The organism is Burkholderia sp. Bp8991, assembly GCF_003853795.1.
Classification (GTDB): domain Bacteria; phylum Pseudomonadota; class Gammaproteobacteria; order Burkholderiales; family Burkholderiaceae; genus Burkholderia.
In genome coordinates this window covers 170,121-225,828 of record NZ_QTQJ01000001.1, presented here as the reverse complement: position 1 = coordinate 225,828, position 55,708 = coordinate 170,121, and the positions used below count along the sequence as shown (strand labels likewise).

Annotated in this window: 54 protein-coding genes and 1 pseudogene (2 of these 55 only partly in view); 31 read left to right on the top strand and 24 right to left on the bottom strand. The window is 67.8% G+C overall.

The features are described from left to right. From fabZ to DIE02_RS01065, 5 genes are all read left to right on the top strand, one after another. Positions 1-458: the 3' portion of a 3-hydroxyacyl-ACP dehydratase FabZ gene (gene fabZ / locus DIE02_RS01085; protein ID WP_006402657.1), read on the top strand. 10 nt of this gene lie to the left of the window's left edge; 458 of the gene's 468 nt are visible here — the last part of the coding sequence; its start codon lies off the left edge, out of view; it ends in the stop codon at positions 456-458. Positions 459-525: 67 nt separating this feature from the next. Next, positions 526-1,314 (top strand): acyl-ACP--UDP-N-acetylglucosamine O-acyltransferase, encoded by a 789-nt coding sequence (lpxA, locus tag DIE02_RS01080; protein WP_044843768.1) that lies wholly within the window; start codon positions 526-528, stop codon positions 1,312-1,314. Positions 1,315-1,317: 3 nt separating this feature from the next. Further along, the gene (lpxB, locus tag DIE02_RS01075; RefSeq protein ID WP_124486191.1) at positions 1,318-2,487 is read left to right on the top strand and encodes a lipid-A-disaccharide synthase; all 1,170 of its coding nucleotides are present in this window, start codon (positions 1,318-1,320) and stop codon (positions 2,485-2,487) included. Continuing rightward, complete coding sequence (rnhB, locus tag DIE02_RS01070; protein ID WP_044843766.1) at positions 2,484-3,128, top strand: ribonuclease HII; 645 nt, start codon at positions 2,484-2,486, stop codon at positions 3,126-3,128. Before lpxB ends, rnhB begins: the two co-directional genes overlap by 4 nt. Beyond that, complete coding sequence (locus tag DIE02_RS01065; protein ID WP_124486192.1) at positions 3,125-3,907, top strand: RNA methyltransferase; 783 nt, start codon at positions 3,125-3,127, stop codon at positions 3,905-3,907. Before rnhB ends, DIE02_RS01065 begins: the two co-directional genes overlap by 4 nt. Positions 3,908-4,028: 121 nt before the next feature. On the opposite strand, the gene DIE02_RS01060 is transcribed toward DIE02_RS01065, so the two are convergent. Beyond that, positions 4,029-4,844: a pyruvate, water dikinase regulatory protein gene (locus DIE02_RS01060; protein ID WP_044843764.1), complete on the bottom strand. Its 816-nt coding sequence runs from the start codon at positions 4,842-4,844 to the stop codon at positions 4,029-4,031. A gap of 374 nt (positions 4,845-5,218) precedes the next feature. Between DIE02_RS01060 and ppsA the strand changes: the two genes are divergently transcribed. The 3 genes from ppsA (at position 5,219) to DIE02_RS01045 (ending at position 9,232) form a co-directional block, all read left to right on the top strand. Next, a complete protein-coding gene (gene ppsA / locus DIE02_RS01055; protein ID WP_124486193.1) occupies positions 5,219-7,618 on the top strand; it encodes a phosphoenolpyruvate synthase in 2,400 nt (799 codons plus the stop codon). A 210-nt stretch (positions 7,619-7,828) separates the two neighbouring features. After that, positions 7,829-8,263: an NfeD family protein gene (locus DIE02_RS01050; protein WP_044843762.1), complete on the top strand. Its 435-nt coding sequence runs from the start codon at positions 7,829-7,831 to the stop codon at positions 8,261-8,263. A gap of 33 nt (positions 8,264-8,296) precedes the next feature. Further along, the gene (locus tag DIE02_RS01045; protein ID WP_044843761.1) at positions 8,297-9,232 is read left to right on the top strand and encodes an SPFH domain-containing protein; all 936 of its coding nucleotides are present in this window, start codon (positions 8,297-8,299) and stop codon (positions 9,230-9,232) included. A gap of 315 nt (positions 9,233-9,547) precedes the next feature. Here the strand turns inward: DIE02_RS01045 and smpB are convergent, their stop codons facing one another. Continuing rightward, positions 9,548-9,994 carry an SsrA-binding protein SmpB gene (gene smpB, locus DIE02_RS01040; RefSeq protein WP_050012888.1) on the bottom strand — a complete coding sequence of 149 codons (447 nt, stop codon included), beginning with the start codon at positions 9,992-9,994 and terminating at the stop codon, positions 9,548-9,550. A 98-nt stretch (positions 9,995-10,092) separates the two neighbouring features. Between smpB and DIE02_RS01035 the strand changes: the two genes are divergently transcribed. After that, positions 10,093-10,530 (top strand): type II toxin-antitoxin system RatA family toxin, encoded by a 438-nt coding sequence (locus DIE02_RS01035; RefSeq protein ID WP_044843759.1) that lies wholly within the window; start codon positions 10,093-10,095, stop codon positions 10,528-10,530. 4 nt (positions 10,531-10,534) lie between these two features. Then, positions 10,535-10,858, top strand: a complete 324-nt coding sequence (locus DIE02_RS01030) for an RnfH family protein (protein ID WP_124486194.1) — start codon at positions 10,535-10,537, stop codon at positions 10,856-10,858. Between the two features lie 63 nt (positions 10,859-10,921). Here the strand turns inward: DIE02_RS01030 and DIE02_RS01025 are convergent, their stop codons facing one another. From DIE02_RS01025 to DIE02_RS01015, 3 genes are all read right to left on the bottom strand, one after another. Then, the gene (locus tag DIE02_RS01025) at positions 10,922-11,905 is read right to left on the bottom strand and encodes a DMT family transporter (protein WP_124486195.1); all 984 of its coding nucleotides are present in this window, start codon (positions 11,903-11,905) and stop codon (positions 10,922-10,924) included. 181 nt (positions 11,906-12,086) lie between these two features. Continuing rightward, complete coding sequence (locus tag DIE02_RS01020; protein WP_124486196.1) at positions 12,087-12,770, bottom strand: glutaminyl-peptide cyclotransferase; 684 nt, start codon at positions 12,768-12,770, stop codon at positions 12,087-12,089. 30 nt (positions 12,771-12,800) lie between these two features. Further along, positions 12,801-14,021, bottom strand: coding sequence for a helix-turn-helix domain-containing protein (locus DIE02_RS01015; protein WP_124486197.1), 1,221 nt, complete (start codon positions 14,019-14,021; stop codon positions 12,801-12,803). A 113-nt stretch (positions 14,022-14,134) separates the two neighbouring features. Here DIE02_RS01015 and DIE02_RS01010 point away from each other — a divergent pair, with 113 nt between their 5' ends. The 5 genes from DIE02_RS01010 (at position 14,135) to guaA (ending at position 19,845) form a co-directional block, all read left to right on the top strand. Then, positions 14,135-14,899: a DUF899 domain-containing protein gene (locus tag DIE02_RS01010; protein WP_124486198.1), complete on the top strand. Its 765-nt coding sequence runs from the start codon at positions 14,135-14,137 to the stop codon at positions 14,897-14,899. 30 nt (positions 14,900-14,929) lie between these two features. Beyond that, positions 14,930-15,757 carry a DUF2182 domain-containing protein gene (locus DIE02_RS01005; protein ID WP_124486199.1) on the top strand — a complete coding sequence of 276 codons (828 nt, stop codon included), beginning with the start codon at positions 14,930-14,932 and terminating at the stop codon, positions 15,755-15,757. 276 nt (positions 15,758-16,033) lie between these two features. Next, positions 16,034-17,494: an IMP dehydrogenase gene (guaB, locus tag DIE02_RS01000; RefSeq protein ID WP_042977262.1), complete on the top strand. Its 1,461-nt coding sequence runs from the start codon at positions 16,034-16,036 to the stop codon at positions 17,492-17,494. A gap of 6 nt (positions 17,495-17,500) precedes the next feature. Continuing rightward, the gene (locus DIE02_RS00995) at positions 17,501-18,118 is read left to right on the top strand and encodes a hypothetical protein (RefSeq protein WP_124486200.1); all 618 of its coding nucleotides are present in this window, start codon (positions 17,501-17,503) and stop codon (positions 18,116-18,118) included. A 107-nt stretch (positions 18,119-18,225) separates the two neighbouring features. Further along, positions 18,226-19,845 carry a glutamine-hydrolyzing GMP synthase gene (gene guaA, locus DIE02_RS00990; protein WP_044843750.1) on the top strand — a complete coding sequence of 540 codons (1,620 nt, stop codon included), beginning with the start codon at positions 18,226-18,228 and terminating at the stop codon, positions 19,843-19,845. Between the two features lie 218 nt (positions 19,846-20,063). Here the strand turns inward: guaA and DIE02_RS00985 are convergent, their stop codons facing one another. Continuing rightward, on the bottom strand, positions 20,064-20,717 hold the full coding sequence (locus tag DIE02_RS00985; protein WP_124486201.1) for a DJ-1/PfpI family protein: 654 nt from the start codon (positions 20,715-20,717) through the stop codon (positions 20,064-20,066). A gap of 108 nt (positions 20,718-20,825) precedes the next feature. Here DIE02_RS00985 and DIE02_RS00980 point away from each other — a divergent pair, with 108 nt between their 5' ends. Next, positions 20,826-21,380, top strand: a complete 555-nt coding sequence (locus DIE02_RS00980) for a TetR/AcrR family transcriptional regulator (RefSeq protein ID WP_124486202.1) — start codon at positions 20,826-20,828, stop codon at positions 21,378-21,380. A gap of 137 nt (positions 21,381-21,517) precedes the next feature. On the opposite strand, the pseudogene DIE02_RS00975 reads toward DIE02_RS00980, so the two are convergent. The 6 genes and pseudogenes from DIE02_RS00975 to DIE02_RS00950 all read right to left on the bottom strand — a co-directional run. Continuing rightward, positions 21,518-21,829, bottom strand: a pseudogene (locus tag DIE02_RS00975) (acetyltransferase); the annotation flags it as partial. Further along, positions 21,830-22,171 carry a gamma-butyrobetaine hydroxylase-like domain-containing protein gene (locus tag DIE02_RS00970; protein ID WP_124486204.1) on the bottom strand — a complete coding sequence of 114 codons (342 nt, stop codon included), beginning with the start codon at positions 22,169-22,171 and terminating at the stop codon, positions 21,830-21,832. It lies immediately after the preceding pseudogene. Continuing rightward, positions 22,168-23,130, bottom strand: coding sequence for a HEAT repeat domain-containing protein (locus tag DIE02_RS00965; protein ID WP_124486205.1), 963 nt, complete (start codon positions 23,128-23,130; stop codon positions 22,168-22,170). The genes DIE02_RS00970 and DIE02_RS00965 overlap by 4 nt, the downstream gene beginning before the upstream one ends. A gap of 38 nt (positions 23,131-23,168) precedes the next feature. Beyond that, complete coding sequence (locus DIE02_RS00960; protein WP_006755644.1) at positions 23,169-23,414, bottom strand: ferredoxin family protein; 246 nt, start codon at positions 23,412-23,414, stop codon at positions 23,169-23,171. A 17-nt stretch (positions 23,415-23,431) separates the two neighbouring features. Continuing rightward, the gene (locus DIE02_RS00955; RefSeq protein ID WP_124528462.1) at positions 23,432-25,171 is read right to left on the bottom strand and encodes a fumarate reductase/succinate dehydrogenase flavoprotein subunit; all 1,740 of its coding nucleotides are present in this window, start codon (positions 25,169-25,171) and stop codon (positions 23,432-23,434) included. Next, complete coding sequence (locus DIE02_RS00950) at positions 25,168-25,938, bottom strand: GntR family transcriptional regulator (RefSeq protein ID WP_124486207.1); 771 nt, start codon at positions 25,936-25,938, stop codon at positions 25,168-25,170. Before DIE02_RS00950 ends, DIE02_RS00955 begins: the two co-directional genes overlap by 4 nt. A gap of 335 nt (positions 25,939-26,273) precedes the next feature. Between DIE02_RS00950 and DIE02_RS00945 the strand changes: the two genes are divergently transcribed. The 11 genes from DIE02_RS00945 (at position 26,274) to DIE02_RS00895 (ending at position 35,727) form a co-directional block, all read left to right on the top strand. Continuing rightward, positions 26,274-26,675, top strand: a complete 402-nt coding sequence (locus tag DIE02_RS00945; RefSeq protein WP_044843744.1) for a DnaJ family domain-containing protein — start codon at positions 26,274-26,276, stop codon at positions 26,673-26,675. Continuing rightward, positions 26,672-27,253 (top strand): tRNA adenosine(34) deaminase TadA, encoded by a 582-nt coding sequence (tadA, locus tag DIE02_RS00940; protein WP_052664610.1) that lies wholly within the window; start codon positions 26,672-26,674, stop codon positions 27,251-27,253. Before DIE02_RS00945 ends, tadA begins: the two co-directional genes overlap by 4 nt. Before the next feature lie 106 nt (positions 27,254-27,359). Further along, complete coding sequence (gene ldcA, locus DIE02_RS00935; RefSeq protein ID WP_124486208.1) at positions 27,360-28,298, top strand: muramoyltetrapeptide carboxypeptidase; 939 nt, start codon at positions 27,360-27,362, stop codon at positions 28,296-28,298. Between the two features lie 308 nt (positions 28,299-28,606). After that, positions 28,607-29,311 (top strand): GntR family transcriptional regulator, encoded by a 705-nt coding sequence (locus tag DIE02_RS00930; protein WP_044843742.1) that lies wholly within the window; start codon positions 28,607-28,609, stop codon positions 29,309-29,311. Positions 29,312-29,460: 149 nt separating this feature from the next. After that, positions 29,461-30,945, top strand: a complete 1,485-nt coding sequence (locus DIE02_RS00925) for an NCS1 family nucleobase:cation symporter-1 (RefSeq protein ID WP_124486209.1) — start codon at positions 29,461-29,463, stop codon at positions 30,943-30,945. A gap of 10 nt (positions 30,946-30,955) precedes the next feature. After that, a complete protein-coding gene (locus DIE02_RS00920; protein WP_124486210.1) occupies positions 30,956-31,792 on the top strand; it encodes an aspartate/glutamate racemase family protein in 837 nt (278 codons plus the stop codon). A 150-nt stretch (positions 31,793-31,942) separates the two neighbouring features. After that, positions 31,943-32,896: an allantoinase PuuE gene (gene puuE, locus DIE02_RS00915; protein ID WP_124486211.1), complete on the top strand. Its 954-nt coding sequence runs from the start codon at positions 31,943-31,945 to the stop codon at positions 32,894-32,896. Then, on the top strand, positions 32,893-33,414 hold the full coding sequence (gene uraD / locus DIE02_RS00910) for a 2-oxo-4-hydroxy-4-carboxy-5-ureidoimidazoline decarboxylase (protein WP_044843738.1): 522 nt from the start codon (positions 32,893-32,895) through the stop codon (positions 33,412-33,414). The genes puuE and uraD overlap by 4 nt, the downstream gene beginning before the upstream one ends. Before the next feature lie 62 nt (positions 33,415-33,476). Next, complete coding sequence (alc, locus tag DIE02_RS00905; protein WP_124486212.1) at positions 33,477-34,490, top strand: allantoicase; 1,014 nt, start codon at positions 33,477-33,479, stop codon at positions 34,488-34,490. Continuing rightward, positions 34,487-34,999, top strand: coding sequence for an ureidoglycolate lyase (locus DIE02_RS00900; RefSeq protein ID WP_124486213.1), 513 nt, complete (start codon positions 34,487-34,489; stop codon positions 34,997-34,999). Before alc ends, DIE02_RS00900 begins: the two co-directional genes overlap by 4 nt. A gap of 317 nt (positions 35,000-35,316) precedes the next feature. Further along, positions 35,317-35,727 carry an ACT domain-containing protein gene (locus tag DIE02_RS00895; RefSeq protein ID WP_124486214.1) on the top strand — a complete coding sequence of 137 codons (411 nt, stop codon included), beginning with the start codon at positions 35,317-35,319 and terminating at the stop codon, positions 35,725-35,727. 99 nt (positions 35,728-35,826) lie between these two features. Here the strand turns inward: DIE02_RS00895 and DIE02_RS00890 are convergent, their stop codons facing one another. Beyond that, on the bottom strand, positions 35,827-37,020 hold the full coding sequence (locus tag DIE02_RS00890; protein WP_124486215.1) for a urate hydroxylase PuuD: 1,194 nt from the start codon (positions 37,018-37,020) through the stop codon (positions 35,827-35,829). A gap of 53 nt (positions 37,021-37,073) precedes the next feature. Continuing rightward, the gene (uraH, locus tag DIE02_RS00885) at positions 37,074-37,427 is read right to left on the bottom strand and encodes a hydroxyisourate hydrolase (protein ID WP_011657188.1); all 354 of its coding nucleotides are present in this window, start codon (positions 37,425-37,427) and stop codon (positions 37,074-37,076) included. Positions 37,428-37,921: 494 nt separating this feature from the next. Between uraH and DIE02_RS00875 the strand changes: the two genes are divergently transcribed. Further along, entirely contained in the window at positions 37,922-39,340 is a 1,419-nt protein-coding gene (locus DIE02_RS00875) for an 8-oxoguanine deaminase (RefSeq protein ID WP_124486216.1), read from the top strand. 181 nt (positions 39,341-39,521) lie between these two features. Here the strand turns inward: DIE02_RS00875 and DIE02_RS00870 are convergent, their stop codons facing one another. Continuing rightward, positions 39,522-40,451 carry a LysR substrate-binding domain-containing protein gene (locus tag DIE02_RS00870; RefSeq protein ID WP_006762467.1) on the bottom strand — a complete coding sequence of 310 codons (930 nt, stop codon included), beginning with the start codon at positions 40,449-40,451 and terminating at the stop codon, positions 39,522-39,524. 245 nt (positions 40,452-40,696) lie between these two features. After that, positions 40,697-40,906, bottom strand: a complete 210-nt coding sequence (locus DIE02_RS00865) for a dodecin (RefSeq protein ID WP_006755984.1) — start codon at positions 40,904-40,906, stop codon at positions 40,697-40,699. 137 nt (positions 40,907-41,043) lie between these two features. On the opposite strand from DIE02_RS00865, the gene DIE02_RS00860 reads away from it, so the two are divergent. Beyond that, positions 41,044-41,937 carry an NAD(P)-dependent oxidoreductase gene (locus tag DIE02_RS00860; RefSeq protein WP_044843795.1) on the top strand — a complete coding sequence of 298 codons (894 nt, stop codon included), beginning with the start codon at positions 41,044-41,046 and terminating at the stop codon, positions 41,935-41,937. Positions 41,938-42,014: 77 nt separating this feature from the next. Here the strand turns inward: DIE02_RS00860 and DIE02_RS00855 are convergent, their stop codons facing one another. From DIE02_RS00855 to DIE02_RS00840, 4 genes are all read right to left on the bottom strand, one after another. Further along, positions 42,015-42,461: a hypothetical protein gene (locus tag DIE02_RS00855; protein WP_185500383.1), complete on the bottom strand. Its 447-nt coding sequence runs from the start codon at positions 42,459-42,461 to the stop codon at positions 42,015-42,017. A 349-nt stretch (positions 42,462-42,810) separates the two neighbouring features. Continuing rightward, positions 42,811-43,242, bottom strand: a complete 432-nt coding sequence (mscL, locus tag DIE02_RS00850; RefSeq protein WP_006760677.1) for a large conductance mechanosensitive channel protein MscL — start codon at positions 43,240-43,242, stop codon at positions 42,811-42,813. Between the two features lie 232 nt (positions 43,243-43,474). Next, positions 43,475-44,674 carry a tetratricopeptide repeat protein gene (locus DIE02_RS00845; protein ID WP_124486217.1) on the bottom strand — a complete coding sequence of 400 codons (1,200 nt, stop codon included), beginning with the start codon at positions 44,672-44,674 and terminating at the stop codon, positions 43,475-43,477. Positions 44,675-44,756: 82 nt separating this feature from the next. After that, positions 44,757-45,437 carry a PspA/IM30 family protein gene (locus DIE02_RS00840; protein WP_044843730.1) on the bottom strand — a complete coding sequence of 227 codons (681 nt, stop codon included), beginning with the start codon at positions 45,435-45,437 and terminating at the stop codon, positions 44,757-44,759. A 437-nt stretch (positions 45,438-45,874) separates the two neighbouring features. On the opposite strand from DIE02_RS00840, the gene DIE02_RS00835 reads away from it, so the two are divergent. After that, positions 45,875-48,394, top strand: a complete 2,520-nt coding sequence (locus DIE02_RS00835; protein WP_124486218.1) for a penicillin-binding protein 1A — start codon at positions 45,875-45,877, stop codon at positions 48,392-48,394. An 89-nt stretch (positions 48,395-48,483) separates the two neighbouring features. Here DIE02_RS00835 and DIE02_RS00830 read toward each other — a convergent pair whose 3' ends face one another. The 4 genes from DIE02_RS00830 to mfd form a co-directional block, all read right to left on the bottom strand. Further along, positions 48,484-48,954, bottom strand: a complete 471-nt coding sequence (locus DIE02_RS00830; RefSeq protein ID WP_260427287.1) for a DUF3574 domain-containing protein — start codon at positions 48,952-48,954, stop codon at positions 48,484-48,486. Between the two features lie 133 nt (positions 48,955-49,087). Further along, a complete protein-coding gene (locus DIE02_RS00825) occupies positions 49,088-50,107 on the bottom strand; it encodes a threonine/serine dehydratase (protein WP_124528460.1) in 1,020 nt (339 codons plus the stop codon). Between the two features lie 60 nt (positions 50,108-50,167). After that, positions 50,168-51,388: an acetylornithine deacetylase gene (argE, locus tag DIE02_RS00820; RefSeq protein WP_124486219.1), complete on the bottom strand. Its 1,221-nt coding sequence runs from the start codon at positions 51,386-51,388 to the stop codon at positions 50,168-50,170. A gap of 96 nt (positions 51,389-51,484) precedes the next feature. Next, positions 51,485-54,955 carry a transcription-repair coupling factor gene (gene mfd, locus DIE02_RS00815; protein WP_124486220.1) on the bottom strand — a complete coding sequence of 1,157 codons (3,471 nt, stop codon included), beginning with the start codon at positions 54,953-54,955 and terminating at the stop codon, positions 51,485-51,487. Between the two features lie 108 nt (positions 54,956-55,063). On the opposite strand from mfd, the gene ispD reads away from it, so the two are divergent. Beyond that, positions 55,064-55,708, top strand: the 5' portion of a protein-coding gene (gene ispD / locus DIE02_RS00810; RefSeq protein WP_124486221.1) for a 2-C-methyl-D-erythritol 4-phosphate cytidylyltransferase. 66 nt of this gene lie beyond the right edge of the window; 645 of the gene's 711 nt are visible here — the first part of the coding sequence; it begins with the start codon at positions 55,064-55,066; its stop codon lies beyond the right edge, outside the window.

Sequence of the window (55,708 nt, the reverse complement as noted above, 5' to 3'; positions counted from 1 at the left end):
AAAAAATCAATCTCGACATCCACAAGATCCTCACGCTGCTGCCGCATCGCTATCCGATTCTGCTCGTCGATCGCGTGCTCGAACTCGAGCCGCACAAGGGGATCAAAGCGCTGAAGAACGTGTCGATCAACGAGCCGTTCTTCCAGGGGCACTTCCCGAAGCGGCCGGTGATGCCGGGAGTGCTGATCCTCGAGGCGCTCGCTCAGGCGGCCGCGCTGCTGACGTTCTCGGAAGAGCAGCCGAAGGATCCGGAAAACACGCTGTACTACTTCGTCGGGATCGACGGCGCGCGCTTCAAGCGCGTGGTCGAACCGGGCGACCAGCTGATTCTGAACGTGACGTTCGAACGTTACATCCGCGGCATCTGGAAGTTCAAGGCAGTGGCGGAAGTGGACGGCAAGGTGGCGGCGGAAGCCGAACTGATGTGCACGGTCAAGACGGCCGACGCGGCGCCCTGAGCGACGCGGCACGCATGGGTAACGTAACGCGGGCAACGCGACACATCACATCGAGAGGCAACGGCGCATGACCAGGATTCATCCTACCGCGATCGTCGAACCGGGCGCACAGATCGACGAGTCCGTCGAGATCGGGCCGTACGCGATCGTCGGGCCGCACGTCACGATCGGCGCGCGCACGACGATCGGCTCGCACAGCGTGATCGAAGGTCACACGACGCTCGGCGAGGACAACCGCATCGGCCATTACGCGTCGGTGGGCGGCCGTCCGCAGGACATGAAGTACAAGGACGAGCCGACGAAGCTCGTGATCGGCAACCGCAACACGATCCGCGAATTCACGACGATCCACACCGGCACCGTGCAGGACGTCGGCGTGACGACGCTCGGCGACGACAACTGGATCATGGCCTATGTGCACATCGGCCATGACTGCCGCGTCGGCAACAACGTGATCCTGTCGAGCAACGCGCAGATGGCCGGTCACGTCGAGATCGGCGACTTTGCGATCGTCGGCGGGATGTCCGGTGTGCACCAGTTCGTGCGCATCGGCGCGCACTCGATGCTGGGCGGCGCCTCGGCGCTCGTGCAGGACGTGCCGCCGTTCGTGATCGCGGCCGGCAACAAGGCCGAGCCGCACGGCATCAACGTCGAAGGCCTGCGCCGGCGCGGTTTCTCGCCCGACGCGATCTCGGCGCTGCGCAGCGCGTACCGCCTGCTGTACAAGAACGGCCTGTCGCTCGAGGAAGCGAAGGTGCAGTTGCGCGAGCTGGCGGCCGCGGGCGGCGAAGGCGACGCAGCGGTCACCGCGCTCGTCGAGTTCATCGACGCGTCCCAACGCGGCATCATCCGCTAAGCGATGTCGCTCCCGACCAATCAGCTCCGGCTCGCGATGGTGGCCGGCGAGCCGTCGGGCGACCTGCTCGCGGCGTCGCTGCTCGGCGGGCTTCAGGCGCGGCTGCCCGCATCGACCCGCTACTACGGGATCGGCGGGCAGCGGATGCTCGCGCACGGCTTCGACTCGCACTGGCAGATGGACAAGCTGACGGTGCGCGGCTACGTCGAGGCGCTGGGCCAGATTCCCGAGATCCTGCGGATTCGCGGCGAGCTGAAGCGCCAGCTGCTCGCGGAGCGGCCCGACGCCTTCATCGGCGTCGACGCGCCCGATTTCAACTTCAGCGTGGAGCAGGCCGCGCGCGACGCGGGCATCCCGTCGATCCACTTCGTGTGCCCGTCGATCTGGGCGTGGCGCGGCGGCCGGATCAAGAAGATCGCGAAGTCCGTCGACCACATGCTGTGCCTGTTCCCGTTCGAACCGGCGATCCTCGACAAGGCAGGCGTCGCGTCGACGTATGTCGGCCACCCGCTGGCCGACGAGATTCCGCTCGAGCCCGACACGCACGGCGCGCGCATCGCGCTCGGCCTGCCGGCCGAGGGCCCCGTGATCGCGGTGCTGCCGGGCAGCCGGCGCTCGGAGATCGGGCTGATCGGCCCGACGTTCTTCGCCGCGATGGCGCTGATGCAGCAGCGCGAGCCCGGCGTGCGGTTCGTGATGCCGGCGGCGACGCCCGCGCTGCGCGAACTGCTGCAGCCGCTCGTCGACGCCCATCCGCAACTCGCGCTGACGATCACCGACGGCCGCTCGCAGGTTGCGATGACGGCCGCCGACGCGATCCTCGTGAAGAGCGGCACCGTCACGCTGGAAGCCGCGCTGCTGAAAAAGCCGATGGTGATCTCGTACAAGGTGCCCTGGCTGACCGGACAGATCATGCGCCGGCAGGGCTATCTGCCGTACGTCGGCTTGCCGAACATCCTGGCGGGGCGCTTCGTCGTGCCCGAGCTGCTGCAGCATTTCGCGACGCCCGAGGCGCTCGCCGATGCGACGCTCACGCAGCTGCGCGACGACGCGAACCGCCGCACGCTGACCGAAGTGTTTACCGAAATGCATCTCTCGCTGCGGCAGAACACGGCCGCGAAGGCAGCCGAAGCGGTCGTGCGCGTACTCGAGCAACGCAAGGGGCGCGCATGACGGCAGCTCGTGCACCACGCCGCCGCGCGTCGACCGACGTGCAGGGCGGCTTCGACTTCAGCCGGCCCGACGAGATCGTCTGCGGCGTCGACGAAGCGGGCCGCGGCCCGCTCGCGGGGCCGGTGGTCGCCGCCGCGGTGATCCTCGATCCCGCGCAGCCGATCGACGGGCTCGACGATTCGAAGGCGCTGTCCGCGAAAAAGCGCGACGCGCTGTACGACCTGATCGTCGCGCGCTCGCGTGCGTATTGCGTCGCGTCGGCCAGCGTCGACGAGATCGACACGCTCAACATCCTGCACGCGACGATGCTCGCGATGAAGCGGGCCGTCGAAGGCCTGTCGGTGCTGCCGACGCTCGCGCAGATCGACGGCAACCGCTGCCCGACGCTGATGGTGCGTGCCGAGGCGATCGTCAGCGGCGACGCGCTCGTGCCGAGCATCTCGGCCGCGTCGATCCTCGCGAAGGTCGCGCGTGACCGCATGCTCGTCGAGCTGCACGAACGCTTCCCGGTGTACGGGTTCAACGTGCATGCGGGCTACGGCACCGAGAAACATCTCGCCGCGCTGCGCGAGCACGGCCCGTGCGAAGCGCATCGGCGCTCGTTCGCACCCGTGCGCGCGGCACTCGACCTGATTCGATGAAAAGCATTACTTCCCGCGACAACCCGCTGTACAAGCGCCTGAAGGCGCTTGCGGGTTCGACGTCCCAGCAGCGCCGCGGCGGCCAGGCGCTGCTCGAAGGTTTTCACCTCGCCAGCGCGTATCTCGATACGGGCGCGATACCCGAGCTGTGCGTCGCCACCGAAGGCGCGCTCGCGCACGACGAAGCGCAGGCGATCATCGCGCGCGTCGACGTGCAGCGGGTCGTCACGCTGCCCGATGCGCTGTTCGGACAACTGTCGAACGTGGTGAGCGGCGTCGGTTTCCTGCTGCTCGTCGATCGTCCCGCGCAGCCGCTGCCGGAGCGTGTCACGCACACGTCGGTCGTGCTCGACGGCGTGCAGGACGCCGGCAACGTCGGCTCGATCCTGCGCAGCGCGGCCGCGGCCGGTGTGCGGCACGTGTTCTGCGCGCCGGGCACCGCCTATGCGTGGTCGTCGAAGGTGCTGCGCTCGGGAATGGGCGCGCACTTCCTGCTGTCGATCCACGAGGATGTCGAGGCCGGCGCGCTCGCCGAACGCCTCGACGTGCCGGTCGCGCTGACCGATTCGCACGGCGCGCAGGCGATCTACGACTGCGACCTGGCCGGTCCCGTCGCATGGGTGTTCGGCAACGAGGGCGCCGGCGTGTCGGCGTTCTGGCGCGACGTGGCCACGCATCGCGTGACGATCCCGCAGCCGGGCGGCATGGAGTCGCTGAATGTGGCGGCTGCGGCGGCGGTGTGCCTGTTCGAGCAGGTGCGGCAGCAGCGTCGCGCATGACTTGATGACGTGACGCGCGGCGTTGGCCGCGCGGTATCCCGCACCACGAAACAAGGCCGCGTTCGACGCGGCCTTGTTGCTTCTGGCGACGGCGGCCCGGCGGCCGCCCGTGCGCCGGTCGTCAGTACGACTGCCGGTCGAGGCGGATTTCCTGCAGGATCGTCGTCGCGATCTCCTCGATCGACTTGTGCGTCGACGACAGCCACTTGATCCCTTCGCGGCGCATCATCGCCTCGGCCTCGTTGATCTCGTAGCGGCAATTCTCGGGCGCCGCGTACTTGCTGCCGGGGCGGCGCTCGTTGCGGATCTCCGACAGGCGCTGCGGATCGATCGACAGCCCGAACAGCTTGTCGCGATGCGGCGACAGCGCCGACGGCAGCTTGCCGCGCTCGAAGTCTTCCGGAATCAGCGGATAGTTGGCGGCCTTCACGCCGTACTGCATCGCGAGATACAGGCTCGTCGGCGTCTTGCCGCTGCGCGACACGCCGACCAGGATCACGTCGGCTTCCGACAGGTTGCGGTTCGACTGGCCGTCGTCGTGCGCGAGCGAGAAGTTGATCGCCTCGATCCGCGTCTTGTATTCCTCGGTGTCGGCGTTCTGGTGGCCGCGGCCCATCGCGTGGCTCGACTTCAGCTCCAGTTCCTGCTCGAGCGGCTCGACGAAGCGCTGGAACATGTCCAGCACGAGCGCGTTCGAGCGCTTGACGATGTCGTTCGACTCGCTGTCGACGAGCGTCGTGAACACGATCGCGCGGCGGCCGTCGTGCACCGCGGCTTCGTTGATCTTCTCGACGGTCGAAAAGGCCTTGTCGAGCGAGTCGACGAACGGCACGCGCACGAGCCGGAATTTCTGGTCGAACTGGGAGAGGATCGAGTGCGCGAAGGTTTCGGCAGTGATCCCGGTGCCGTCGGAGACGATGAAAACGGTAGGCAGCATGAATCTGGGCGTCGAGCGTGAAGGGCGGTTGCGCGGGCGGCTGGAGGTCCGCCTCCAGGCACAGTGACAAGGTCGCGCCACATCCGGCAGCCGGCACGGTAGAATAGCGGCAACCTGTTGGATAAGCAATTGCGGGGGCGGGGTGCGAACGGCACGCCAGACTTGCCGCGAACGTTCCAGAACTCCCGGCAAGTTCGGCGATTCGTCTGAATATATCGCCCTTCTGCCGGGATTTTTGCAAATCGGGTCGGAAGATTTCCCGCCTGCGATTGTTTCTCCAACAGGTTGCGCAAGACGCGCCGCGCCTTTTTGCAAGCGCCCGCGTCCGAGCCCACTTGCGCAATCGAGCATTTTTTTCACACTTAGGGGCTTGTATGACTAACGCAGCAAACGTCGCAAAGGACCAGGCGTATGTAATCCCGTTCGAGCAGTTGCGGATGACCGATGTGGAGATCGTGGGCGGCAAGAATGCGTCGCTCGGCGAGATGATCAGCCAGCTTTCCGAAGCAGGCGTTCGCGTACCCACCGGTTTCGCCACGACCGCGCTCGCATTCCGCGATTTCCTCAAGCACAACGATCTGACCGATCGCATCGCCAAGCGTCTCGAGTCGCTCGACATCGACGACGTGAAGGCGCTCGCCGAAGCCGGTGCCGAAATCCGCAAGTGGATCGTCGACGCGCCGCTGCAGGCACGTCTCGAGGAGGAAATCCGCGCACAGTTCGAAATCCTGAAGAACGGCTCGCCGGGCGAGCTGTCGTTCGCCGTGCGTTCGTCCGCGACCGCGGAAGACCTGCCCGACGCGTCGTTCGCCGGCCAGCAGGAGTCGTACCTGAACGTCGTCGGCATCGACGACGTGCTCGACCGCATGAAGCACGTGTTCGCGTCGCTGTACAACGACCGCGCGATCTCGTATCGCGTGCACAAGGGTTTCACGCACGCTGAAGTCGCGCTGTCGGCCGGTGTGCAGCGCATGGTCCGCTCGGACGTCGGCGCGGCCGGCGTGATGTTCACGATCGACACCGAATCGGGCTTCAAGGACGCCGTGTTCATCACGTCGAGCTACGGCCTGGGCGAAACCGTCGTGCAGGGCGCCGTGAACCCGGACGAGTTCTACGTGTTCAAGACGACGCTCGCACAGGACAAGTACCCGATCATCCGCCGCTCGATCGGCTCGAAGCTGATCAAGATGGAATTCACGCAGCCGGGCGAGCCGGGCCGCGTGAAGACGGTCGACGTGCCGCACGAGCAGCGCAACCGCTACTCGATCACCGACGAAGACGTGATCGAACTCGCGAAGTACGCGGTCATCATCGAGAAGCACTACCAGCGTCCGATGGACATCGAGTGGGGCAAGGACGGCCGCGACGGCAAGATCTTCATCCTGCAGGCGCGTCCGGAAACGGTGAAGAGCCAGGCGAGCGGCAAGGCCGAGCAGCGCTTCAAGCTGAAGGGCCAGTCGCAGGTGCTGGCAACGGGCCGCGCGATCGGCCAGAAGATCGGCGCGGGCCCCGTGCGCGTGATCCAGGACCCGTCGGAAATGGAACGCGTGCAGCCGGGCGACGTGCTGGTGGCGGACATGACCGACCCGAACTGGGAGCCGGTGATGAAGCGTGCGGCGGCGATCGTCACGAACCGTGGCGGCCGCACCTGCCACGCGGCGATCATCGCGCGTGAGCTCGGCGTGCCGGCAGTCGTCGGCTGCGGCGACGCGACCGACGTGCTGAAGGACGGCGCGCTCGTCACGGTGTCGTGCGCGGAAGGCGACGAAGGCAAGATCTACGACGGGCTGCTCGAGACGGAAGTCACGGAAGTACAGCGCGGCGAACTGCCGGAAATCCCGGTCAAGATCATGATGAACGTCGGCAACCCGCAGCTCGCGTTCGACTTCTCGCAACTGCCGAACGGTGGTGTTGGCCTCGCGCGTCTCGAGTTCATCATCAACAACAACATCGGCGTGCACCCGAAGGCGATCCTCGAGTACCCGAACATCGACCAGGACCTGAAGAAGGCGGTCGAGAGCGTCGCGCGCGGTCACGCGTCGCCGCGCCAGTTCTACGTCGACAAGCTGACGGAAGGCGTCGCGACGATCGCCGCGGCGTTCTATCCGAAGCCCGTGATCGTGCGTCTGTCCGACTTCAAGTCGAACGAGTACAAGAAGCTGATCGGCGGTTCGCGCTACGAGCCGGACGAGGAAAACCCGATGCTGGGCTTCCGCGGCGCGTCGCGTTACATCGCCGAAGACTTCGCGCAGGCGTTCGAGATGGAATGCCGTGCACTGAAGCGCGTGCGCGACGAGATGGGCCTGACCAACGTCGAGATCATGGTGCCGTTCGTGCGTACCGTGAAGCAGGCGGAGCGTGTCGTCGGCCTGCTCGAGAAGTTCGGCCTGAAGCGCGGCGAGAACGGCCTGCGCCTCGTGATGATGTGCGAAGTCCCGACCAACGCGATCCTCGCCGAAGAGTTCCTCGAGCACTTCGACGGTTTCTCGATCGGTTCGAACGACCTCACGCAGCTCACGCTCGGCCTCGACCGTGACTCGGGCATGGAACTGCTGGCCGTCGACTTCGACGAACGCGACCCGGCCGTCAAGTTCCTGCTCAAGCGCGCGATCGATACCTGCCGCAAGATGGGCAAGTACGTCGGTATCTGCGGCCAGGGCCCGTCCGATCACCCGGACTTCGCGCAATGGCTGACCGACGAAGGCATCGTGTCGATCTCGCTGAACCCGGACACGATCATCGATACGTGGCAGGCGCTCGCCAACCGGAAGTAACGGTCGGTAACGCTTATTCGGCGCAAGCGCGGTACGCCGCGCTTGCGTTGAAGGCAAAATGCAAGGTTCGTGTTATAAACACCCCGGTAAGCGCCGGGGTGTTTTTTTTCGTCGGTACGCGCCGCGTTGCGTCATGCGTGTCGACCGCGACCCACGGGCGGGCGCGCAGCGAATATAGTGAGCAGCGGGGACGTTTTTCGGGAGACCACAATGATGTCGGGGCATCTGTTCTGGTGGGTCGGGGTCGGCGTGCTGGTCGTCGCCGAATTACTGACCGGCACGTTCTATCTGCTGATGATCGCGCTCGGCTTTCTCGCGGGCGCGCTGCTGCAGCTCGCCGGTTTCGCGCCGCACGTGCAGTTCGGTGCGGCCGCCGTGGTCGCGATCGTCGCGATGATCGTGCTGCGCCGCTCGGGGCTCGGGCGCAAGCAGAAGCGCGACACGTCGACGAATCCGGACGTCAATCTCGATATCGGCGCGACCGTCACGGTCGACGCGTGGCACGACCGCCGCGCGCGTGTGCAGTATCGCGGCGCCGACTGGGACGTCGAACTCGCGGCCGGCGAGCGCGACGATGCACGCGTGTATCAGGTGCGTGCCGTGCGCGGCAACAGTCTCGTCGTCATCGCGAAACCCGCGGGCTGATCGTCCACTGATACAACAAGGAGGGAATATTTCATGGATTCGCTGATCATCTGGGTCGTCCTGCTCGTCATCGCCATCGTGATCGTGTCGAAGACGGTGAAGATCGTGCCGCAGCAGCATGCGTGGGTGCTCGAACGCTTCGGGCGCTATCACGCGACGCTGTCGCCCGGTCTCAATATCGTGCTGCCGTTCGTCGACCGGATCGCCTACCGGCACGTGCTGAAGGAAATCCCGCTCGACGTGCCGAGCCAGGTCTGCATCACGCGCGACAACACGCAGTTGCAGGTCGACGGCGTGCTGTACTTCCAGGTGACCGATCCGATGAAGGCGTCGTACGGGTCGAGCAACTTCGTGCTCGCGATCACGCAGCTCGCGCAGACGACGCTGCGCTCGGTGGTCGGCAAGCTCGAACTCGACAAGACCTTCGAGGAGCGCGACTTCATCAACCACAACATCGTGTCGGCGCTCGACCAGGCCGCCGCGAACTGGGGCGTGAAGGTGCTGCGCTACGAGATCAAGGACCTGACGCCGCCGAAGGAGATCCTCCATGCGATGCAGGCGCAGATCACCGCCGAGCGGGAAAAGCGCGCGCTGATCGCTGCTTCCGAAGGTCGCAAGCAGGAGCAGATCAACCTCGCGTCGGGCGCGCGCGAAGCGGCGATCCAGAAGTCGGAAGGCGAGCGGCAGGCCGCGATCAACCAGGCGCAGGGCGAGGCGGCCGCGATTCTCGCGGTGGCCGAGGCGAACGCGCAGGCGATCCAGAAGATCGCGAACGCGATCCAGTCGCAAGGCGGGATGGATGCCGTGAACCTGAAGGTCGCCGAGCAGTACGTCGGCGCGTTCTCGAACCTCGCGAAACAGGGCAATACGCTGATCGTGCCGGCGAACTTGTCGGATCTCGGCACCGCGATCGCGTCGGCGCTGACGATCGTCAAGAACGCGGCACCGGCGGCGAGCGGGCGGGGCTGAGCGGCACGCGCGGGTTACGCGTGCCGGCGATCGCCGGCGAGCGTCGCCGGGTGTGCGCCGCTCGTGCGCCCGTCGTGTGCCCGGTATGTGCCGGTCATGTGCTCGTTATGTGCTCGTTATGTGCCCGGCATGCGGCGAATCGTCGCGCGACCTCGGGCGCGATCGCGCCCGCATGTCAGCAGTACAGGCTGCGCAGCGGTTCGTCCCGGAACGCGAGCGGCGGTCCGGCAGCCGCTCATGCGCTTCGCACCGCACACAGCAACACGGCCCGCTTCGAGCGGGCCGTGTCGTTTGCGAGGCTGGCTTTCCCGAGCGTCAGGTGCCGGCGCGCATGATGCGCGCCTTTTCGCGTTCCCAGTCGCGCTTCTTCTCGGTTTCGCGCTTGTCGTGCAGCTTCTTGCCCTTCGCGAGCGCGATGTCGCATTTCACGCGACCGCCCTTGTAGTGGAAGTTCAGCGGCACGAGCGTGTAGCCACGCTGCTCGACCTTGCCGATCAGTTTCTTGATTTCGTCACGGTGCAGCAGCAGCTTGCGCGTGCGGACCGGATCGGGCTTGATGTGCGTTGAGGCTTCGGGCAGCGGGCTGATGTGGGTACCGATCAGGAAGATCTCGGCGTTCTTCACCACGACGTAGCCTTCCTTGATCTGGCCGCGCCCGGCGCGCAGCGCCTTGACTTCCCAGCCCTCGAGCACGAGCCCCGCCTCGTAGCGTTCCTCGATGTGATAATCGAAGTGCGCTTTCCTGTTGTCGATGATGCTCATGAAAGGATCGGGCCAACTCGTTTAAAATCACGATTTTAGCAAAGCAGGGCGGGAATCGCCCGGCTTGCGTTCTCACCTCGAGCGATGCCGCGCGATTTATGGCAGATGTCCAGAAAACCGTATTGATCCGTCATTCGGCGGAACAGATGTTCGACCTCGTCACCGACGTGGCCGATTACCCCAATTTCCTGCCCTGGTGCGGTGGCGTCGAGATTCGCCGTCAGGACGACAGCGGTATGGAAGCGCGCATCGACATCAACTTCAAGGGCATCAAGCAGCATTTCGCGACGCGCAACACGCAGCAGCGCCCGACGCGGATCGACATGGAGTTCGCGGACGGCCCGTTCCGGAAGTTCACGGGCTCGTGGCGCTTCATCCCGCTGCGCGCCGATGCATGCAAGATCGAATTCGCGCTGCACTACGAGTTCTCGAGCATCCTGCTCGAGAAGATCATCGGGCCGGTGTTCAGCCATATCGCGAACACGTTCGTCGATTCGTTCGTCAAGCGCGCCGACCAGCGCTACGGGAAGGGGTGACGCGATGCTGTCGATCGAAGTCTGCTACGCGCTGCCGGATCGCCAGACGCTGATTCCGGTGTCGCTGCCCGAAGGCGCGACCGTGCGCGCGGCGATCGACGCGAGCGGCGTGCTCGCGCTGCACCCGGAAATCGACCTCGCGCCCACGAAAACCGGCATATTCGGCAAGCTCGCGCCGCTCGACGCGCCGCTCGCCGACCACGACCGCGTCGAGATCTACCGCCCGTTGATCGTCGATCCGAAGCTCGCGCGTCAGCGGCGCGTCGACAAGACCCGCCGCGAGGGCTCCGTCGAGGGCCGCAAGTGGATGCACAAGGACGCGCGCTGACGCGTCGCGTCGGCGTTGCTGCATCTTCTCCGTTCCGATTCGTCAGACCAGGCGCGGCGGCGCTCAGTGCGCCGTGACGTTCGCGTTCACGGCCGCGCTGCCGGGCGTGTTGCCGCCCGCATGCGTGTCGTTGTGCCGGCGCACCGACCCGTAGACGCCCGCCAGCAGCAGGGCGAGCGCCACGATCTCGAGTACGCGCGGCATCCGCTGATCGTAGACGAACGCATAGAGCATCGCGAACACGGTTTCGAACACGATCAGCTGGCCGGACAGCGTGAGCGGCAGCCGCTTCGACGCCGCGTTCCACAGTCCGTTGCCGAGCCACGACGCGCCGATCGCAAGCACGAGGTTCAGCAGCCAGAACAGGTGCCAGCGCGATGCCGGAACGGCGGCCTGCACCGTGCCGGCCGGCAGCGCGAGGATCGCGAGCCAGCAGAGGCCGCCGATCAGCCCCGTCACGACACCCCACAGCACCGACCACTCGTTGCCGCCGAAATGAGGGTGGCGCTGCAGGTAGCGCGTGTTCGCGACCGCGTACCAGGTCCAGCTCGCGAGTGCGCCGCTTGCGCACGCGATGCCCGCGAGCTTCTGGCCGAGCGTCGTCGCCTGCGCGGCTTCCGACGTGAAGAGGTCGATGTTGATGCAGACGATGCCGGCGATCACCAGCGCGAGCGGGGCGGCGAGGCGCCGCAGCGGCATCGCGCCGTGGTCGCCGAGGCCCGCGAGCGTGACGGTCACGGGCAGCACGCCGACGATCAGCGAGCTGGGTGCGATGCCGATCAGGTGCACGGCACCGGACAGCAGCATGTAGTACGCAACGTTGCCGATCAGCGCGAGCTTCGCGAGCGCGACGAGGTCCTCGCGGGTCAGCCGGGCGAGCAGCGAGCGGGCGGCCGGCAGGGCCGCCGCCAGCGACACGAGGCCGTACATCGCATAGCGGCCCGCGCTCAGCAGCAGCGGCGAGAAGTCGGTCATCAGCCGCGGCACGAGAAAGACCATGCCCCACAACGCGCCCGCGAGGACGCCATACACCACACCGCGCTGCATCGACTGCTCCGAACGAAAGACTGACGAGCGCGCATCTTAACGACGGCTGCGCGACCGCGTCTTGTTCATTCCTGCACTCGGGAGCGGGGTGTGGCAGGGACCGGCTGCAAGCGCCGCCGCGCCCCGGTCCTGTTTAACCGGTGGCTGCGGCGGGTCGCGTTGCCCTTCGACGATCAACCGATCAGCGCTCGACCGGCTCGGCCGCCGCCGCACTGTTGCCCGCCGCGGCTGCCCCCGCGGGGCGGCGCACGGCGCGCAGCTTGCCGCTGTTGCCGCCGCCGCAGTAGAAGAGGTCGCGGCCGTCGGACTCCAGCCCCGACACGCCGACGCCGGGCGGCATGTCGACCTGTTCGAGCACTTGCCCGGTGCGCGGGTCGATCCGCCGCAACTCGCTCTCGTCCGCTTCCCAGGTGCCGTGCCACAGCTCGCCGTCGACCCACGTCACGCCGGTGACGAAGCGGTTCGATTCGATCGTGCGCAGCACGGCGCCCGATTGCGGATCCACCTGATGAATCTTGCGTTCGCGGTACTGGCCGACCCACAGCGTGCCTTCCGCCCAGGCCAGCCCCGAATCGGCGCCGCCGCCGGGCGCGGGGATCGTCGCGAGCACGCGGCCGGAGTCGGGATCGATCTTCTCGATACGGTCCTCGACGATCTGGAACAGGTGGCGCCCGTCGAACGCGGTGCCTGCGTGCGCGGCGACGTCGAGTGCGCGCACGGTCGTGCCGCGTTCCGGGTCGAGCGCGTTCAGCTTGTCGCCGGACGCGAACCACACGTGCCGCCCGTCGAACGTGACGCCGTGTACGCCGTCGACGCCCGGAAACGGGCCGTATTCGCGGAGGATGTCTGCGGTGGAGCGTTTCATGTTTGTCACCTCGTCGTTGGTATCCCCATCCTAGTCGCCCGGCAGCGGCGCGGGGAGTAACAAGGTCGTCGCGAATCCGGGCAGCGGCGGCGTCATCCAGCGGCGCGCGCGACCGCGGCCGACCGCCTGCACCTTGTCCGCTTCGGTGAGCGCATCGAGCGCGCGCTGCACGGTGCGCTGGTTCACGCCGAGTGCGAGCGCCAGCGCGGAGCTCGACCACGCCTCGCCGTCCGCGAGCAGCGCGAGCACGGCCGCGTGGCGGTCGTCGACCGGACGCGCGAGCACGACGGCCTCGTGCGGGCCGAGCGGTTCGAGCGCGAAGCCGCTCGGCGTCGCAGTGATGTTCGCGAGCGGCCGCAGCACCGCGCGCAAGCGGCCGATCTCGACGCGCAGGCGGGCGCGATGCGATTCGTCCGCATGTCTCGCGCGAAACGCCGCGGCGACGAGCGTGTTTCTCGACACGTCGCCGGGCCACGCCTCGCCCAGTGCGCGGGCGAGCACGAACAGCACCGGGCGGCGTGCGAGCGACACGGTCGTGCGCGCGTCGCGCACCGCGTGGCGGCATGCATCGACGACCAGCGCGTTCGATGCCAGCAGCGCCTCGACCTCGTCGAGCAGCACGAGCCGCGACGCACCGCGCGCGATGAGTCGCGCGGCCGGCGTATCGAGCATGCGGGCGGCCGTGTCGACTTCGGCCGTCAGCGCGGCGATGCCGGCGTCCCGTGCGGCCGCGCGCGCACGGGCGAGCGCCAGGCGCGCCGCGTGCGGGCGGATGCGGCGCATCGCGATGCCGGCCGCGATCAGTTCATGAGCTGCGCGCGATGCGGCGGGCAGCGGTGCGGGATCGAGGCTCGCGAGCCGCTGTTCGGCATCCCCGACGTGCCCGATCAGCAGCAGCCGGCGCACGCCGAGATAGCGCGCATGCGCGGCGTTCGTGCGGTCGCCGTGTGCGTCGAGCGTCGCGCAGGCGGCGTCGAGGGCGCGCGACGGCCAGCCGAGGTCGCGTGACGCCAGCGCGATCTCGGCCTCCGCGACGACGCAGCGCGCCCGCGCGACGGCTTCCTTCGCGCCGAACGCGCGAGCCGCGCTGCGCACGAGCGCGCGTGCGCGCTCGAAATCGCCGAGCTGGGCCATCGCGATGCCGCGCAACGCGAGCGCCGGCGCGTCGTCGCGCAACGCGACGCGGTTCAGCGCGCCGAGCGGGTCGCCCGCCGCGAGCGCCCGCGCGGCGGCCGTGATCAGCGAATCCATCCGAATCCCGACACAGTTGTCACTCCCTCCGGTTCGACGCCCGGTCCTAATCTAGCACCAGGCACACGGCAGATGCGCCGTGCCCGGATATCCATCGAAAGGAGGAACCCGTAATGACGAACCATCTCACCGGAACGCGCGCCGAATGGCTGGCTGCGCGCCGCGCGCTGCTCGATGCGGAAAAGGCGCTGACCCGGCAGGGCGACGAACTCGCGCGGCGGCGCCAGGCGCTGCCGTGGGTGCGCGTCGACAAGGCCTACCGGTTCGACACCGAACGCGGCCCGGCGACGCTCGACGATCTGTTCGGCGGCCGCTCGCAACTGCTCGTCTATCACTTCATGTTCGGCCCCGACTACAAGGCCGGCTGCCCGTCGTGCTCGGCGCTCGCCGACGGCTTCGACGGTTTCGCGGTCCACCTCGCGAACCACGACGTGACGCTCGCGGCGGTGTCGCGCGCGCCGCTTGCGAAGCTGCTGGCATACCGGCAGCGGATGGGCTGGCACTTTCCGTGGGCGTCATCGGACGGCGGCGAGTTCAACTTCGACTTCAACGTGTCGTTCACCGAAGCGCAGCAGCGCGCCGGCGACGTCGAATACAACTATGCGCGGGCCGGCCACGCGATGGACATGGACCCGCCGCCCGCCGCGCTCGCCCAGTTCGCGGCGACGTGCGGCACCGACGCCGCGACGTACGCGCGCGACCGGCCGGGGATGAGCGCGTTCGTGCGCGAGGACGGCATCGTCTATCACACGTATTCGACGTACGCGCGCGGGCTCGACGGGCTGTGGGGGATGTACCAGTGGCTCGATCGCGCGCCGCTCGGGCGCAACGAGACGGGCGTGTGGTGGCGCCGTCATGACGAGTATGCACGCGGTTGAGCACGGCCCGGCGAGCCGCGGGAGCGGGCGATGAGCACGGCGACGAAACGGGCTGTTGCTGCTGACGCGGGCGGCGGCCGGCGGGTGTTCGGCGCCGCGCTCGTCGCGGTATGGGCCGCCGCGATCTGGGCGACGCTCGCGCAGCACGCATCGATGGACGCGATGGGCGGCATGCCGATGGCCGGCGGCTGGACGCTGTCGGCCGGGTGGCTCAGGCCGTGCGGATGGCAGGCTGGGCGCGCGTTCGCCGCATTCGCCGGGATGTGGGGCGCGATGACGGTGACGATGATGCTGCCGGTGCTGGCGCCGGTGCTCTGGCGATGTCGGCAACGTCTCGGCGCGGCGGACGACGCGCGTGCGGCATGGTTCGTCGCGGTCGCGGGCACCGCGTATTTCTCCGTGTGGATGGCGCTCGGCGCGCTGGTGTTTCCGGTCGGCACTGCATGGGCGGCGGCCGCCGCGCGGCTGCCCGCGCTCGCCGCCACGGTGCCGTTCGCGGCTGGCGCGATCGTGCTCGGCGCGGGCGTGCTGCAGTTTTCCGGCTGGAAGGCGCGCCGGCTCGCTTGCTGCCGGCATGCGCCGGACGACGCATGCGCGCCGCGGGCGGCAGCCCGGGCTGCGGTCGCGTGGCGGTACGGCGTGCGTACCGCGCTACGGTGCGGTGCCTGCTGCGGGAACCTGATGGCCGTCGCACTGGCGGCCGGCATGATGGACCTGCGCGTGATGGCCGTCGTGACCGTGGCGGTCGCCGCCGAGCGGCTGGCGCCGGCCGGCGTTCGCGTCGCGCGGATCGTCGGCGGGGTCGCGATCGGCGCCGGCGCGGCGATGATCGCGTGGGCCGCGGCCGGGCTGGCCTAGCGGCGCCCGGGGCTGCCGGCGCGCGTCGAACGGGGCCGGCGCAGGCGCCGTCGGCAGGTCCGGCGTCGTGCGGCAACGGCGGGCGATCGGCCCGATTCCGGCCGGCTGCGCGAATGGGCCGATGCGGGGGGGAAACGAAAGGCGATCGAAAACGAACCGAACGGCGATCCGAACGATTCGGCCCCCGGGCGCCTGAAGGCGGCTAACCCGTTGTTCGTGTTGTGAAAATTCGCAGCGCTTCGCGTATAATTCGCTTTTGCGCCCATAGGATTTGCCATGCGTCTGATCCAAAAAGCACTCACTTTCGATGATGTGCTCCTCGTTCCCGCCTTTTCCGACGTTCTCCCGCGCGACACCAGCCTGAAGACCAAGCTGACCCGCAACATCTCCCTGAACATGCCGCTCGTGTCCGCCGCGATGGACACGGTCACCGAAGGTCGCCTCGCGATCGCGATGGCGCAGCAGGGTGGTGTGGGCATCGTCCACAAGAACCTCACGCCGGCCGAGCAGGCTCGCGAAGTCGCGAAGGTCAAGCGTTTCGAATCGGGCGTCGTGCGCGACCCGATCACGGTTCCGCCGCAGATGAAGGTGCGCGACGTGATCGCGCTGTCGCGTCAGCATGGCATCTCGGGCTTCCCGGTCGTCGAAGGCCCGCAGCTCGTCGGTATCGTCACGAACCGCGACCTGCGTTTCGAAACGCGCCTCGACGAGCCGATCAAGTCGATCATGACGCCGCGCGAGCGCCTCGTCACGGTCAAGGAAGGCACGCCGCTCGCCGAAGCGAAGGCGCTAATGCACAGCCACCGCCTCGAGCGCGTGCTGGTCGTCAACGACGCGTTCGAACTGCGCGGCCTGATGACCGTCAAGGACATCACGAAGCAGACCGAGCACCCGGACGCGTGCAAGGACGAGCACGGCAAGCTGCGCGCAGGCGCGGCGGTCGGCGTCGGCCCGGACAACGAAGAGCGCGTCGAGCTGCTGGTGCAGGCCGGCGTCGACGTGATCGTCGTCGATACCGCGCACGGTCACAGCAAGGGCGTGCTCGAGCGCGTGCGCTGGGTCAAGCAGAACTTCCCGCACGTCGAGGTGATCGGCGGCAACATCGCGACGGCTGCCGCCGCGAAGGCGCTGGTCGAATACGGTGCGGACGCGGTCAAGGTCGGTATCGGCCCGGGCTCGATCTGCACGACGCGGATCGTCGCCGGTGTCGGCGTGCCGCAGATCAGCGCGATCGCGAACGTCGCGGAAGCGCTGAAGGGCACCGGCGTGCCGTGCATCGCCGACGGCGGCGTGCGCTTCTCGGGCGACGTGTCGAAAGCTCTCGCGGCCGGCGCGAACGCGGTGATGATGGGCAGCATGTTCGCAGGCACCGAAGAGGCGCCGGGTGACGTGTTCCTGTATCAGGGCCGCCAGTACAAGTCGTACCGCGGCATGGGCTCGGTCGGCGCGATGAAGGACGGCGCGGCAGACCGCTACTTCCAGGACAACTCGGCGAACATCGACAAGCTCGTGCCGGAAGGCATCGAAGGCCGTGTCGCGTACAAGGGTTCGGTCAACGCGATCCTGTTCCAGCTGGTCGGCGGCGTGCGCGCGAGCATGGGCTACTGCGGCTGCCGCACGATCGACGAGCTGCATGACAAGGCCGAATTCGTCCAGATCACCGCGGCGGGCATGCGCGAGTCGCACGTGCACGACGTGCAGATCACGAAGGAAGCACCGAACTACCACGTGGACTGATCGCCGATGAAACCGCTGCTGCGAGCCGTGCTGATCGTCGATGCCGTGCTGCTGCTGGCGTTCGGCGTGCTGTTCGTGCTGACGCCCTGGCAGGCGCTGTTCAACGCGCTGCAGCTGGCGAACATCCAGCCGGCGATGCTCGGCCAGGCGTTCGGCATCGCGCTGCTCGGCCTCGCGTGGCTCGCGTTTCATGCGGCGCTCAACGGTGATCTCACCGCGCCCGTTGCACGTGCGGTCGGCCATGTGAACTGGCTGATCGGCGTGCTGGCGGTCGTGTGGTCGTTCGGCACCGGCAACGGTCCCGCACTCGCGGCCGCCGGCCGCGTGCTGTCGGCGATGGCCGGGGGCGCGCTGATCTTGCTGGGCCTCGGCGGCGTGCGGCTGGCATCGACCGTGCGGCGGCGCGAGAAGGCGGAAAGGGGGGAACGGGCGCAGGCGCCCGACGCTCGGGACGCGAAGCGCCCGGCCGAACCGGCGCCGGCCTCCGCCTCGCGGCAGCGGGTCGAACCGGTCGTCAGCCGTCCGGCGGCGCCCTCGGCGCCGGTCGCGGCCACCACGTCGGCCGCATCCGACCGCGCGTCAGGCAGCGTCGCATTCGACGCCCGCCCGCCGTTGCAGGATTGACCGGCTATGCGTCGAGCGAGCCGCCTGCCGCCCGACGCCGCTGTCCATGCTTTTGACGCAGCGCTTCGTGCGCTGCTTTTCTTATTCTCTTCATCCCGTCCGCAGCCATGCACGACAAAATCCTGATTCTCGACTTCGGTTCGCAAGTCACCCAACTGATCGCGCGCCGCGTGCGCGAAGCGCACGTCTACTGCGAAATCCACCCGAACGACGTGTCCGACGACTTCGTCCGCGAGTTCGCGCCGAAGGCGGTGATCCTGTCGGGCAGCCACGCGAGCACGTACGAAGACCACCAGCTGCGCGCGCCGCAGGCCGTGTGGGATCTCGGCGTGCCGGTGCTCGGCATTTGCTACGGCATGCAGACGATGGCCGTGCAGCTCGGCGGCAAGGTCGAGTGGAGCGACCATCGCGAATTCGGCTATGCGGAAATGCGCGCGCACGGCCATACGCGCCTGCTCGACGGCATCGAGGATTTCAAGACGGACGAAGGCCACGGGATGCTGAAGGTCTGGATGAGCCACGGCGACAAGGTTGCCGAGCTGCCGCCGGGCTTCGCGCTGATGGCGTCGACGCCGAGCTGCCCGATCGCCGGCATGGCCGACGAGGCGCGAGGCTACTACGCGGTGCAGTTCCACCCGGAAGTCACGCACACGGTGAAGGGCCGCCAGATCATCGAACGCTTCGTGCTGCAGATCGCCGGCGCGAAGCCCGACTGGATCATGAAGAACCACATCGAGGAAGCCGTCGCGAAGATTCGCGAGCAGGTCGGTGACGAGGAAGTGATTCTCGGCCTGTCGGGCGGCGTCGATTCGAGCGTCGCGGCCGCGCTGATCCACCGCGCGATCGGCGACCAGCTGACCTGCGTGTTCGTCGACCACGGCCTGCTGCGCCTGAACGAAGGCCAGATGGTGCTCGACATGTTCGAGGGCCGCCTGCATGCGAAGGTCGTGCACGTCGACGCATCCGAGCAGTTCCTCGGCCACCTGGCCGGCGTGACCGATCCGGAAGCGAAGCGCAAGATCATCGGCCGCGAGTTCGTCGAGGTGTTCCAGGCCGAGGCGAAGAAGCTGTCGAAGGCGAAGTGGCTCGCACAGGGCACGATCTACCCTGACGTGGTCGAATCGGGCGGCACGAAGACCAAGAAGGCGACGACGATCAAGAGCCACCACAACGTCGGCGGCCTGCCGGAAACGCTCGGCCTGAAGCTGCTCGAGCCGCTGCGCGACCTGTTCAAGGACGAAGTGCGCGAACTCGGCGTCGCGCTCGGCCTGCCGCCGGAGATGGTGTACCGCCATCCGTTCCCGGGCCCGGGCCTCGGCGTGCGGATTCTCGGCGAAGTGAAGCGCGAATACGCGGACCTGCTGCGTCGCGCGGATGCGATCTTCATCGAGGAGTTGCGCGGCACGACCGCCACCGCGCAGGACGCGGCAGCGGGCCTGTGCGGCGAGGCCGACGTCGGCAAGACCTGGTACGACCTGACGAGCCAGGCGTTCGCGGTGTTCCTGCCGGTGAAGTCGGTCGGCGTGATGGGCGATGGCCGCACGTACGACTACGTGACGTCGCTGCGCGCGGTGCAGACCACCGACTTCATGACCGCGCACTGGGCGCACCTGCCGTACGCGCTGCTCGGCCGTGCGTCGAACCGAATCATCAACGAGGTGCGCGGGATCAACCGCGTGGTGTACGACATCTCGGGCAAGCCGCCGGCGACGATCGAGTGGGAGTGAGCGTCGGCGTCGAGGCGTGCGCCTCGATGACCGATAGCGGCATCGGATGATGCGCAACGCCCGGCAGGGGAACCTGCCGGGCGTTGTCGTTTGTGCGGTTGGCGGCCGTGATTCGATGGCCGCCGGCGCGCAGTGTTTTCCTTGCCTGCATGCCGGGTCCGGGCACCGAGGTGCGGGACAGCCCGGCCACTACAAGCGACGCGTCTGCATGTCGCGCACTAGGGCAGCCGACGACCGCCGGCATCGATCATCCTGATCGAGCCCGAAGTCTGCCCCTGTCCTTGTCGAATGCTGAATTCGATGATGTCCTCGTAGAGTTCCCGTTGTCCGGCGGGCAGGACCGGCAGCAACGTCTCGCGCCGCTTGTCCGCATCGAACATCGATTCCACGAGCCATCCCGTCAGATAGAGCGCCGCCACGCAGCCGCCCGCCGTCGCAACATTGCCGTGGCACACGAGCGGCTGGTCCGGCACATGCAGCCCGCGATCCGTCAGCCCGTGTCGCGCGTCGGGGTGCGTCGTTGCGCGACGGTCCGGCAAAAGCCCGAGCCGCTCCAGGACGAAGGCGCCCGCGCAGATCGATCCGATGTATTGGCGCGCCGGATCGAGATCGAACGACGGCAGGAAATCCGGGCTCGCGAGCGCGGCCGGGATGCCCAGCCTGCCGCTCGAGAACAGCACGGCGTCGGCGCGATTGGCTTCCTCGAGCGGGCCGTGCACGGGGATGGCCAGACCATGCGCGGAACGCAACAGCGGCTGCGCGCCGAGAATCCGGACACGCCAGTCCGTGGTATTGCGGCCGAGGATGTCCCACATCAGGAACAGGTCGATGTCGGTGAACTGGTCGAATGCGACGAGAGCGATGTCTTTCAACGTGAACTCCGTGAGTCGTGGCGCCTTGCAGGAAGCGGTGGCGGCCGTGATAGAGTTCGCAGCCTATCTGCCCATGCCGCGCCATACACAGCCTGTATGGCGATACCGATGCGCACACTGACTCGAAACGACTGGATCGCCGCGGGCTTCGACGCCCTCGACGGGGAAGGGTATGCGGGGATTTCGGCCGAGCGTCTCGCACGACGGCTGAACGTGACCCGCGGCTCGTTCCATCACCACTTCCGGAATCGGGAGGACTTCGTCAGGACGTTGCTGACCGCGTGGGAGGACGATTACACCGCACGCATGCTCGCCTACGCGGCGGACGGCCGCGGCGCGGCCGACACGCTGACGCGCTACCTGCGCATCGCGGCGGAGAAGCGACCGGGGCGCGAAGTGGCGATCCGCGCCTGGGCATTGCAGGACGCGCTGGTCGCGGAATTCCAGCAGCGCGTCGATGCCACGCGTCTCGCATTCGCGCTCGAGATGTCCCGTCGGTGGGTTCGCATGCCGGGCGAAGCCGAGATCGTCGGGCAGATCGCGCACCTGTGTCTGATCGGCGGCCAGCAGGCCGGACTGCGGCGCGATGCGGAGCGGTTCAACCACTTCATGCAGCGTGCGTTCGCGGTCGCCGAGCGCATCCTGCCACGCCGACGCGCGTAGCGGTGCGATGCCCGTGCTGCACGGATGGCTCGCGTATCGCAGAGTAGAAGGCGGGCGGGTGCTCCGTTGTAGCGTCGGTGGAAAGCGCGGCTTTCGATGCAGCGCAAAGGCGATGTCACGCGCTGTCCCGATCCTGCTCAGTCTGGCTTGCCGCCGCGATAACGAAGGTGAATCAGCGGATAAGGGCGCCCTTGTCCATCGCGCGCCGATCGTCCGCAGCGCTCGAATCCGAGCCGTTCGTAGAATCCCGCCGCCGCTTCGTTCTGCTCGTTGACGTCTGTCGACAGGTCGGGATGGCGTCGGAGGGCCGCTTCGACCAGCCGCCGCCCGACACCCGCGCCGTGGTGCGCGGGATCGACGAACAGCGCTTCCATGTGACTGCCGTCGAGCAGCATGAAGTCGACCGGACGATCGTGCTCGTCGACGGCCAGATCGAGCTTCGCCGACGGTCAGTTCGCGGGATGGCCGGATGCGGGCACGTCGTGCGCTGCGGCGCCCGCATCCGTCTCGTCTGCGCCGAGTTCCGCCAGAAACGGCCACGGATAGATGCCGCGCGCGTGACCGTCGCCGAACAGCAGGCGGATGCCGTAACCGGCCGCTTCCACGCCGTCCAGCGTCAGGTCGGGTGGCGCGTCGACCTGCCCGCCATCGAGTCGGATCTTCCGGCATGCGGCGCATGGGCAAGCGCTGCGCAAGCGCGCATAGCCGATGTGCTGCGTGTCGGCGTCCGGCCAGCACAGCGTCAATGCGCGGGCCGCATGATCGAGCAGGATCTCGGTCGGCGGCGTCATCGTGCATCTTCCCCGATCTGCGCGATCGCGATCCGCACGGCCTTGCGTACTTCGGGATCGCGATCGTCGAGCGCGTCGTGCAGCGCGGGAAGCGTCGCGGGATCGCGCAGTTCGCCGAGCGCGAGCGCGGCCTCCTTGCGCAGGTTGCTGATCGCGTGCGACAGCAGCGCGGCGACGGCCTGCGCCGCGGCGGCGTCGCGCAATTGCCCGAGTGCGCGCACCGCACGCAAGCGCACTTGCCAGTAATCGTCGTCGAGCGAGGCGACGAGCGGTGCGCGCGCGGCCGCGACACGCAGCTTGCCGAGCGTCGCGGCCGCTTCCTCGCGGACCTGCCATTCGGCGTCGCGCAGCGCCGCCAGCAAGGCGGTGACGACGGCCGTGTCGGCGGACGCCGCGAATCCGACCGCGCCGACCGCGATACGCCGTACGTCCGCATGCGTGTCGGTCGTGGCGATGCGTGCGAGCGGCGCCAGCGCGCGGGCGTCCTTGAGCCAGCCGAGCGCGGCGACGGCCTCGGCGCGCACGGCCGACGCCGGCGCGTCGAGTGCGCGCAGCGCCGGCGCGAACGCGTCGGGGTCGCGCAGTTCACGCAGCGCGCGCAGCACGGCGCCGCGCACGAACGGTTCGGCGTGCTCGACCCAGCGGCACAGCGCGGCGCCGGATGCGACGTCCTTCAGTTCGGACAGGCTGTGTGCGGCGGTCGCGCGCACGTCGTCGTCCGGATCGAGCAGCGCGCGGCACAGCGCGTCGACGACGTCGGGCTGCTCCCAGGCGGCGAGCACACGCGCGGCTTCGCCGCGCACGTCGGCGGACGGATCGTCGCGCAGCGCGGCTACGAAGATCGGCACGAGATCGGGATCCTCGAGATCGGCGAGTTCGAGCAGCGCGATCCGGCGCACCGATGCATCGGGTGCGGCAACGCGCGCGACGAGCGCGGCATGGTCGGAAGCAGGTTTCATGTGTCGTGAGTCCGGTAGTGGGGAAGCGGCGCGCCAGGTCAGCGCAGCAGGTACGGGATGTCGACCTTGACCGCGCCGGTCGGGCAGTCGCGTTCGCACGGCATGCAGTACCAGCATTCGTCGAACTGCATGTAGGCCTTGCCCTTGGTCACGTCGATTGCGAGCAGGTCGAGCGGGCACACGTCGACGCAGACGGTGCAGCCCTTGTCGGCGATGCAGCGGTCCTCGTCGATCGTCACGGGCGCGCTGCTGCGCAGGAAGATGTCGTGCGGGGTATGGGGCACGGTAAGGCTCCTCGGAGTCAGAGGGCGGCCGCGTGTGCGGCCGGTTCGCGGATGCGCAGGTGCGCGTAGGCGCTGCGTTCGTCGTCGGCGAGCGGCACGACGTAGGGTTCGACCGGTCGTTTCTCGCTGCGCATCGTGCCGTCGGCACCCTTGCGCAGCCACGTGTGGCAGAACCACTCGGCATCGTTGCGATGCGGAAAGTCGACGCGATGGTGGTACAGCCCCCAGCGGCTCTCGGTGCGGAACAGCGACGCGCGCGCGGCTATTTCGGCGCAGTCGCGGATCGCGCGCACTTCGGCCGCGCGCATCAGTTCATGCGGGTGGCTCGCCTTGATTTCTTCGATATCCTCAGTAATGCCGTCAAAACGTTGCAGCCCGATCTCCATCTTGCGCGTCACCTTCGGCGGTTGCAGGTAATCGTTCACCATGCGGCGCAGCTTGTATTCGACCTGCGCCGGCGCGAGGCCGCGCTCGCGCGTGAGCGGCGCAAGCACGCGGGCGCGTTCGGCGGCGACCTGTTCGTCGTCCACCGGCGCGTGAGCGCGGCCGGCCACGTAGTCGGCCGCGTTCTGTCCGGCGAACCAGCCGTAGGTGAATGCGCCGAGCATGTAGTTGTGCGGGACCGCCGCCATGTCGCCGGCCGCGTAGAGCCCCGGCACGGTCGTTTCCGCGCGGGCGTTCACGTAGACGCCGGATGCGCTGTGGCCGCTGCAGAAGCCGATCTCGGAGATGTGCATCTCGACCATCTGGCGCCGGTAGTCGGTGCCGCGCCCCGCGTGAAAGCGGCCGCGGCTCGGCCGCTCGTTGGTGTGCAGGATCTGCTCGATGGTCTGGATCGTTTCTTCCGCGAGATGGTCGAGCTTCAGGAACACCGGGCCGTTGCCGCTTTGCAGTTCCTGGTAGAACTCCCACATCATCTGGCCGCTCCAGTAGTCGCACTCGATGAAGCGCTCGCCCTTGCCGTTCGCGGTGAAGCCGCCGAGCGGGCCCGTCACGTATGCGCAGGCCGGGCCGTTGTAGTCCTTGATCAGCGGATTGATCTGGAAGCACTCGAGGTTCGCGAGCGCCGCGCCCGCGTGGTACGCCATCGCGTAGCCGTCGCCCGCATTGGTCGGGTTCTCGTAGGTGCCCATCAGGTAGCCGGACGCCGGCAGGCCGAGCCGGCCGGCCGCGCCGCAGCACAGGATCACGGCCTTCGCGCGGATCACGTGGAACTCGGCCGTGCGGCAGTCGAAGCCGAGCACGCCGCTCGCGCGGCCCTGCGCGTCGGTCAGCACGCGCGTCGCGACGGTCCGGTTCGTGATCGCGATGCGCGCGCGCTTCAGCTGCCGGTACAGCACCTTCTTGATGTCGTGGCCTTCCGGCATCGGCAGCACGTACGAACCCATGTGGTGGACCTTCTTCACCGCGTAGTCACCGGTGCCGTCCTTCTCGAACTTCACGCCCCAGCGGTCGAGCTGCTCGATCGTCGCAAAGCTGTGCGTCGCATACGCGTACACGGCTTCCTGATCGACGATCCCGTCGTTGGCGATCGTGATCTCGCGCGTGTACTGCTCGGGTGTCGCGTGGCCCGGGATCACCGCGTTGTTCAGCCCGTCCATCCCCATCGAGATCGCGCCGCTGCGCTTCACGTTGGCCTTCTCCAGCAGCAGCACGCGCAGCGACGGGTCGCGCTCCTTCGCCTTGATCGCCGCCATCGGGCCGGCCGTGCCGCCGCCGACCACGACGATGTCGTATTCGAGTACATGGGTATTCATTGAGGATTCCTTGCAGGTTGGCGGGTCTTCTGCCGGTCGATGCGCAGCCGGTACTGGAAGGCGTCGCCGCGGAAGTACAGGTGTTCGTAGTCGATCGGCGTGCCCGACGCGTCGTGCGTCAGGCGCTCGATCCGCAGCACGGGGCTGCTTTCCTCGACGCGCAGCGCGTCGACGATTTCATCGTCGGCGAGGATCGCGTCGATCGACACGTCGGCGTGGCCGAGCGGCACGCCGCAGTCGTTCTCGAGGATCAGGAAGATGTCGCGGGTCGCGAGATCGGCGCCGGCGAGCCGCTTGCCGAGCGCCTCGGGCACCCACGTCTGCTCGAGCGACACCGGCTCGCGGTTCAGCAGCCGCACGCGGTGGATCTCGATGAGCGGCGCGCCTTCCGGCACGTTCAGCTTCGTCGCGAGGTGCCGATCGGCCTTCACGGTGCGAAAGCTGCGCAGCTGGTTGACGATCTCGTAGCCCATCGACGACATCGCCTCGGCGAAGCCCTGAAGCGACGTCACGTTCTGGAACGCCTTCGGCTTCGACACGAACGTGCCCTTGCCGTGCAGCTTGAACAGCAGGCCTTCCTTCTGCAGGTCGCCGAGTGCCTGGCGCACCGTGATGCGACTCACGTCGAACATCGCGCAGAGTTCGTGCTCGGACGGCATCCGGCTGTGTGGTGCATAGGTGCCGTCGAGGATGCGCGTGCGCAGCGTGTCCTTGATCTGCACGTAGAGCGGCGCCGCCGACAGCGGCACGACGTTGGGTGGGGTCATCGGTCAACTTGTTATGACAAGATGGCTCGAGTGTAGTGAGCGCGCTCGCGCGCCCCAACCAACTATTTCTGATTTCGACTTTCCGATTCCGGAAAAGCGGGGCGGCGGCGACCCGCGCGAAAATAAAAAAACAGGGCGCGACACGGCCCGCGCAAACGGCGCCGAATCCGCGCGGAGCCTGCTGCGGCGCAGCACAGCGGCAAGTCGCGGCGATCGGCACGCATGCGCGCCGATTCGGCCCCTAAAAAACACAATATCGAGCATGCGTTCGAAGGGCCTGTCATACGCACGTCACCCTGCTAGAATTCGGCTGCCGCATTTGTTCCGATTGACTGATGAGATTGCTTGACGCACTGGTCGAACAACGCATTGCCGCCGCCGCCGCGCGGGGCGAGTTCGACGATTTGCCGGGTACCGGCGCGCCGCAGGCGCTGGATGACGACCTGCTCGTACCCGAGGAGGTGCGGGTGGCCAACCGTATCCTGAAGAATGCGGGCTTCGTGCCGCCGGCCGTCGAGCAACTGCGCGCGCTGCGCAACCTGCAGGACGAACTGCAGGCGGTCAGCGACCGCGCCGCGCGCTGCCGGCTGCAGGCGAAGATCCTCGCCCTCGACATGGCGCTCGAATCGCTGCGCGGCGGCCCGATGGTGATGCCGCGCGACTATTGCCGGCGCATCGCGGAACGTCTGTGCGAGCGCGGGCTCGACGACGCGCCCGCCGAAGCGGGGCCGATGTGAGCGCCGACGCGCTGCCCGACGCGGCAGCCGGACCGGCTGTCGTTCCCGATGCTCCCGTTCCCGAAGCCGCGCCGGTGTCGGCGCGCGACCTGCATTTCATGCGGCTCGCGCAGGCTGCCGCCGAAGAGGCGCGCGCGGCCGGCGAAGTGCCGGTCGGCGCGGTGCTCGTGCGCGGCGACGAAGTGATCGCACGCGGCTTCAACCATCCGATCGGCGGGCACGACCCGTCGGCCCACGCGGAAATGGCCGCGCTGCGCATGGCCGCGCAGCATCTGCAGAATTACCGAATGCCCGGCTGCGAGCTGTACGTGACGCTCGAGCCGTGCCTGATGTGCGCGGGCGCGATCATGCACGCGCGCATCGCGCGGGTCGTCTACGGCGCCGCCGACCCGAAGACGGGCGCGTGCGGCAGCGTGATCGACGCGTTCGCGAATCCGCAGCTCAATCACCATACCGACGTGACCGGCGGCGTGCTCGCCGACGAGTGCGGCGCCGCGCTGAAATCGTTCTTCGCGGAGCGCCGTCGCGCGCTGCGGGAGGCACGACTCGCCCGCGACGCCGCATCCGGCGCGTCATAGCGCGCCCGCCGTGCCCGTCGCCCGGAGCGGGCGGGCCGCGCAGTTCCGTGAACCGGAGACGGTTCGGACCCTCTAAGCAGGTTTGACGATCCCGATATCTTTCGCCATGTCCTTCCAGCCCGCCGCGTCCTACACCATCCGCCTGCTGGCGCCGTCCGGTTATCCGCACGACCCCGATGCGATCAACCGCGCGCTCGAGCGCTTGAGCGGCGCGCAGCAGCGCATCGAGAACATCGAGGCGACGCAGCGTCGCTTTCAGCGCTTCGGCGGCACCGACGGCGAGCGGGCCGGCGACCTGAACCGTCTCGCGGATCCGGAGCGCGCGCTGCCGGATATCGCGCTCGCGGTGCGCGGCGGCTACGGCGCCGCGCGCATCCTGCACGGGCTCGACTATCGCGGGCTCGAGCGTCGGCTGCGCGACCAGCCGATCGCGCTCGTCGGCCACAGCGACTTCACCGCGATCCAGCTCGCGCTGTACGCGAAGGCGCGCATCAAGACCTTCGGCGGCCCGATGCTGTCGGCCGACTTCGGCGCGGAAACGCCGAGCGATTTCACGATGCAGCACTTCTGGCGGACGCTGTCGCAGCCGACCACGACGATCGTCACCGAGGCGCCGCAAGTGCAGACCGTGAACGTGACGGGGACGCTGTGGGGCGGCAACCTCGCGATCCTCACGTCGCTCGTCGGCACGCCGTACATGCCCGACATCGAGGGCGGCATCCTGTTCATCGAGGACGTGAACGAGCAGCCGTTCCGGATCGAACGGATGATCTACCAGCTGCACCTGTCGGGGCTGCTCGCGCGCCAGCAGGCGCTCGTGCTCGGCCAGTTCACGGGCGCGCGGCCGTTCGAGTACGACAACGGCTACGACATGCAGGCGATGATCGACCAGATGCGCGCGGTGATCGGCATTCCGGTCGTCACTGGGCTGCAGTTCGGTCACGTGCCCGACCTGCTGACGCTGCCGTTCGGCGCGCAGGCGCAGCTCGTCGCGAATGCGCACGGTTTCCGGCTCACGCTGTCGGACTATCCGCATCTCGGCTGAGGCCGGCAGGGACCATCGAAAGGCGGGGTTTCCCGCCTTTTTCTTTAAGTAAATGTGCAACTAACGGTCGGAAATTTCCATCGCCGCCGATCGGGTTGGTGTCATGGCGCGCACCATTTTTGTCAACAAAATGGCCGGGAGGGTATACACCGTGAGCCGCCATGGGCAAACGCGAGAGGCTTGTCGTGCCTGGATATCGGGCACAGCGCACCGCTCTGGCACAGGCCGATGCACACCGATTGTGCGCATTCTCCGAAAAGAATTGTTGACAATCTTTATGTCCGTCCTAGGATGAGGACCATCACACGATGCAGAACATGAACGACTCCGCTACCCATCCGTCCGGCGCCGCCGGTCCCGAAGCGATCGCCGAGCGGATCCGCACCGCGATCCTCGAGCATCGGCTCGCGCCCGGCGCGAAGCTGACGGAGGCGCAGCTCTGCGACGTGTTCGGCGTGAAGCGTGGGACGATCCGCCAGGCACTTTCGCAGCTCGCCGCCGACAAGCTGGTCGATCTCGAGCCGAACCGCGGTGCGTTCGTCGCGAGCCCGACGCTGCAGGATGTGCACGAGGTGTTCGAGATGCGCCGGATCATCGAGCTGGCCGTCGTCGAGCGGCTCGCGACGGGGCCGGGCGCGAAGCGGTTGAAGGGCGTCGCCGCGCTGATCGACAAGGAACGCAAGGCGTTCGAGCGGCACGACTTCGCGGCGTGGATCCGCCTGTCGGGCGAATTCCATACGGCGCTCGCGGCGCTGACGGGCAACGCGACGCTCTGCGAGTGCCTCGACGGGCTCGTCGCACGCTCGACGCTGATGTCGGCGCTGTACGAATCGCACGGGCGCAGCCCGTGCTCGTGCGACGACCATGACGAGATCCTGACCGCGCTGGAAGCGGGCGATTCGAAGCGGGCGGTGACGCTGATGGCGCACCACCTGCAGCATGTCGAACTGAAGATGCTGGACCGGCCCGCGCAAGGGCAGGTCGATTTGCGCGAAGTGTTCGGCGGCGCCTGAGCGGCGACGCGAACCCGGCCGCGCGCCACACGACGAGAGCAATGCAGGCCGGCGGTTCGTGCCGCCGGCCGCCAGTCCGACTCCGGACGACGATCCGGAGCGATATCGATGACGGTGGAGCGGCTGCCAGGCCGCGTCAAGGAGAAGTCATGGCTCAGTTCAGTGTGGCGCACGACAGTGCGTATCCGGCGGAAGAAGGCGGCGAGGGCGGTGGCCCCGTGTTGCCGGACGGTTACAGCGAACGTTTGTACAACGAAGATTTGGCACCACTAAAGAATCAGACGTGGGGCTCGTACAATATCTTCGCGTTCTGGATGTCGGACGTGCACAGCGTCGGCGGCTACGTGTTCGCGGGCAGCCTGTTCGCGCTCGGGCTGACGAGCTGGCAGGTGCTGATCGCGCTGATCGTCGGCATCACGATCGTGAACCGGCTGTGCAACCTCATCGCGCGGCCGAGCCAGCAGATCGGCGTGCCGTATCCGGTCGCGTGCCGCGCGACCTTCGGGGTGCTCGGCGCGAACGTACCGGCCGTGATCCGCGGGCTGATCGCGATCGCGTGGTACGGCATCCAGACCTATCTCGCGTCCAGCGCACTCGTGATCGTCGTGCTGAAGTTCTTTCCGCAATGGCTGCCGTACGCGGACGTCCACCGCTACGGCTTCCTCGGGCTGTCGGCGGTCGGCTGGGCCGGCTTCATGCTGCTGTGGGTGCTGCAGGCGCTCGTGTTCTGGAACGGGATGGAGACGATCAAGAAGTTCATCGACTTCGCGGGCCCGGCCGTCTACGTCGTGATGTTCATCCTGGCCGGCTACATGGTGTGGCGCGCGGGCTGGCGCAACATCGGCCTCAACCTCGGCGGCGTCAAGTATCACGGCGCGGAAGTGATTCCGGTGATGATCACGGCCGTGTCGCTCGTCGTGTCGTACTTCTCCGGGCCGATGCTCAATTTCGGCGACTTCTCGCGCTATTGCCGCTCGTTCGGCGACGTGAAGCGCGGCAACTTCTGGGGGCTGCCGGTCAACTTCCTCGCGTTCTCGCTCGTCACGGTGATCACCACCGCCGCGACGCTGCCGGTGTTCGGCGAACTGATCACCGACCCCGTCGAGACGGTCGGCCGCATCGACCATCCGACCGCGGTGATCCTCGGCGCGCTGACCTTCACGATCGCGACGATCGGCATCAACATCGTCGCGAACTTCGTGTCGCCCGCGTTCGACTTCTCGAACGTCGCGCCGCGGCTGATCAGCTGGCGCGCGGGCGGGATGCTCGCGGCCGTCGCGTCGATCTTCATCACGCCGTGGAACCTGTTCAACAACCCGGCCGTGATCCACTACACGCTCGACGTGCTCGGCGCGTTCATCGGCCCGTTGTACGGCGTGCTGATCGCCGACTTCTACCTCGTCAAGCGCGGCCGGCTCGTGCGCGACGACTTGTACACGATGTCGGAGCGCGGCACCTACTGGTACACCGGCGGCGTGAACCGCCGCGCGCTCGCCGCGCTGCTGCCGGCCGCGGTGATCGCCGTCGTCTGCGTGATGGTGCCGGGCTGGCAGGCCGCCGCGAACTTCTCGTGGTTCATCGGCGCGGGGCTCGGCTTCGTGTTCTACCGGCTGCTCGCGAGCACGAAGGCCTGAGGAGCGCGCGATGAAGATCAAGCTGATCAATCCGAACACGACGCAGCGGATGACCGACGCGATGGGCCGCTGCGCGCGCGAAGTCGCGGCGGCAGGCACCGAGATCGTCGCGGTGAGCCCGCCGATGGGGCCGCCGTCGATCGAAGGCTATTACGACGAAGCGCTCGCGACGCCCGGGCTGCTCGCCGAGATCGCGCAGGGCGAGCGTGACGGCTGCGATGCGTACGTGATCGCGTGTTTCGGCGATCCGGGGCTGTATGCGGCGCGCGAACTCGCGCGCGGGCCGGTGATCGGGATCGCCGAGGCGGCGATGCACGCGGCGAGCGTGCTCGCGCCGGGCTTCTCGGTCGTCACGACGCTCGCGCGCACTTGCGGGATGGCATGGCATCTCGCCGAGCGCTACGGGATGAAGCGGTTCTGCCGCAACGTGCGGGCGACCGACGTCGCGGTGCTCGAGCTCGACCGGCCCGGTTCGGCCGCGCGGCGGATCATCGTCGACGAATGCCGGCGCGCGCTCGACGAGGACGGTGCCGACGCGATCGTCCTCGGCTGTGCCGGGATGGCCGAATTCGCGCACGAGATCGAGCAGCAGATCGGCGCGCCGGTCGTGGAAGGTGTCACGGCAGCCGTCAAGTGGGCCGAGGCGCTCGTCGCGCTGCGCCTCGCGACCGCGAAGCGCGGCGACTATGCGCGGCCGCTGCCGAAGCGCTACGACGGCGAATTCGCGCATTTCAGCCCGCCGGAGGGCGCCTCGTCGGCCACGCCGGCCGCCGCCGGGGCGCGCAGCGGAAGCGCCGCACCGGAACCGGTCCCGACTTTGCCGCAACCGCACATACACGCCGTCTGACCTGCACTATCTGCGCCGCTGTATGGGCGCGTATGAACCTTTTCGCTACACTGGGCCGTCATCGCATCGGCCCGTGCGGCCGGCCTCCGGCACCCGCGCGGGTCGATGCGAACCCATTATTTCAGCACGCTTTCGCGGCACTTCGAACCCATGTCACTCGATCCCAACTATCCTCGCGACCTGATCGGCTACGGCCGCCATCCCGTGCAGGCGAACTGGCCCGGGCGCGCCCGCGTCGCCGTGCAATTCGTCCTGAACTACGAGGAGGGCGGCGAGAATTGCGTGCTGCACGGCGATCCGGGCTCCGAGCAGTTCCTGTCCGAAATCGTCGGCGCGGCCGCCTATCCGGACCGCCACATGAGCATGGAGTCGATCTACGAGTACGGTTCGCGTGCGGGCGTGTGGCGCATTCTGCGCGAATTCGAGAAGCGCGGGCTGCCGCTGACGGTGTTCGGCGTCGGCATGGCGATCGAGCGTCATCCGGAACTCGCGCGTGCCTTCGTCGAGCTCGGCCATGAGATCGCGTGCCACGGCTGGCGCTGGATCCACTACCAGAGCATGACGCCCGAGCTCGAGGCCGAGCACATGCGCCTCGGGATGGAAGCGATCGAGCGCGTGACGGGCGAGCGTCCGCTCGGCTGGTACACCGGCCGCGACAGCCCGAACACGCACCGCCTCGTCGCGGAATACGGCGGGTTCCTGTACGACTCCGACAACTACGGCGACGACCTGCCGTTCTGGATGGATGTCGAGGTGTCGGGCGGCAGCACGTCGCCGCAGCTGATCGTTCCGTACACGCTCGATACGAACGACATGCGCTTCGCGACGCCGCAGGGCTTCAACACCGGCGACCACTTCTTCGAGTACCTGCGTGACGCGTTCGACGTGCTGTACGCGGAGGGCGACGACGCGCCGAAGATGCTGTCGATCGGCATGCACTGCCGGCTGCTCGGCCGGCCGGGGCGTTTCCGCGGGCTGCAGCGTTTCCTCGATCACATCGAGAAGCACGATCGCGTATGGGTGACGCGGCGTGTCGATATCGCGCGTCATTGGCGCGCACATCATCCGTACCAGCCCAGTCATCGAAACGAAGGGAAAGCATGAAGGCGATGCGTTACACGTTGGAGCAACTGAACACGATGGCGCCGAGCGCATTCGTCGCGGCGCTGTCGGGGATCTTCGAACATTCGCCGTGGGTGGCCGAGGTCGCGGCGGGCAAGCGGCCGTTCGCGAGCATCGACGCGCTGCACGAGACGATGTCGAACGCGGTGGAGACGGGCGGCGAAGTCCGCCAGCTCGCACTGATCAATGCCCACCCGGAGCTTGCCGGCAAGGCTGCCGTGCGCGGCGAGCTGACGGCCGAGTCGACGCGCGAGCAGAGCGGCGCGGGTCTCGACCAGTGCACGCAGGAAGAGTTCGACAAGCTGCTGACGCTGAACCGCACGTATCGCGAGAAGTTCGGTTTCCCGTTCATCCTCGCGGTGCGCGGCTATGACCGGCACGGCATCATCGCGAACTTCGAGTCGCGCGTGAATCATTCGCGCACCGAGGAACTGCGCGCGAGCCTCGACCAGATCTACCGGATCGCGCGTTTCCGCCTCGACGACCTGATCGACGCCTGACACCTCACGACGGCCTGCTGCGTCGCAGCGGCCTGATCGCATCACTGAAACAAGGAAACATCATGGCTGTTCCGCTTCTCGATCCCGACGCACCCGACTTCACGCGGCGCTACGTGAACCTCGCCGACCCGCGTCTCGGTGCGCAGGCGCTCGAGGCCAGCGACGACTTCTTCGCGCCGAAGGAGCGGATGCTGAACCCCGAGCCGGCCGTTTTCATTCCCGGCAAGTACGACGACCACGGCAAGTGGATGGACGGCTGGGAGACGCGCCGCAAGCGCACGACGGGCTACGACTGGTGCATCGTCAAGCTCGCGCGTCCGGGCGTGATCAAGGGCTTCGACATCGACACGAGCCACTTCACCGGCAACTTCCCGCCGGCCGCGTCGATCGAGGCCGCGTACGTGGCCGACGGCGCGCCGACGCACGCGACCGAATGGGTCGAGATCGTGCCGTCGACGACGCTGCAAGGCAACAGCCATCACTACGTCGCGGCGAGCGACGCGCGCGCGTTCACGCACCTGCGCGTGAACATCTATCCGGACGGCGGCATCGCGCGCCTGCGCGTGTACGGCCAGCCGCAGCTCGACTGGGCCGGCGCCAGCGCGACCGAGCAGTTCGACCTCGCGGCGATGGAGAACGGCGGCTACGTGGTGGCGGCGAACAACCAGCACTTCGGCGTCGCGTCGAACCTGCTGCTGCCGGGCCGCGGCGTGAACATGGGCGACGGTTGGGAAACCCGCCGTCGCCGCGAGCCGGGCAACGACTGGGCGATCATCGCGCTCGCGCAGCCGGGCGTGATCCGCAAGATCGAAGTCGACACCGCGTTCTTCAAGGGCAACTATCCGGATCGCTGCTCGATCCAGGCCGCATACGTGTCGGGCGGCACCGACAGCTCGCTGATCACGCAGTCGATGTTCTGGCCGGTGCTGCTCGGCGAACAGAAGCTGCAGATGGACAAGCAGCACTATTTCGAACCCGAGATCGCATCGCTGGGCCCGGTGACCCACGTGCGCCTGAACATCATTCCGGACGGCGGCGTATCGCGCCTGCGTCTGTGGGGGACGCTCGACAAATGAAGACGCTCGCAATCGAACCGCTGACCAAGGAAGCTTTCGCGGCGTTCGGCGACGTGATCGAAACCGAAGGCGCGAAGCAGATTCCGATCAATCTCGGCACGACGATCCGCTTTCACGATCTTGCGAAGGTCGACGTGAGCGACGAAGACGGCCGCACGCTCGTCAACCTGTTCCGCGGCCAGCCGCGCACGCTGCCGTTCGAGGTGAAGATGCTCGAGCGCCATCCGCTCGGCAGCCAGGCGTTCGTGCCGCTGAACGACCAGCCGTATCTCGTCGTCGTCGCGCCGGCCGGCGATCTCGATCCGTCGAAGATCCGCGCGTTTGTGACGAGCGGCTGGCAGGGCGTCAATTATGCGAAGGGCGTGTGGCATCACCCGCTGATCGCGCTGGGCGGCGTCAGCGACTTCATCGTCGTCGATCGCGGCGGTGACGGGCTGAACCTGAACGAGCAGGACCTGCCGGAATCGCTGTGGCTCACCGAGGACGCGCTGGACGCTGTGACGGCCTGAGCGGCAGTTCGGCCCCGCCTGTCGAAGCAACCCGCGCGACCTGCGCGGGTTTTTTTATGCGCGCCGCGCGCGTCATGGCGCGACGAGCCGTGCGTGCTCGTACGCACGATGCGGCAGCGCGACGAACGGCGTCGCATCGGGGCGTGTCGCCGAGCCGAGCCGAGCCGTGCCGTGCATCGTCGCGTCGCGCGGCCCGGCTCGCGGACGACGTCGCGCTGACGCGGACGTGACGTTGCAGGGGCGTCGAGGCGGCCGGTCGCGTGCTATCGTGCCCGCATCGCCACCGCCCGACGTCCGGTTCCGGACGCGTTCCCCCGATGAGCCAACCTGAAAACGACCTCACGATACTGCTGCGCACGCTGCAGCCCGAACTGCATCGCGGTGCGTTCGCATTCGTCGCACTGCCGGCCGCTACGGAAATATCGTTATCCGAAACGATCGCGATCTTTCGCGAAGCGGAAGGCGTGACGGTCGTGGTCGACGAGGCGACGGCCGCGCGTCGCGGCTGGCCCGTGCTGTTCCGCGCCGCATGGATCACGCTGACCGTGCATTCGGATCTTGCCGCGGTCGGCCTGACGGCCGCGTTCGCGCGGGCATTGGGTGAGGCCGGCATCAGCTGCAACGTGATGGCCGCCGCGTATCACGATCACATCTTCGTGCCGTTCGACGACGGCCCGCGCGCGCTCGATGCGCTCGTCGCGCTGCAGCGCGACGCGATGCGCGGCTAGCGTACGACGCGCATTCCGCGCACGCAAAAAAACGGGCCCGTTGCCGGGCCCGCGAACGGAGAGGATCGCGCCGGCAATTGATAGCCGGCGCACCGCGGCTTACTTGACCGCGCCACCCTCGAACCAGGCTGCGAGCTTCACGCGCTCGTCGTCGGTCATGTGCGTGACGTTGCCGATCGGCATCGCCTTCAGGCGCACGGCCTGTTCGTAGATGCGTTGCGCGTTCTTCGACACTTCGTCCGGCGTGTCGAACATCACGCCGGCGGGCGCGCTGCCCATCAGCGTGGGCTTGGCCGAGTGGCACTCGACGCAGCGCTGCTGCAGGATCGGCATGACGTCGTTGATCACGATCTTCGGTGCGTTCGCCGCTTGTGCTTCCGGTGCGACCGGCTTCGGCATCGTCCACACCAGCGCGCCCGACAGCAGCGCGACGCCGCCGATCGGCAGGTACCACAGCTGCTTGCCGCGGTGACGCATCACGAAGAACTGACGGATCAGCGCGCCGGCCAGCATGATGAGCACGAGCACGACCCAGTTGAACTTGTTCGTGTACGTCATCGCATAGTGGTTCGACAGCATCGCGAACACGACCGGCAGCGTGAAGTACGTGTTGTGCACCGAGCGCTGCTTGCCGCGCTTGCCGTAGATCGGGTTCGGCTCCTCGCCCTTGAGCATCTTGTCGACCATCTTGCGCTGGCCGGGGATGATCACGAAGAACACGTTCGCCGACATGATCGTCGCGAGCATCGCGCCGACGATCAGGTATGCCGCACGGCCCGAGAAGATGTGGCACGCGAGGTACGCGGCGACGACGACGTAGAGGCCGACGCAGATGCCCAGCACGCGATCGTTGGTGCCGAGGATGCGGCACAGCGTGTCGTAGACGATCCAGCCGGCCGCGAGAAAGCCGAGCGCGGACGCGACGGCGACCACCGGGCCCATGTCGAGCACGCTCTTGTCGATCAGGTAGGTGTTCGGCGCGAGCAGGTACAGCACGAAGAACAGCGAGAAGCCCGACAGCCAGGTCGTGTACGACGGCCACTTCGACCAGTGCAGGTCATCCGGCATTTCGGGCGGGGCGACCGTGTACTTCTGCATGTTGTAGAAACCGCCGCCATGGACGTGCCACAGTTCGCCGAACACGCCGCGCTTGCGCTGGTTCGCGTCGGTCGGCGGTTTCAGGCTGTTGTCGAGCGCGACGAAATAGAAGGACTCGCCGATCCACGCAATGGCGACGATGACGTGCAGCCATCGCAGCGCGAGGTTCAGCCAGTCGGTGATGAAGCCTTCCATGAAACTCCTCCAGACTCAGATCGTTGTCTTTGATGCGGGCGCCGATGCGTGTGTCAGCTGCCGCGATAGGTGCTGTACGACCACGGCGACACGAGCAGCGGCACGTGGTAGTGCGATGCGGTGTCGGCGATGCCGAAGCGCAGCACGACGCGGTCGACGAAGCGCGGTTCGGGCACCTTCACGCCGAGCGACGCGAAGTAGTCGCCGGCATGGAACACGAGTTCGTATTCGCCGGCGGCGAGCGCGGCACCTTCGAGCAGGGGTTCGTCGCAGCGGCCGTCGCTATTGGTCAGCACGGTCTTGATCGCGCGGCGCGATTCGCCGTCCAGCGCGTAGAGGTCCACCTTGATGGCGGCGCCGGGACGGCCGTGCGCCGTATCGAGTACGTGGGTAGTGAGCTTTCCCATTCGCAATTGTCCTTGTGTGAATGCGAGGTTCGGCGGCGACTCGATCCATGACTGTGCGGCGGATCGAGGCTCCACGTCACGTGGCTACATACCCGTCGGCGAGATTGAAGCGAGCGCCGTGCAGGCATTGTAAAAAGGTTCCCCGCGCAAATACGGGCGCGATATCAAAGATAATGCGCCGCGCATGAACCGCTGTCGACGGCGGGAAAAAACCCGCCGCGCCGCGCGCGGCGGGCCGCTGCACGGCCCACGCGCGTACCATATCGAAACCGTGAAGCGCAGTATTCGGCGTCGCGCATTGTGCGGCGCGCGCGCATCGGCGATCCTCCCGCCGTGCGCGTCGGCCCGGCGGCCGGGGCGCACCCCGAAGACGGCGAGCACGCCGGGTAACCGGGCCAGGGCGTTCGAACGGACGCAGGCACCGGGGCGTGCCGCGAATCAGCGTTCGAACGGCTTTGCGACCGCCCGAAAGGGCTGACCGACGCGGAGAACGCATGAATCCCGAGCAGCACCCCGGCGCGCACGCACGCGCGCCGCACCCATCCTCATCCCGCCCGACGACCCTGCTGGTCAAACACGCCGACGTGCTCGTGACCATGGACGACACGCGCCGCGAACTGCGCGACGCGGGGCTCTATATCGAAGACAACCGGATCGTCGCGGTCGGCCCGAGCGCCGAGTTGCCCGATACTGCGGACGAAGTGCTCGACCTGCGCGGCCACCTCGTGATCCCGGGGCTCGTGAACACGCACCATCACATGTACCAGAGCCTCACGCGCGCGGTGCCGGCCGCGCAGAACGCGGAGCTGTTCGGCTGGCTCACGAACCTGTACCGGATCTGGGCGCACCTGACGCCCGAGATGATCGAGGTGTCGACGCTGACCGCGATGGCCGAGCTGCTGCAGTCAGGCTGCACGACGTCGAGCGACCATCTGTACATCTATCCGAACGGCAGCCGGCTCGACGACAGCATCGGCGCCGCGCAGCGGATCGGCATGCGCTTTCACGCGAGCCGCGGCGCGATGAGCGTCGGCCAGCGCGACGGCGGGCTGCCGCCCGATTCGGTCGTCGAGCGCGAGCCCGACATCCTGCGCGATGCGCAGCGCCTGATCGAGACCTATCACGACGACGGCCGCTACGCGATGCTGCGGGTGGTCGTCGCGCCGTGCTCGCCGTTCTCGGTGAGCCGCGGCCTGATGCGCGACGCGGCCGTGCTGGCGCGCGACTACGGCGTGTCGCTCCACACGCACCTGGCCGAGAACGTCAACGACATCGCGTACAGCCGCGAGAAGTTCGGGATGACGCCTGCCGAATACGCGGAAGATCTCGGCTGGGTCGGCCACGACGTGTGGCACGCGCACTGCGTGCAGCTCGACGATGCGGGGATCGGCCTGTTCGCGCGCACCGGCACCGGCGTCGCGCACTGTCCGTGTTCGAACATGCGGCTCGCGTCGGGCATCGCGCCGGTGCGGAAGATGCGTCTGGCGGGCGTGCCGGTCGGCCTCGGTGTCGACGGTTCCGCGTCGAACGACGGCGCGCAGATGGTCGCGGAAGTGCGGCAGGCGCTGCTGCTGCAGCGGGTCGGTTTCGGGCCCGATGCGATGACCGCGCGCGAAGCGCTCGAGATCGCGACGCTGGGCGGCGCGAAGGTGCTGAACCGCGATGACATCGGCGCGCTGAAGCCCGGCATGGCCGCGGACTTCGCCGCGTTCGACCTGCGCCAGCCGCTGTTCGCGGGCGCGCTGCACGATCCGGTCGCGGCGCTCGTGTTCTGCGCGCCGTCGCAGACGGCGTACACGGTGGTGAACGGGAAGGTGGTGGTGCGGGAAGGGCGGCTCGCGACGCTCGACCTGCCGCCCGTCATCGAGCGCCACAACGCGCTGGCGCAGGCACTCGTGGAGGCGTCGCGCTGACCGCGTCGACGTGAGGTGAAGGCCGCGCCCGCACGCCGCGGATCGGGCGCGCGGCCGTGGCTACGGCTGAGGCTGAGGCTGAGGCTGAGGCTGAGGCTGAGGCTGAAGCCGCCAAGCGCCGCGCCGCGCGTCACCCCGGCCCACCCCGCAACGGCGTGGCCGGCGCGCGCGTCGCATGCGCTTACGCCTCGATCAGCGTGCGGGTCGCTTCGGCGACGAGGCTGCGCAGCCAGCGCACTTCGTCGGAGTAGTGGCAGCGTTCGTGCCACAGCTGGTAATACTGCATCGGCGGGAAGTCGAGCGGTGCCGGCACGACCGACAGCGGCAGGAACTTCGCGTAGTGATCGGCGAACAGGCGCGTCGTCGTGAAGATCAGGTCGGACTTCACCAGCACGTACGGTGCGAGGTTGAAGTACGGCAGCGTGACGACCACGTGACGCTTGAGCCGTTCGCGTGCGAGATGCACGTCGATCGCGCCGCGCTGGCCGACCGAGTACGGCGTCGGCGCGAGATGCGGCGCGTTCAGGTACTGGTCGAGCGTGAGCCCGCCGCGCTTCGCGAACGGGTGCGTGTTGCTCATCAGGCAGACGATTTCGTCGACGAACAGGTTCGACAGGTGCAGCTGCTCGGGCGGCTCGGGCCAGTTGCCGACGACGATGTCGAGCTTGCCGTCTTCCAGCGCGAGCTCGTAATCGAACGCGGGGCCGAGCGAATGGAACTCGAGCGTCGCGTTCGGCGCCGCCTGGCGGAAGCGTTCGACGACGGTCGGCACGAACAGCACGTTCAGGTAGTCGGGGCAGCCGATCCGGTAGCAGCGGATCGACGTGGCCGGGTCGAAATTGTGCTGCTGGAACTTGATGCGCTCGATTTCACGCAGTGCGTTCTGCACCGGCTCGAGCAGGCGCAGCCCGTATTCGGTCGGGACCATGCCGGACTTGCCGCGCACCAGCAGCGGGTCGCCGGTGATGTCGCGCAGGCGCCGCAGCGCGGCGCTGATCGCCGGTTGCGACTGGTTCAGTTTGACGGCCGCGCGCGTGACGCTGCGCTCCATCAACAAGGTGTGCAAGACGCGCAAGAGGTACGTGTCGATCGCCTCGCGTTGCTGACTCATGATTTCTCCGGTTTATATGGCTGGGCTGATCGATGGGGGAGGTGGGTATATGGTTTTTAATATGAACTAAAGTCAGCGTCAAGAGATGGATACCCGCAGACACCCGTCGCCGGGCCTCGCCAAGCGGACTGAAGAGGGCCGAACGGGGAGCGGGTGAAGGGGGCGGAATGCGGGCGTGCGCGGTACCGCGCGGATGCGCATTGCACGCATCCGGTGGTCAGGGCACCGCGCGTGACACGCGTGCGTCAGTCGTCGATGCGCATGCCGACTTTCAGCGTGACCTGCCAGTGGATGACTTGGTCGCCTTCGATGTGGCCGCGCGTTTCGGTCACCTGGAACCAGTGCAGGTTGTGCAGCGTCTTGCCGGCTTTCGAGATCGCGTTGCGGATGGCGTCGTCGCACGATTGCCGCGACGAACCGGTCAGTTCGATCAGCTTGTAGACGTGGTCGCTCATGATGCGCTCCCTGGGATGTCGGTGTGTGTGCGGCCGGCGCAAGCGGCGGGCCCGAAGCGGCGCCGCGCGTGTCCGGCTTCTTGAGTGATAGGTATGATGGGCGGCAAGTGCAACCTCAATTGGAGACGAGGAAGATCGTGGAAGTCGGATTTTGCGGACCGGGATTGATGGGCGCGCCGATGATTCGGCATTTGCTGGCGGCGGGCCACCGGGTCAGCGTATGGAACCGCACGCGCGGCAAGGCCGAGGCGCTTGAAAAGGACGGTGCGCAGGTGGTCGACACGCCGCGCGAACTGGCCGAGCGCGTCGACACGGTGTTCGTGTGCGTGCTCGACGGCCGTGCGGTCGGCGACGTCGCGTTCGGCGAGCACGGGCTGTTTGCCGGCGATGCGCATGCACGCCGCCTGAAGCGCATCGTCGATCACTCGAGCATTCCGCCTGCCGCGACGCGCGACTACGCGGCGCGTGCCGCCGCGCTCGGCGTCGGCTGGATCGATGCGCCGGTGTCGGGCGGCGTGCCCGGCGCGCAGGCCGGCACGCTTGCGGTGATGGCGGGCGGCGGCGCCGCCGACCTCGCTGCGGTGCGACCGCTGATCGATACCTACGCGTCGCGCGTCACGCACATGGGCGACGCTGGCGCGGGCCAGACCGCGAAGCTGTGCAACCAGGCGATCGTCACCGCGACGGTGACCGCGATCGCGGAAGCCGTCGGCCTGGCCCAGGCGAGCGGCATCGACGCCGCGCGTCTGGCCGACGCGCTGGCGGGCGGCTGGGCCGATTCGGTGCTGCTGCAGACCTTCGTGCCGCGCATGACGTCAGGCGGTCACGCGCCGATCGGCGCGCTCAGCACGTTCCAGAAGGATGTCGATGCGATCGCCGACGCCGCGCGCGACACGGGCGCGGTGATGCCCGTATCGGCCACGGTGCAGCAGGTGCTGCGCCTGGGCGCCGCGCAGGGGCTTGCCGGCGCCGATTTCGCCGCGTTCATCGACATCGTCCGGCCCGGCAACGGGCGCGGGACGGCGCAGTGAGCGCGCCGCGACGCTGAAGCGGGAGGCCTGAATGGCCGATGGGCCGCCCGGAGGCGGCCCATCGTGTCGGTGTCGGTTCAGCCGAGGGAGCGCGGTGTCGTGTCGCCGGCGTTCTGGCGTCCGAGCCCGCCACGCAGGCTCGCTTTCGTGCCTGCACCAAATTCGGGCAGGATACGCGCGCGGGCGCGGCTCGCGAACACGAGGAAGCCGAAGCCGTTCGCCTCGTACCAGTACCCGCCGTTCTCGAGGCCGTCGAGCGGCTGTTCGAGTGCGTTGGCGATCGATTCGAGGCAGCGCTTGCGCAGTTCGGCGATGGCCGGATAGGGCGGCTGTGCGCCGCGCACGCTGCACAGAAGCACGTCGAGGCCGGGTAGCACGTGCGCATAGAGGACGGGTTCGTCCTGCGCACGGGCGCGGGCAATCTTGGTGTCGAGCTGCGCGAACGGTTTCGAATGGCGCAATACCGCGAGGAAGGACTCCTGGCCATCCTGTTGCGCACGTCGACGTTTTTTCGGGAAGGACATAAACACTCGCCTGAAAAACAATTGCAAGAAATGCGGCACTTTCATGCGACCCACTCCCGGCTATGTACGCCGCATGTCGATCCTTTATAGCACACGAAAATGCTGCACTCCGCACTCGTGCGGTACGACGATCAATGTCTCCCGTCGACCCGCATGCCACGATGATCGACACAGCCAGCGTCTTGGCGCCCGTACTGTCGTTTAGTCTCCATCATAGACCTGCTTTTCCCGTGCGTGCATTCGTGCGTCACAAAAAAGTGAGATAGGCGCTCGCACGACGGTGCACGATGCGTGCCCATGAAAAAGGCCCGCACATGGCGGGCCCGGCAGTCGCAGCGTGGCGCGGTGCTCAGCGTTGCTTGAGCGAATCGCGGATCTCGCGCAGCAGCACGATGTCTTCCGGCGTCGCGGCCGGCGCCGCTTCTTCCGGCTTGCGCAGCTTGTTGATGAATTTCACCATCAGGAAGATGATGAACGCGAGGATCACGAAGTTGATCGCCACGGTGATGAACGAGCCGTAGCCGAATGCGGCGACGCCCGCGGCCTGCAGGTCCTTGAACGAATCGGGATTACCCTTGAACGTCGGGGGGATGGTGCCGAGCAGAACGAACTTGTTCGAGAAATCCAGACCGCCCGTCAGCACGCCGATGACCGGCATGATGAGGTCTTTCACGACCGAGTCGACGATCTTCGAGAACGCGCCGCCGATGATCACGCCGACGGCGAGATCCATCACGTTGCCTTTGACGGCGAACTCCTTGAATTCCTTGATTATGCTCATGAGCGGCTTTCTCCTGGTTGGGCGAGAGGAGGCGTGCCGCGACGCGCAGGGCTGCGAAGCGTCTGATGGGTCGGATCGGGGGCACGCCGATGGCCGCATGATAGCGAACGTGCCCCATTGTCGGTAGCCCATCTTGAAATGATTAACAAATCACCGGGCCGGCGCGAGTGGAAATGAAAGAAAGCGCGGGGGCGGGCGCGGCGCGATGCGTCGACGCCCGCGCGAGCCATGCTCAGGTGTTGTCGTCGGTCCAGCTGTCGTCGTTGCTGCCGAGATCGACGCCGCCGCCGCCATTGCCGTCGCTCCAGTTCGAATCGTCGCCGCGGCCGAGGTCGAAGCCCGGATCGTTGTTCTCCTGGCGCCGGCGCTGGTCGTCGACGATCACGTCGCGTTCGACTACGCGTTCGCGGCCGCCGGACATCGCTTCGCCGAGCAGCACGCCGGTTAGCAGCCCGCCCATTCCGCTGCCGAAACCGCCGCCTTGCTGAACCACGACGGGCGGCTGCTGTTGCGGATACGGTTGCGGCGGATACGGCTGTTGCGGGTACGGTTGCTGCTGATACGGCTGCCCTTGCATGCCGGTCACGCGATCGGCTTCCTGCGCATACACGGAGCCGCTGCCGTTCGCGGGCGCAGCGGGCGGCGCGCTCGGATCGGGGCGGCCTTCGACGCGCGCCTTCACGCTCGCATGCCGCTGTTCGAGTTCGTCGATGCGATACGGCGGCACCGGGTTCTTGCCGTTCGACAGCGCTTCGACGAGCGCGCGTGCATCGGTCTCGATGCCTTCGAGTTCGCTGGTGAGCGCGGCGGCCCCAGGCGCCGTCGACAGTTTCGCGTCGAGTTTCAGCGGACGGATGTCGTTCAGCACGTCGGTCGCGCGTTTCAACTGCGCGCGGCGTTCGTCGCCGGCACGGCTGTCGTCGGCCGAGCGTGCGCGCCGCAACGTCCAGCGCAGCACCAGCGCGATGACCGCGACGAGCAGCCCGAGGCCGATCCACATGCCGGTCGACGGACCGTGTTTCGCAACCAGCGCGGCAGGTGCGAGCGACGACTGCAACGAACCGGCCTGCGTGGCCGACGGTGCGTTGCCGCTCGCGCCGCTCACGCGCGCGGCGTCGGCGCGAATGCGCGATTCGGTCTGCGCGAAATGCGACGCGTCGGTGAAGCGCAGTTGCGGATCGAGCGACTTCGCCCGCTGCAGTTGCGCGAGCGCGTCGGACGCGCGGCCTTCGCGGTCCAGCACCTGTGCGTACAGATAGCGCGCATGCGCATTGTTCGGATGGGCGTCGATGACTTGCGACAGCTGCGTGTCGGCGCGCTGCCAGTCACGTTGCGCGATCGACTGCTCGACTTGCTGCAGCGACGGAACCGCAAAGGCGGCGGACGACAGCAGCATCAGCGAGAAGCCGAGTGCGGCGAGAGATTTCTTCATGGTCGAACCGGGCGCGGGCGCCCGTCTCCTGACGATCGGTGCGCGCCGCGCGCCCGGCGGGCCGCGGCGCGGTTGCCTGCCGTTACTGCGCGGGCGTGTCGAGCTGCTTCTTCAGCGCGGCGAGGCGGTCCTCGACCGACGGGCCCTTGTTCAGCGCGGCGAGCTTGTCGTCGAGCGCCTTGCCGCTCGACGTGTCGGCCGAATTCAGGCGGGCGTCCGAACGCGCATTCTGCAGCGCGACCTTGTCCTCGAGCTTCTGGAAGTCCTCGGACAGGTTCTTGCCGCCGATGCCGCCCAACGCGCTTGCCGCGACATCCTTCGCCTGCGCGATTTCCTGCTTGGCCTGCAGGATGTTCGAGCGTGCGTTCAGGTCGTTGCGGCGCTGACGCATGTCGGCGATCTGCCCCTTCAGCTTGTCGACCGACGGCTCGAGCGTCGTCAGCTCGGCCGCGAGCGCATCGCGCTCGGCTTCGGCGTTCGACTGCGCGGCGAGCGCCTCGCGTGCGAGCGCTTCGTCGCCCGCCTGCAGCGCGCGCTTCGCGCCGTCCTCGTACTTCTTCACCTTGTCGTCGGCCGCATCGCGCTTGCTGCGCTGGGTCGCGACTTGTGCCTCGATCTCGATCAGCGAATTCTCGGCACGGCCGATGCTGTCGTCGAGCTCCCGCACGATCTGCCGTGCGTCGCGCGACGGATCCTGTACCGAGTCGGCCGCATCGTTCAGCAGGCCTTTGATCGTGCGCGAAACAGAGTCGAAAAGCGACATGAAATCCTCCGTGGTTGAAAGGTGCCGCGTCGGCGGCAATGCCCGTTGCGAATCGGTTCCGATCCGCGTGAGCCGGCGGATATTACACCGCCGGCCCCTTAAATACGGCTTAAGCGCCGGAGTTCAAGCGCCGTGCGTGTGCAGGTTTCCACCTTTCGCATCTGAAAGAAACGCCGCGGCGCGCACCGGGTCGCGAGTCCATGATAGGCGGAGCATGGCGCCAATACGTTCCGCAATTCATGCTTGTGCGGGAATTTTTACAAAAAATCGCGAAGCCGATCGGTCGATTTCATTAAAATGCGCTGTCACGTCGCGGGAACGGATCGCCGCGCGGCGGGGTCTGTCGACGTGACAGTTGCCACGATGCACCCACTCTGATTCATCCGCTTGCATTTTCCGCATGCGTCCGAGGGCGCCACGCCGCCCGCCATTCCGACATGCCAATCATCAAACGACCGTCTTCTCCTTCCGACCGGAACGAACCTCACTACACGTTGCGCCGTTCGCCGTCGGGGGCCTATTACCCCGATGACGACGAGCGCGGCGACGACCGGCGCGCGCAGCGCCGCGGCGGCGGGGACGGCGCGCGCCGCTCGTTCGGCTCGCGCGTCGCGCTGTGGTTCGTCGGCCTGATCGCGACGCTCGCGATCGTCGGTGCGCTGATCGTCGGCTACGCGCTCGTCGTGATGGCGCCGCAACTGCCGTCGCTCGATGCGCTGACCAACTACCAGCCGAAGGTGCCGCTGCGCGTGTTCAGCGCCGATCACGTGCTGATCGGCGAGTTCGGCGAGGAGCGCCGCAGCCTCGTGCGCTTCCAGGACATTCCCGACGTGATGAAGAAGGCGGTGCTCGCGATCGAGGACTACCGCTTCTACGAACACGGCGGCGTAGACTTCCTCGGCATCCTGCGCGCCGGCGTGGCCGACCTGATGCACGGTGGCGCGCGCCAGGGCGCGAGCACGATCACGATGCAGGTCGCGCGCAACTTCTTCCTGTCGAGCGAGAAGACGTATACGCGCAAGATCTACGAGATGCTGCTCGCGTACAAGATCGAGAAGGCGCTGACGAAGGACCAGATCCTCGAGCTGTACATGAACCAGATCTACCTGGGCCAGCGCTCGTACGGTTTCGCGGCCGCCGCGCGCGTGTATTTCGGCAAGGACCTGAAGGACATCACGCTCGCCGAGGCGGCGATGCTCGCGGGGCTGCCGAAGGCGCCGTCCGCGTACAACCCGGTCGTCAATCCGAAGCGCGCGAAGGTGCGCCAGGAGTACATCCTGAAGCGCATGCTCGAGATCGGCTACATCACGCAGCCGCAGTACGACCAGGCGGTGAAGGAAGAGATCCGCGTGCGCACGCCGGGCAACCAGTACGCGGTGCACGGCGAATACGTCGCCGAGATGGTGCGGCAGATGATGTACCAGCAGTACAAGGACGAAACCTATACGCGCGGGCTGACCGTCACGACGACGATCAACTCGGCCGACCAGGAAGCCGCGTACCAGGCCGTGCGCCGCGGCATTCTCGATTACGAGCGCCGCCACGGCTATCGCGGGCCGGAAGGCTCGATCAACTTGCCGGCGGCCGGCGACGATCGCGACGAGGCGATCGACGACGCGCTCGCCGATCACCCGGACAACGGCGACCTGCAGTCGGCGGTGGTGCTGTCGGCGTCGCCGAACGCGGTCGAGGTGCAGTTCGTCGGCGGCGCCACGACGACGATCGGCCCGGCCGGCCTGCGCTTCGTGTCGGCCGCGCTGAGCCCGCGCGCGAACGCGACGCTGCACATCAAGCCGGGCTCGATCGTGCGCGTGCTGAAGGACGGCAAGACGGGCTGGCAGATCGTGCAGCTGCCGCAGGTCGAAGGCGCGCTCGTCGCGATCGCGCCGCAGGACGGTGCGATCCGTTCGCTCGTCGGCGGCTTCGACTTCAACAAGAGCAAGTTCAACCACGTGACGCAGGCGTGGCGTCAGCCGGGTTCGTCGTTCAAGCCGTTCATTTATTCGGCGTCGCTCGACAAGGGCCTCGGGCCGGCGACGATCATCAACGATGCGCCGCTGTACTTCCCGCCGAGCGTGCCGGGCGGCACCGCGTGGGAACCGAAGGACGACGACCAGCCCGACGGCCCGATGTCGATGCGCACCGGCCTGCAGCGTTCGAAGAACCTCGTGTCGATCCGGATCCTCGCGTCGATCGGCACGCAGTACGCGCAGGAGTACGTGACGCAGCGCTTCGGCTTCGATCCGGCGAAGACGCCGCCGTACCTGCCGATGGCGCTCGGCGCCGGCCTCGTGACGCCGCTGCAGCTCGCGACCGGCTATGCGGTCTTCGCGAACGGCGGCTACAAGGTCGATCCGTACCTGATCGCCGAAGTCGACGACGCGCGCGGCCAGCCGCTGCAGAAATCGCAGCCGGTGATCGCCGGCGGCACCGCGCCGCGCACGATCGAAGGCCGCAACGCATACGTGATGAACAGCCTGCTGCACACGGTCGCGACGGCCGGTACGGGCGCGGGCACCAACGCGCTCGGCCGCAGCGACCTGCAGGGCAAGACGGGCACGACGAACGATGCGAAGGACGGCTGGTTCGCCGGCTACCAGCAGTCGCTCGTCGCGGTCGCGTGGATGGGCTTCGACCAGCCGAAGAGCCTCGGTAGCCGCGAATTCGGCGCGCAGCTCGCGTTGCCGATCTGGGTGAACTACATGCGCACCGCGCTGAACGGCGTGCCCGAGCAGCAGATGCCGATGCCGGACGGCCTGACCTCGATCGACGGCGAGCTGTACTACGCCGATCGCACGCCGGGCAACGGCTTCGTCGGCAGCGTGGACATCAACCCGGCCGCGAATGCGATCAGCGCGAACGACGCGCTCGGCTCGGCCGGCTCGGAGGGGCTCGCGCCGCCGCCCGTCACGCAGCAGGAGAAGCAGCAGATCATGGACATGTTCGAGAACAAGTAAGCGATACGCGGATGTGTCGCATGCGGCGGGCGCCTTCGGGCGCCCGTTTTTTTTATGTGTCTTCGCGCATCAGCCGGCGGGAGGACGAATCAGAACGACGCGCAGGCCGGTACGAGCGTGATGCCGACCGAGTCCTGCCGGAAGCGCTCGCGGTACGCGTGCCGGATCGCCACGAGCCGCGCGTGCGTATCGGCGGTGTCGTCGGCGACGATACGGACCACGAAACTCGCTTCGCCGATGATCCGGCCGGTGGCGCGGTCGCGCCATTGGCCGCGGGTGTCCCAGACCGTGAAACCGTCCGGAAAGCGCGGCGTGACGACCTCGGCGAGGAAGGCCGCGCGTTCCGTTTCGGTGACGGGGCCGCGTCCCGCGATATCGCGCCCGAACAGCAGGTCGGCCTGCAGCATCCGGTGCATGTCCGGCCGCAGGCAGCCAACGGAAGCGTCGACGACGGGCGAGGGCGGGGCCGCGCAACCGGCAAGCAGCGCGACGGCTGCCGCGCCGATCATCTGCCGCGTACGACGTTGCCACGCCGCGGGCCATGCGTTCGACGGCGCCATCTGCCTATTTCGCGTCCGGCGCGCTTTGCGCGCGTAAAACGCTGCGCGCTCAACCACTTGCGTGCTTGTCCGGCGGGTTATCAACAGGGCTGTCAACATAAACTGGGGATAACCCTGAGTATCGTGCGCGGGTTCAGTGCTGCAGTTTTGCGTGCGCGAGATGCATGCCGAGCGTCGCGGGATCGGTGTTCGTGCCCGACAGCAGCACGCCGACCCGCTTGCCCTGCAGCGTTTCGCGCAGCGGGCCGAGCAGCGCCGCGAGCGCTGCCGCGCACGCCGGTTCGACCGACAGCTTCAGTTGCGAGAACAGGAACAACATCGCCGCGCGCAGCGCGTCGTCGGACACCGTGACGATGCGGTCGACGTGGCGCCGGCACAGCTGGTAGCTGTACTCCTCGGTGTGCGGCGCCATCAGCGAGTCGGCGATGGTCTGCATCGCGCTCATCTGGATCGTGTGATTCGCCGCGAAGCTGCGGCTCATCGCGTCGGCGCCTTCCGGCTCGACGCCGTACACGTGCACGCTCGGATTCGCGAGCCGCAGCGCGGTCGCCATGCCGGCCGCGAGCCCGCCGCCGCCGATCGGCACGATCACCGCGTCGAGATCGGGCGTCTGCGTCGCCCATTCGTAGCCGAGCGTCGCGGTGCCGAGAATCGTGTGATAGCCATTGAACGGATGGATGAAGAAGCGACCTTCCTCGGCCTCGATCCGCCGCACGACGTCGAATGCCTGCGACGCGCTGCCGGCGAGCACGACTTCCGCGCGGTACTGCTTGCACTGCGCGATGCGCGCCGGGCTCGCGGTATGGAACATCACGACCTTCGCGCTGCTGCCGAGCCGCATCGCCGCATACGCGACGGCCGCCGCGTGATTGCCGGCCGACACGCACGTGACGCCGGCGTTCTTTCGCGCTTCGTCGAGGGCCAGCAGGTTCGTGAACGCACCGCGCGCCTTGAAGCTGCCGCTCACCTGCAGCAGCTCGAACTTGAAGTTGACGTGAGTGCCCTCGAGGGACGGTAGGTCGGCACGCTCGAACACGGGCGTGCGCGCGACCCACGGCGACAACGCGAAATGCTGCGCGGCGATTTCGTCGAGCGTCGGAATCGGTTCGCCGTCGATCGTCGTATGGGCAGTGCGCTGTTGGTCAGTCGACATGACGTGGCGGGTGGCGGGAGGGGGCCGGCCCGCACACGCAGGCCGGCGTGGCGGGGGCAGTCAGTGTGCGTCGACCGACATGCTGCGGATGAACTTGCGCAGGAACTGCTCGCAGGCGGCGAGCTGCGCGAGCTCGACATACTCGTTCGGCTTGTGCGCCTGTTCGATGTTGCCGGGCCCGCAGACGATGCTCGGGATGCCCGCGCGCTCGAACAGGCCGGCTTCCGTGCCGTAGGCGACCTTGCGCTTGTCCTGGTCGGCCGTCAGCGCGCGCACCAGCTGCGTGATCGCGGCCTGTTCGGTCGCGTCGAGCCCGGGCGCCGCGGCGATCTTCGAGAACTCGATCGCCGCGTTCGGATGCTCGCGAAGCATCTGCGGCAGCAGCGTTTCCCGCGCATACGCTTCGATGCGCGCGAAGATCTGCTCGGGATCGAGCGTCGGCAGGTTGCGGAACTCGAAGTCGAACCGGCATTCGGCCGGGACCGTGTTGATCGCGTTGCCGCCCTGGATCGTGCTCGTCTGCGCGGTCGTGAACGGCACGTCGTACAGCGCGTCGAACGGGCCTTCGGCGCGAAAGCGCTCGGCGATGTCGCGGATGTGGCAGATGAGGCGTGCCGCATATTCGATCGCGTTCAGGCCCTTCGGCGTCAGCGACGAGTGCGCCGCGTGGCCGCGCACGCAGCAGCGGTACGCGTTGATGCCCTTGTGCGCGATGATCGGCCGCATGCTGGTCGGCTCGCCGACGATGCAGCCGGACGGCTTCACGCCGCGCTTGACCAGATCGGCGATCAGCAGCGGGGCGCCCGCGCAGCCGATTTCCTCGTCGTAGGAGAGCGCGAAATGGATCGGCTTCGCGAGCTTCGTCGCCTGCATCTCGGGCAGCAGCGCGAGCGCCGCGCCGATGAAACCCTTCATGTCGCACGTGCCGCGGCCGTACAGGTGGCCGTCGCGCAACTCCGGCTCGAACGGGTTGCTGTCCCACTGCTGGCCGTCGACCGGCACGACGTCGGTGTGCCCCGACAGCACGATGCCGCCGTCGGTCGAGCCGTCGTGCGCGGGCACGGTCGCGAACAGGTTGGCCCAGCCTTCGCGCGGATCGTGCGTGAGCGTCGACTGGATGCCCTTCGCGGCGAGCGCGTCGCGCACCGTTTCGATCAGGCCGAGGTTCGGCACGCGGCTCGTCGTGTCCATCGACACCAGCTGCTTGATCCAGGGCAGGCTGACGAGCGAGGCGTCGCCTTGGGTTGCGGCGGACGGCGCCGGCGCGTCGAGAGTGGACATGGCAAAACTCCGTCTGAGGAATGGGAAAATCATACTCAAAAACGCGCCGGCCCGCCTTCGCCGGCCGCGATGCGGTGCAGCATCGTGGCCGTGCCGTCAGCGTGCCGCGCTCGCCGCGTCGGCGCGCGGGGCGAGCGCGCGCAGCGTTTCCTTGATCGTCGACACGCGGATCGCCAGATCGGGCGAGCGCGTCTCGATGCGCAGCTTGTCCTGGCCCGCGAGCTTGATGTGCCGGTGCTTCTGCACCATCTCGATGATCCGCATCGGATCGATCGGCGGGTTCGGCTCGAACTGCAGCCCGATCGCGGCCTCGCTCGCGTCGATCTTGACGATGCCGAGCGGCTTCGCGGCGAGCCGCAGCCGGTGCGTCTCGACGAGCGCGTGCGCCTGCGGCGGCAGCTTGCCGAAGCGGTCGATCAGCTCTTCCTGGATGCCGTCGATCGCGTCGCCGTGCTCGCAGTTCGCGAGCCGCTTGTACAGCGACAGCCGCTCCTGCACGTCCACGCAGTAGTCGGCCGGCAGGATCGCGGGCGCATGCAGGTTGATTTCCGTCGTCGCGGCGAGCGGGGCCGTGAGGTCGGGCTCCTTGCCGTTCTTCAGCGCCTTCACGGCGTCGTTCAGCATGTCGGTATACAGCTGGAAGCCGATCTCGTGGATCTCGCCCGACTGCTTGTCGCCGAGCACCTCGCCGGTGCCGCGGATCTCGAGGTCGTGCATCGCGAGATAGAAGCCCGAACCGAGTTCCTCCATCTGCTGGATCGCCTCGAGGCGGCGTTGCGCCTGCTTGGTCAGCGACTGCGGGTCGTGGACCAGCAGGTATGCGTACGCCTGGTGGTGCGAACGGCCGACGCGGCCGCGCAACTGGTGAAGCTGCGCGAGGCCGAACTTGTCGGCGCGGTGCATGATGATCGTGTTCGCGCTCGGCACGTCGATGCCGGTCTCGATGATCGTCGTGCACAGCAGCACGTTCGCGCGCTGCGCGACGAAATCGCGCATCACGCGTTCGAGCTCGCGCTCGTGCATCTGGCCGTGCGCGATCACGATCCGCGCTTCGGGCACGAGCTCCTCGAGCATCGCCTTGCGGTTCTCGATCGTCTCGACCTCGTTGTGCAGGAAATACACCTGGCCGCCGCGCTTCAGCTCGCGCAGCATCGCCTCGCGGATCACGCTTTCCTCCTCGCGGCGCACGAAGGTCTTGATCGCGAGCCGCTTCTGCGGCGCGGTCGCGATCACCGAGAAGTCGCGCAAGCCCTCGAGCGCCATCCCGAGCGTGCGCGGGATCGGCGTCGCGGTCAGCGTCAGCACGTCGACTTCCGCGCGCAGCGCCTTCAGCGCTTCCTTCTGGCGCACGCCGAAGCGGTGTTCCTCGTCGATGATCACGAGGCCGAGGCGCTTGAACTGCACGTCCGACGACAGCAGCTTGTGCGTGCCGATCACGATGTCGACGCTGCCTTCGTTGATCTGCGCGATCGCCGCGTTCACTTCCTTCGCGGTCTTGAAGCGCGACAGCTCGACGATGCGCACCGGCCAGTCGGCGAAGCGATCGGCGAAGGTCTGCGTGTGCTGCTCGGCGAGCAGCGTGGTCGGCGACAGCAGCGCGACCTGCTTGCCGCCCATCACCGCGATGAATGCGGCGCGCAGCGCGACCTCGGTCTTGCCGAAGCCGACGTCGCCGCACACGAGGCGGTCCATCGGCTTGCCGCTCGTCATGTCGCCGATCACGGCCGCGATCGCCGCGGCCTGGTCGGGCGTTTCCTCGAAGCCGAAGCTTTCCGCGAACTTCACGTAGTCGCGCGGCTCGAGCGCGAACGCATGGCCTTCGCGGGCCGCGCGGCGCGCGTACAGGTTCAGCAGCTCGGCCGCCGTATCGCGGATCTGCTGCGCGGCCTTGCGCTTCGCGCGCTCCCACTGGCCCGAACCGAGCGCGTGCAGCGGCGCGCTGTCGGGATCGGCGCCGCTGTAGCGCGAGATCACGTGCAGCTGCGCGACCGGCACGTAGAGCTTGCTGTCGCCCGCGTATTCGAGATGCAGGAATTCGGTCTCGCCTTCGCCGAGATCCATCGACACGAGGCCCATGTAGCGGCCGATGCCGTGCTGCGCATGCACGACCGGATCGCCGACCTTCAGCTCCGACAGGTCGCGCACCATCGCGTCGACGTTGCTCGCCTGTTCCTGGCGGCGGCGCCCGGCGCGGCGGCCGAGCGCGCCGTACAGCTCGGTCTCGGTGACGATCGCGTAGCCTTCGCCCGGCACCGCGAAGCCGCTCGCGAGCGGCGCGACGCCGAGCGCGAAGGGCGCGTCGCTTTCGAGCCAGCCCGCGAAGTGGTCGTTCGACGCCGGACGCAGGCGATGCTCGGCGAGCAGTTGCAGGATCGTCTCGCGGCGGCCGGCCGATTCGACCGTCAGCAGCACGCGCTTGCCCGACGCTTCGACGAAGGTGCGCAGCGCGGCGAGCGGATCGTCCGCGTGGCGATCGACGGTGAGCTCGGGCAAGGCCGTCGCCCAGCCGCCGGCCGGCTGCGCGGGCAGCACGACGCGCGCGAACGGCTTCGCGAACGCGAAGAAATCCTCGTCGGACAGGAACAGCCGCTGCGGCTCCAGGATCGGCCGCTCGCGGTCGTGCGCGAGGAACGCATGACGCTGCTTCGTATCGGCCGTGAAGCGGCGGATCGACGCTTCGAGGTCGCCGGCGAACACGAGGTGCGCATCCTGCGGCAGGTAGTGAAACAGCGTGGCCGTCTCGTCGAAGAACAGCGGCAGGTAGTACTCGATGCCGGCCGACGGCACGCCGTTGCCGATGTCCTTGTAGATCGGCGCGCGGCTCGGGTCGCCTTCGAAGGTCTCGCGCCAGCGGCTGCGGAAGGCCGTGCGCGCCGCTTCGTCGAACGGAAACTCGCGGCCGGGCAGGAGGCGCACGTCGCGCACCGGATAGAGGCTGCGCTGCGTATCGGGATCGAATGCGCGGATCGAGTCGACCTGGTCGTCGAACAGGTCGATCCGGTACGGCAGCGGCGAGCCCATCGGGTACAGGTCGATCAGCGAGCCGCGCACGCAGTATTCGCCGGGCCGCACGACCTGGCTCACGTGCTCGTAGCCGGCCAGCGTGAGCTGCGCCTTCAGCTTCGCCTCGTCGAGCCGCTCGCCCTGCGCGAACGCGAACGTGTACGCGGCCATGAACGACGCGGGCGGCATCCGGTACAGCGCGGTGGTCGCGGGCACCAGCAGGATGTCGCAGCGGCCCTCGCCGAGGTCGTGCAGCGTCGCGAGCCGCTCGGAGACGAGATCCTGGTGCGGCGAGAACGTGTCGTACGGCAGCGTTTCCCAGTCCGGCAGCAGGCGCACGCGCGCCTCCGGCGAGAAGTAGCGGAGTTCCTGCGACAGCCGCTGCGCGTCGACCGCGTTCGCGCAGATCACCGCAAGGAGCGGGACCGCGTCGCGGTTGTCGGCGAGATAGCGGGCGATGGCGAGTGCGTCGGCGGAGCCGTGCGCGCCGTCGAAGGCGAACCGCTGGCCCGGCTTGACGCGGGCGACGGGCGAGGCGAACGGGGTGGAAGCGTTGTCTGGCATAGGGACGGCAGGGGTGGCGGGCACGGGCGCGACGCGGCGCGCCGGTCGAGACGAAAGACCTATTATAAAATCCGCTTCTCGATTTCATCTTTCCGGCGTTTCCCCTTCGTGACTCCCCGACTTTTCGCCCTGATTCCTTGCGCCGGCACGGGCAGCCGCTCCGGTTCGGCCGTGCCGAAGCAATACCGCACGCTGGCCGGCCGCGCGCTCCTGCATTACACGCTCGCCGCGTTCGACGCGTGCAGCGAATTCGCGCAGACGCTCGTCGTCCTCGCGCCCGACGACACGCACTTCGATGCGCGCCGCTTCGCGGGCCTGCGCTTCGCGGTGCGCCGCTGCGGCGGCGGCTCGCGGCAGGCGTCGGTGCTCAACGGGCTGCTCGAGCTGGCCGAATTCGGCGCGACCGAGCAGGACTGGGTGCTCGTGCACGACGCCGCGCGCCCCGGCATCACGCCGGCGCTGATCCGCACGCTGGTCGCGACGCTGAAGGACGACCCGGTCGGCGGCATCGTCGCGCTGCCGGTGGCCGATACGCTCAAGCGCGTGCCGGCCGGCGGCGACGCGATCGCGCGCACCGAGTCGCGCGACGCGCTGTGGCAGGCGCAGACGCCGCAGATGTTCCGCATCGGCATGCTGCGCGACGCGATCCTGCGCGCGCAGCGCGAAGGGCACGACCTGACCGACGAGGCCAGCGCGATCGAATGGGCCGGCCATACGCCGCGCGTCGTGCAGGGCAGCCTGCGCAACTTCAAG

Excerpts from the sequence above, each read along its gene's own strand:
- lpxA (WP_044843768.1), top strand. The coding sequence starts at position 526 with ATGACCAGGATTCATCCTACCGCGATCGTCGAACCGGGCGCACAGATC.
- lpxB (WP_124486191.1), top strand. The coding sequence starts at position 1,318 with ATGTCGCTCCCGACCAATCAGCTCCGGCTCGCGATGGTGGCCGGCGAG.
- rnhB (WP_044843766.1), top strand. The coding sequence starts at position 2,484 with ATGACGGCAGCTCGTGCACCACGCCGCCGCGCGTCGACCGACGTGCAG.
- DIE02_RS01065 (WP_124486192.1), top strand. The coding sequence starts at position 3,125 with ATGAAAAGCATTACTTCCCGCGACAACCCGCTGTACAAGCGCCTGAAG.
- DIE02_RS01060 (WP_044843764.1), bottom strand. The coding sequence starts at position 4,844 with ATGCTGCCTACCGTTTTCATCGTCTCCGACGGCACCGGGATCACTGCC.
- ppsA (WP_124486193.1), top strand. The coding sequence starts at position 5,219 with ATGACTAACGCAGCAAACGTCGCAAAGGACCAGGCGTATGTAATCCCG.
- DIE02_RS01050 (WP_044843762.1), top strand. The coding sequence starts at position 7,829 with ATGATGTCGGGGCATCTGTTCTGGTGGGTCGGGGTCGGCGTGCTGGTC.
- DIE02_RS01045 (WP_044843761.1), top strand. The coding sequence starts at position 8,297 with ATGGATTCGCTGATCATCTGGGTCGTCCTGCTCGTCATCGCCATCGTG.
- smpB (WP_050012888.1), bottom strand. The coding sequence starts at position 9,994 with ATGAGCATCATCGACAACAGGAAAGCGCACTTCGATTATCACATCGAG.
- DIE02_RS01035 (WP_044843759.1), top strand. The coding sequence starts at position 10,093 with ATGGCAGATGTCCAGAAAACCGTATTGATCCGTCATTCGGCGGAACAG.
- DIE02_RS01030 (WP_124486194.1), top strand. The coding sequence starts at position 10,535 with ATGCTGTCGATCGAAGTCTGCTACGCGCTGCCGGATCGCCAGACGCTG.
- DIE02_RS01025 (WP_124486195.1), bottom strand. The coding sequence starts at position 11,905 with ATGCAGCGCGGTGTGGTGTATGGCGTCCTCGCGGGCGCGTTGTGGGGC.
- DIE02_RS01020 (WP_124486196.1), bottom strand. The coding sequence starts at position 12,770 with ATGAAACGCTCCACCGCAGACATCCTCCGCGAATACGGCCCGTTTCCG.
- DIE02_RS01015 (WP_124486197.1), bottom strand. The coding sequence starts at position 14,021 with ATGGATTCGCTGATCACGGCCGCCGCGCGGGCGCTCGCGGCGGGCGAC.
- DIE02_RS01010 (WP_124486198.1), top strand. The coding sequence starts at position 14,135 with ATGACGAACCATCTCACCGGAACGCGCGCCGAATGGCTGGCTGCGCGC.
- DIE02_RS01005 (WP_124486199.1), top strand. The coding sequence starts at position 14,930 with ATGAGCACGGCGACGAAACGGGCTGTTGCTGCTGACGCGGGCGGCGGC.
- guaB (WP_042977262.1), top strand. The coding sequence starts at position 16,034 with ATGCGTCTGATCCAAAAAGCACTCACTTTCGATGATGTGCTCCTCGTT.
- DIE02_RS00995 (WP_124486200.1), top strand. The coding sequence starts at position 17,501 with ATGAAACCGCTGCTGCGAGCCGTGCTGATCGTCGATGCCGTGCTGCTG.
- guaA (WP_044843750.1), top strand. The coding sequence starts at position 18,226 with ATGCACGACAAAATCCTGATTCTCGACTTCGGTTCGCAAGTCACCCAA.
- DIE02_RS00980 (WP_124486202.1), top strand. The coding sequence starts at position 20,826 with ATGCGCACACTGACTCGAAACGACTGGATCGCCGCGGGCTTCGACGCC.
- DIE02_RS00970 (WP_124486204.1), bottom strand. The coding sequence starts at position 22,171 with ATGACGCCGCCGACCGAGATCCTGCTCGATCATGCGGCCCGCGCATTG.
- DIE02_RS00965 (WP_124486205.1), bottom strand. The coding sequence starts at position 23,130 with ATGAAACCTGCTTCCGACCATGCCGCGCTCGTCGCGCGCGTTGCCGCA.
- DIE02_RS00955 (WP_124528462.1), bottom strand. The coding sequence starts at position 25,171 with ATGAATACCCATGTACTCGAATACGACATCGTCGTGGTCGGCGGCGGC.
- DIE02_RS00950 (WP_124486207.1), bottom strand. The coding sequence starts at position 25,938 with ATGACCCCACCCAACGTCGTGCCGCTGTCGGCGGCGCCGCTCTACGTG.
- DIE02_RS00945 (WP_044843744.1), top strand. The coding sequence starts at position 26,274 with ATGAGATTGCTTGACGCACTGGTCGAACAACGCATTGCCGCCGCCGCC.
- ldcA (WP_124486208.1), top strand. The coding sequence starts at position 27,360 with ATGTCCTTCCAGCCCGCCGCGTCCTACACCATCCGCCTGCTGGCGCCG.
- DIE02_RS00930 (WP_044843742.1), top strand. The coding sequence starts at position 28,607 with ATGCAGAACATGAACGACTCCGCTACCCATCCGTCCGGCGCCGCCGGT.
- DIE02_RS00925 (WP_124486209.1), top strand. The coding sequence starts at position 29,461 with ATGGCTCAGTTCAGTGTGGCGCACGACAGTGCGTATCCGGCGGAAGAA.
- DIE02_RS00920 (WP_124486210.1), top strand. The coding sequence starts at position 30,956 with ATGAAGATCAAGCTGATCAATCCGAACACGACGCAGCGGATGACCGAC.
- puuE (WP_124486211.1), top strand. The coding sequence starts at position 31,943 with ATGTCACTCGATCCCAACTATCCTCGCGACCTGATCGGCTACGGCCGC.
- uraD (WP_044843738.1), top strand. The coding sequence starts at position 32,893 with ATGAAGGCGATGCGTTACACGTTGGAGCAACTGAACACGATGGCGCCG.
- alc (WP_124486212.1), top strand. The coding sequence starts at position 33,477 with ATGGCTGTTCCGCTTCTCGATCCCGACGCACCCGACTTCACGCGGCGC.
- DIE02_RS00900 (WP_124486213.1), top strand. The coding sequence starts at position 34,487 with ATGAAGACGCTCGCAATCGAACCGCTGACCAAGGAAGCTTTCGCGGCG.
- DIE02_RS00895 (WP_124486214.1), top strand. The coding sequence starts at position 35,317 with ATGAGCCAACCTGAAAACGACCTCACGATACTGCTGCGCACGCTGCAG.
- DIE02_RS00890 (WP_124486215.1), bottom strand. The coding sequence starts at position 37,020 with ATGGAAGGCTTCATCACCGACTGGCTGAACCTCGCGCTGCGATGGCTG.
- uraH (WP_011657188.1), bottom strand. The coding sequence starts at position 37,427 with ATGGGAAAGCTCACTACCCACGTACTCGATACGGCGCACGGCCGTCCC.
- DIE02_RS00875 (WP_124486216.1), top strand. The coding sequence starts at position 37,922 with ATGAATCCCGAGCAGCACCCCGGCGCGCACGCACGCGCGCCGCACCCA.
- DIE02_RS00870 (WP_006762467.1), bottom strand. The coding sequence starts at position 40,451 with ATGAGTCAGCAACGCGAGGCGATCGACACGTACCTCTTGCGCGTCTTG.
- DIE02_RS00865 (WP_006755984.1), bottom strand. The coding sequence starts at position 40,906 with ATGAGCGACCACGTCTACAAGCTGATCGAACTGACCGGTTCGTCGCGG.
- DIE02_RS00855 (WP_185500383.1), bottom strand. The coding sequence starts at position 42,461 with ATGTCCTTCCCGAAAAAACGTCGACGTGCGCAACAGGATGGCCAGGAG.
- mscL (WP_006760677.1), bottom strand. The coding sequence starts at position 43,242 with ATGAGCATAATCAAGGAATTCAAGGAGTTCGCCGTCAAAGGCAACGTG.
- DIE02_RS00845 (WP_124486217.1), bottom strand. The coding sequence starts at position 44,674 with ATGAAGAAATCTCTCGCCGCACTCGGCTTCTCGCTGATGCTGCTGTCG.
- DIE02_RS00840 (WP_044843730.1), bottom strand. The coding sequence starts at position 45,437 with ATGTCGCTTTTCGACTCTGTTTCGCGCACGATCAAAGGCCTGCTGAAC.
- DIE02_RS00835 (WP_124486218.1), top strand. The coding sequence starts at position 45,875 with ATGCCAATCATCAAACGACCGTCTTCTCCTTCCGACCGGAACGAACCT.
- DIE02_RS00830 (WP_260427287.1), bottom strand. The coding sequence starts at position 48,954 with ATGGCGCCGTCGAACGCATGGCCCGCGGCGTGGCAACGTCGTACGCGG.
- DIE02_RS00825 (WP_124528460.1), bottom strand. The coding sequence starts at position 50,107 with ATGTCGACTGACCAACAGCGCACTGCCCATACGACGATCGACGGCGAA.
- argE (WP_124486219.1), bottom strand. The coding sequence starts at position 51,388 with ATGTCCACTCTCGACGCGCCGGCGCCGTCCGCCGCAACCCAAGGCGAC.
- mfd (WP_124486220.1), bottom strand. The coding sequence starts at position 54,955 with ATGCCAGACAACGCTTCCACCCCGTTCGCCTCGCCCGTCGCCCGCGTC.